The organism is Pseudomonas sp. CFBP 8770 (genome assembly GCF_014841705.1).
Classification (GTDB): Bacteria; Pseudomonadota; Gammaproteobacteria; order Pseudomonadales; family Pseudomonadaceae; genus Aquipseudomonas.
Genome location: NZ_JACYUL010000003.1, coordinates 283878 through 341548, shown reverse-complemented (window position 1 = coordinate 341548; position 57671 = coordinate 283878). Strand labels below are relative to the sequence as shown.

Annotated in this window: 50 protein-coding genes and 1 riboswitch (2 of these 51 cut by a window edge); of the genes, 20 read left to right on the top strand and 30 right to left on the bottom strand. The window is 63.0% G+C overall.

Annotated features, from left to right (window positions below; genetic code table 11):
- On the bottom strand, positions 1–834 hold the beginning of the coding sequence (gene thiC / locus IFT98_RS08855; protein ID WP_192048094.1) for a phosphomethylpyrimidine synthase ThiC. The gene continues 1071 nt to the left of window position 1, outside the view; 834 of the gene's 1905 nt are visible here — the first part of the coding sequence; its start codon is at positions 832–834; the stop codon falls past the left edge of the window.
- 151 nt (positions 835–985) lie between these two features.
- Positions 986–1090, bottom strand: a riboswitch (TPP riboswitch).
- 167 nt (positions 1091–1257) lie between these two features.
- Here thiC and IFT98_RS08850 point away from each other — a divergent pair.
- Entirely contained in the window at positions 1258–2715 is a 1458-nt protein-coding gene (locus IFT98_RS08850; RefSeq protein WP_192048093.1) for a TolC family outer membrane protein, read from the top strand.
- 574 nt (positions 2716–3289) lie between these two features.
- Here IFT98_RS08850 and IFT98_RS08845 read toward each other — a convergent pair.
- From IFT98_RS08845 to IFT98_RS08830, 4 genes are all read right to left on the bottom strand, one after another.
- Entirely contained in the window at positions 3290–5065 is a 1776-nt protein-coding gene (locus IFT98_RS08845) for an acyl-CoA dehydrogenase C-terminal domain-containing protein (protein ID WP_192048092.1), read from the bottom strand.
- A gap of 84 nt (positions 5066–5149) precedes the next feature.
- Positions 5150–6955 carry a phenylacyl-CoA dehydrogenase gene (locus IFT98_RS08840; RefSeq protein ID WP_192048091.1) on the bottom strand — a complete coding sequence of 602 codons (1806 nt, stop codon included), beginning with the start codon at positions 6953–6955 and terminating at the stop codon, positions 5150–5152.
- A 207-nt stretch (positions 6956–7162) separates the two neighbouring features.
- Positions 7163–7912, bottom strand: a complete 750-nt coding sequence (locus tag IFT98_RS08835; protein ID WP_192048090.1) for a TOBE domain-containing protein — start codon at positions 7910–7912, stop codon at positions 7163–7165.
- A gap of 9 nt (positions 7913–7921) precedes the next feature.
- Positions 7922–8653, bottom strand: a complete 732-nt coding sequence (locus IFT98_RS08830; protein ID WP_192048089.1) for a ComF family protein — start codon at positions 8651–8653, stop codon at positions 7922–7924.
- Positions 8654–8754: 101 nt separating this feature from the next.
- Here IFT98_RS08830 and bioB point away from each other — a divergent pair, with 101 nt between their 5' ends.
- From bioB to bioD, 5 genes are read left to right on the top strand one after another with little or no spacing between them, the layout of a single operon-like run.
- Positions 8755–9813: a biotin synthase BioB gene (gene bioB / locus IFT98_RS08825; protein ID WP_192048088.1), complete on the top strand. Its 1059-nt coding sequence runs from the start codon at positions 8755–8757 to the stop codon at positions 9811–9813.
- 52 nt (positions 9814–9865) lie between these two features.
- The gene (gene bioF, locus IFT98_RS08820; RefSeq protein WP_192048087.1) at positions 9866–11038 is read left to right on the top strand and encodes an 8-amino-7-oxononanoate synthase; all 1173 of its coding nucleotides are present in this window, start codon (positions 9866–9868) and stop codon (positions 11036–11038) included.
- A complete protein-coding gene (locus IFT98_RS08815) occupies positions 11031–11762 on the top strand; it encodes an alpha/beta fold hydrolase (protein ID WP_192048086.1) in 732 nt (243 codons plus the stop codon). Before bioF ends, IFT98_RS08815 begins: the two co-directional genes overlap by 8 nt.
- Positions 11755–12678, top strand: a complete 924-nt coding sequence (gene bioC, locus IFT98_RS08810) for a malonyl-ACP O-methyltransferase BioC (protein WP_192048085.1) — start codon at positions 11755–11757, stop codon at positions 12676–12678. Before IFT98_RS08815 ends, bioC begins: the two co-directional genes overlap by 8 nt.
- Positions 12675–13355, top strand: a complete 681-nt coding sequence (gene bioD, locus IFT98_RS08805; RefSeq protein ID WP_192048261.1) for a dethiobiotin synthase — start codon at positions 12675–12677, stop codon at positions 13353–13355. Before bioC ends, bioD begins: the two co-directional genes overlap by 4 nt.
- A gap of 6 nt (positions 13356–13361) precedes the next feature.
- On the opposite strand, the gene IFT98_RS08800 is transcribed toward bioD, so the two are convergent.
- Both IFT98_RS08800 and IFT98_RS08795 read right to left on the bottom strand, forming a co-directional pair.
- Positions 13362–13748: a PIN domain-containing protein gene (locus IFT98_RS08800; protein ID WP_192048084.1), complete on the bottom strand. Its 387-nt coding sequence runs from the start codon at positions 13746–13748 to the stop codon at positions 13362–13364.
- The gene (locus IFT98_RS08795; RefSeq protein ID WP_192048083.1) at positions 13745–13984 is read right to left on the bottom strand and encodes a type II toxin-antitoxin system Phd/YefM family antitoxin; all 240 of its coding nucleotides are present in this window, start codon (positions 13982–13984) and stop codon (positions 13745–13747) included. Before IFT98_RS08795 ends, IFT98_RS08800 begins: the two co-directional genes overlap by 4 nt.
- A gap of 217 nt (positions 13985–14201) precedes the next feature.
- Here IFT98_RS08795 and IFT98_RS08790 point away from each other — a divergent pair, with 217 nt between their 5' ends.
- From IFT98_RS08790 to rarD, 3 genes are all read left to right on the top strand, one after another.
- A complete protein-coding gene (locus IFT98_RS08790; protein WP_192048082.1) occupies positions 14202–16103 on the top strand; it encodes a PhoX family protein in 1902 nt (633 codons plus the stop codon).
- 76 nt (positions 16104–16179) lie between these two features.
- A complete protein-coding gene (locus IFT98_RS08785; RefSeq protein ID WP_192048081.1) occupies positions 16180–17154 on the top strand; it encodes a serine/threonine protein kinase in 975 nt (324 codons plus the stop codon).
- A 109-nt stretch (positions 17155–17263) separates the two neighbouring features.
- Positions 17264–18151: an EamA family transporter RarD gene (rarD, locus tag IFT98_RS08780; protein ID WP_122796559.1), complete on the top strand. Its 888-nt coding sequence runs from the start codon at positions 17264–17266 to the stop codon at positions 18149–18151.
- 225 nt (positions 18152–18376) lie between these two features.
- On the opposite strand, the gene IFT98_RS08775 is transcribed toward rarD, so the two are convergent.
- Positions 18377–18823 carry a response regulator gene (locus tag IFT98_RS08775; RefSeq protein WP_192048080.1) on the bottom strand — a complete coding sequence of 149 codons (447 nt, stop codon included), beginning with the start codon at positions 18821–18823 and terminating at the stop codon, positions 18377–18379.
- A gap of 162 nt (positions 18824–18985) precedes the next feature.
- Between IFT98_RS08775 and IFT98_RS08770 the strand changes: the two genes are divergently transcribed.
- The 8 genes from IFT98_RS08770 (at position 18986) to IFT98_RS08735 (ending at position 27727) form a co-directional block, all read left to right on the top strand.
- Positions 18986–20929: a putative nucleotidyltransferase substrate binding domain-containing protein gene (locus IFT98_RS08770; protein WP_192048079.1), complete on the top strand. Its 1944-nt coding sequence runs from the start codon at positions 18986–18988 to the stop codon at positions 20927–20929.
- Complete coding sequence (locus tag IFT98_RS08765; protein WP_192048078.1) at positions 20926–21633, top strand: exonuclease domain-containing protein; 708 nt, start codon at positions 20926–20928, stop codon at positions 21631–21633. Before IFT98_RS08770 ends, IFT98_RS08765 begins: the two co-directional genes overlap by 4 nt.
- Before the next feature lie 143 nt (positions 21634–21776).
- A complete protein-coding gene (locus tag IFT98_RS08760; protein WP_192048077.1) occupies positions 21777–22901 on the top strand; it encodes a PepSY-associated TM helix domain-containing protein in 1125 nt (374 codons plus the stop codon).
- Positions 22898–23080 (top strand): hypothetical protein, encoded by a 183-nt coding sequence (locus tag IFT98_RS08755; protein WP_192048076.1) that lies wholly within the window; start codon positions 22898–22900, stop codon positions 23078–23080. Before IFT98_RS08760 ends, IFT98_RS08755 begins: the two co-directional genes overlap by 4 nt.
- 186 nt (positions 23081–23266) lie before the next feature.
- Positions 23267–24457, top strand: a complete 1191-nt coding sequence (locus IFT98_RS08750) for an ADP-ribosyltransferase (protein ID WP_192048075.1) — start codon at positions 23267–23269, stop codon at positions 24455–24457.
- A gap of 8 nt (positions 24458–24465) precedes the next feature.
- Positions 24466–24831 carry a DUF6508 domain-containing protein gene (locus IFT98_RS08745; RefSeq protein ID WP_192048074.1) on the top strand — a complete coding sequence of 122 codons (366 nt, stop codon included), beginning with the start codon at positions 24466–24468 and terminating at the stop codon, positions 24829–24831.
- 427 nt (positions 24832–25258) lie between these two features.
- Positions 25259–26953, top strand: a complete 1695-nt coding sequence (locus IFT98_RS08740) for an ATP-binding cassette domain-containing protein (protein ID WP_192048073.1) — start codon at positions 25259–25261, stop codon at positions 26951–26953.
- A gap of 150 nt (positions 26954–27103) precedes the next feature.
- Positions 27104–27727 (top strand): glutathione S-transferase, encoded by a 624-nt coding sequence (locus IFT98_RS08735; RefSeq protein WP_244650910.1) that lies wholly within the window; start codon positions 27104–27106, stop codon positions 27725–27727.
- Between the two features lie 13 nt (positions 27728–27740).
- On the opposite strand, the gene IFT98_RS08730 is transcribed toward IFT98_RS08735, so the two are convergent.
- The 3 genes from IFT98_RS08730 to rloA2 form a co-directional block, all read right to left on the bottom strand.
- The gene (locus IFT98_RS08730; protein ID WP_192048072.1) at positions 27741–28145 is read right to left on the bottom strand and encodes a type II toxin-antitoxin system VapC family toxin; all 405 of its coding nucleotides are present in this window, start codon (positions 28143–28145) and stop codon (positions 27741–27743) included.
- A complete protein-coding gene (locus tag IFT98_RS08725) occupies positions 28142–28405 on the bottom strand; it encodes an antitoxin (RefSeq protein ID WP_192048071.1) in 264 nt (87 codons plus the stop codon). Before IFT98_RS08725 ends, IFT98_RS08730 begins: the two co-directional genes overlap by 4 nt.
- A 150-nt stretch (positions 28406–28555) precedes the next feature.
- The gene (rloA2, locus tag IFT98_RS08720; RefSeq protein WP_122480427.1) at positions 28556–29059 is read right to left on the bottom strand and encodes a retropepsin-like aspartic peptidase RloA2; all 504 of its coding nucleotides are present in this window, start codon (positions 29057–29059) and stop codon (positions 28556–28558) included.
- 143 nt (positions 29060–29202) lie between these two features.
- On the opposite strand from rloA2, the gene IFT98_RS08715 reads away from it, so the two are divergent.
- Positions 29203–30093 (top strand): acyltransferase, encoded by an 891-nt coding sequence (locus IFT98_RS08715; RefSeq protein ID WP_192048070.1) that lies wholly within the window; start codon positions 29203–29205, stop codon positions 30091–30093.
- On the opposite strand, the gene IFT98_RS08710 is transcribed toward IFT98_RS08715, so the two are convergent.
- The 9 genes from IFT98_RS08710 to IFT98_RS08670 form a co-directional block, all read right to left on the bottom strand.
- Entirely contained in the window at positions 30094–30666 is a 573-nt protein-coding gene (locus IFT98_RS08710; RefSeq protein WP_122480429.1) for a DUF2780 domain-containing protein, read from the bottom strand.
- Between the two features lie 446 nt (positions 30667–31112).
- Positions 31113–32312 (bottom strand): formaldehyde dehydrogenase, glutathione-independent, encoded by a 1200-nt coding sequence (gene fdhA / locus IFT98_RS08705; protein ID WP_122480430.1) that lies wholly within the window; start codon positions 32310–32312, stop codon positions 31113–31115.
- Positions 32313–32408: 96 nt separating this feature from the next.
- Entirely contained in the window at positions 32409–33266 is an 858-nt protein-coding gene (gene purU, locus IFT98_RS08700; protein ID WP_122714568.1) for a formyltetrahydrofolate deformylase, read from the bottom strand.
- 143 nt (positions 33267–33409) lie between these two features.
- Entirely contained in the window at positions 33410–34042 is a 633-nt protein-coding gene (locus IFT98_RS08695) for a sarcosine oxidase subunit gamma (RefSeq protein WP_192048069.1), read from the bottom strand.
- Positions 34043–34197: 155 nt separating this feature from the next.
- Positions 34198–37215 carry a sarcosine oxidase subunit alpha gene (locus IFT98_RS08690; protein WP_192048068.1) on the bottom strand — a complete coding sequence of 1006 codons (3018 nt, stop codon included), beginning with the start codon at positions 37213–37215 and terminating at the stop codon, positions 34198–34200.
- A complete protein-coding gene (locus IFT98_RS08685) occupies positions 37212–37538 on the bottom strand; it encodes a sarcosine oxidase subunit delta (RefSeq protein ID WP_122714565.1) in 327 nt (108 codons plus the stop codon). Before IFT98_RS08685 ends, IFT98_RS08690 begins: the two co-directional genes overlap by 4 nt.
- Positions 37539–37552: 14 nt before the next feature.
- The gene (locus IFT98_RS08680) at positions 37553–38803 is read right to left on the bottom strand and encodes a sarcosine oxidase subunit beta family protein (RefSeq protein ID WP_122480435.1); all 1251 of its coding nucleotides are present in this window, start codon (positions 38801–38803) and stop codon (positions 37553–37555) included.
- A 16-nt stretch (positions 38804–38819) separates the two neighbouring features.
- Positions 38820–40073, bottom strand: coding sequence for a serine hydroxymethyltransferase (gene glyA / locus IFT98_RS08675; RefSeq protein WP_122714563.1), 1254 nt, complete (start codon positions 40071–40073; stop codon positions 38820–38822).
- A 161-nt stretch (positions 40074–40234) separates the two neighbouring features.
- Complete coding sequence (locus tag IFT98_RS08670) at positions 40235–40945, bottom strand: TraX family protein (RefSeq protein ID WP_192048067.1); 711 nt, start codon at positions 40943–40945, stop codon at positions 40235–40237.
- 211 nt (positions 40946–41156) lie between these two features.
- Between IFT98_RS08670 and IFT98_RS08665 the strand changes: the two genes are divergently transcribed.
- A complete protein-coding gene (locus tag IFT98_RS08665) occupies positions 41157–42197 on the top strand; it encodes a threonine aldolase family protein (protein ID WP_192048066.1) in 1041 nt (346 codons plus the stop codon).
- Positions 42198–42432: 235 nt separating this feature from the next.
- Here the strand turns inward: IFT98_RS08665 and IFT98_RS08660 are convergent, their stop codons facing one another.
- The 10 genes from IFT98_RS08660 to IFT98_RS08615 all read right to left on the bottom strand — a co-directional run bounded on the left by IFT98_RS08660 (position 42433) and on the right by IFT98_RS08615 (position 57048).
- On the bottom strand, positions 42433–43851 hold the full coding sequence (locus IFT98_RS08660; RefSeq protein WP_043191325.1) for an FAD-dependent oxidoreductase: 1419 nt from the start codon (positions 43849–43851) through the stop codon (positions 42433–42435).
- Positions 43852–43884: 33 nt separating this feature from the next.
- A complete protein-coding gene (gltB, locus tag IFT98_RS08655; RefSeq protein WP_192048065.1) occupies positions 43885–48333 on the bottom strand; it encodes a glutamate synthase large subunit in 4449 nt (1482 codons plus the stop codon).
- Between the two features lie 394 nt (positions 48334–48727).
- A complete protein-coding gene (locus IFT98_RS08650; RefSeq protein WP_192048064.1) occupies positions 48728–50302 on the bottom strand; it encodes an SPOR domain-containing protein in 1575 nt (524 codons plus the stop codon).
- Between the two features lie 70 nt (positions 50303–50372).
- Complete coding sequence (aroB, locus tag IFT98_RS08645) at positions 50373–51476, bottom strand: 3-dehydroquinate synthase (protein ID WP_192048063.1); 1104 nt, start codon at positions 51474–51476, stop codon at positions 50373–50375.
- A gap of 101 nt (positions 51477–51577) precedes the next feature.
- A complete protein-coding gene (aroK, locus tag IFT98_RS08640; protein WP_043191342.1) occupies positions 51578–52096 on the bottom strand; it encodes a shikimate kinase AroK in 519 nt (172 codons plus the stop codon).
- 4 nt (positions 52097–52100) lie between these two features.
- Positions 52101–54197 carry a type IV pilus secretin PilQ gene (pilQ, locus tag IFT98_RS08635; protein ID WP_192048062.1) on the bottom strand — a complete coding sequence of 699 codons (2097 nt, stop codon included), beginning with the start codon at positions 54195–54197 and terminating at the stop codon, positions 52101–52103.
- Between the two features lie 36 nt (positions 54198–54233).
- Positions 54234–54761: a type 4a pilus biogenesis lipoprotein PilP gene (gene pilP, locus IFT98_RS08630; RefSeq protein ID WP_192048061.1), complete on the bottom strand. Its 528-nt coding sequence runs from the start codon at positions 54759–54761 to the stop codon at positions 54234–54236.
- Positions 54758–55417: a type 4a pilus biogenesis protein PilO gene (pilO, locus tag IFT98_RS08625; protein ID WP_122796579.1), complete on the bottom strand. Its 660-nt coding sequence runs from the start codon at positions 55415–55417 to the stop codon at positions 54758–54760. The genes pilP and pilO overlap by 4 nt, the downstream gene beginning before the upstream one ends.
- Entirely contained in the window at positions 55414–55983 is a 570-nt protein-coding gene (locus IFT98_RS08620; protein WP_192048060.1) for a PilN domain-containing protein, read from the bottom strand. Before IFT98_RS08620 ends, pilO begins: the two co-directional genes overlap by 4 nt.
- Positions 55984–57048, bottom strand: a complete 1065-nt coding sequence (locus IFT98_RS08615; protein WP_122714554.1) for a type IV pilus assembly protein PilM — start codon at positions 57046–57048, stop codon at positions 55984–55986. It abuts the gene before it with no gap.
- Between the two features lie 183 nt (positions 57049–57231).
- On the opposite strand from IFT98_RS08615, the gene IFT98_RS08610 reads away from it, so the two are divergent.
- Positions 57232–57671, top strand: the 5' end (the start) of a protein-coding gene (locus tag IFT98_RS08610; protein WP_446730825.1) for a penicillin-binding protein 1A. Its footprint extends 2005 nt past the window's final position; the window shows 440 of its 2445 coding nt (coding positions 1–440); it begins with the start codon at positions 57232–57234; its stop codon lies beyond the right edge, outside the window.

The window sequence follows — 57671 nt, the reverse complement described above, 5'->3', positions numbered from 1 at the left end:
GGTCTCGTGGATGTGCTTGCCGGTGGACAGGTCCATTACCGTGTCCGAGCCCCAGCGAATGCCCCAGGTGAGCTTGGCCACTTCTTCCTCGATGGAGGAACCCAGCGCGCTGTTGCCGATGTTGCCGTTGATCTTCACCAGGAAGTTGCGGCCGATGATCATCGGCTCGAGTTCGGTGTGGTTGATGTTGGCCGGAATGATGGCGCGGCCGCGGGCGATCTCGTCGCGCACGAATTCGGCGGTGATCTCCTGGGGAATGCTGGCGCCGAAGCTGTGGCCCTTGTGCTGGTCCTTGAGCAGGCCGGCAGCGCGCGCCTCGGCCAGCTTCATGTTTTCGCGGATGGCGACGTATTCCATTTCGGCGGTAATGATGCCCTGGCGGGCATAGTGCATCTGGCTGACGTTGGCGCCAGCCTTGGCCCGGCGCGGGTTGCGCACATGGGCGAAGCGCAGTTTGGTCAGTTCGTCGTCGCTCAGGCGTTGCTGGCCGAAGTTGGAGCTCAGGCCGGCCAGGCGCTCGGTGTCGCCGCGGTCGTCGATCCAGGCCGAACGTATATCAGCCAGGCCCTTGCGCACGTCGATGACGACGCTGGGGTCGGTGTAGGGGCCCGACGTGTCGTAGACGGTCACCGGCGGGTTGATCTCGCCCGCGCCGTTGCCGGTCGAGAAGTCGGTGGGCGTGACATCCAGGCTGATCTCGCGCATCGGCACGCGGATGTCCGCACGCGAGCCCTGAACGTAGATCTTGCGTGAACGGGTGAAGGGCTGCACGGAGCCGGAATCGACTTGGGCCGATTCGCTCAAATGCACGGTGTTTTTTGCTTTTGTATTCATCACAGGCTCTCCAGACGGCATCCAGCACGGGAATGTCGGAGCGAACCTGAAAGGCACGGATGCACCCTGTGAACGGATGCTGTGCTTGTACGCGAGGTGCTGTGCAGAAAATGCGCGAGACCCCGGACGAAGCACAAGAGGACTCGCCGAAAGGACGAGAAATCTTGTTCCCTACGCAGGCGCTAACCTGATCAGGTTCAACGGGATCCGGATTATCCGATCTCAGCCTCATAGCAAGGCACCCCGACAAGAACGTGCACAGCATAGACGGCCCGCACACGGAACGCCAACTCCGCCTGCAGGTCTTGATATTGGCCGTTGCGCCGGATTGTTGTGCGGCGCGCCGCGCTCTACACTCGCCCTGCCCCACGCCTCTTTTCACAGCTGATGCCCAGACCCAGCTTTCAGACCAAGGATTGCCCCATGCTGCGCAGTAGATTTCCCTCGGCAACGGCCCTCGCCCTGGCCGTCTCCAGTGCCATTCCAGGCATGGCCCTGGCGCAGCAGGCACCGCTGGCGAGCATGACCGATCTGGTCAGCGTCTATCAGGAAGCGGTGCTGAACAACGCCGACCTGGCGGCGTCGCGGGCCGACTACGCCGCGCAAAGCGAAATCGTGCCGCAGGCGCGGGCAGGCTTGCTGCCCAACCTGTCGGCGGGCTATGACATCAACGATACCCGCACGGCGCTGGACCAGCCGTCGGCGGTGTACAACCGCAGCGGCAACTCCTACCGGGCGCAGTTGAGCCAGCCGCTGTTCCGCGCCGACCGCTGGTTCCAGCTCAAGGCCGCCAAGGCGGTCGACGAGCAGGCGGCGGTGCAGTTGTCGGCCACCGAGCAGAATCTCATTCTGCAGAGTGCCCAGGCCTATTTCTCGGTGCTGCGCGCGCAGGACAACCTGGCCACCGCGCGTGCCGAAGAGAACGCTTTCCGGCGCCAGCTCGATCAGTCGCAGGAGCGTTTCAACGTCGGTCTTTCCGACAAGACCGACACCCTGCAATCCCAGGCCAGCTACGACACCGCCCGGGCCAATCGGATCATCGCCCAGCGTCAGGTCGACGACGCCTTCCAAGCCCTGATAACGCTGACCAACCGCGAGTACAATTCGATCCAGGGCATCGTTCACACCTTGCCAGTGCTGGCGCCGATGCCCAACGATGCGAGCGCGTGGGTCGACACCGCTTCCCGGCAGAACCTCGATCTGCTGGCCAGCAACTACGCCGTGGAAGCCGCCGAGCAGACCTTGCGCCAGCGCAAGGCCGGGCATGCGCCTACGGTGGATGCGGTGGCGCAATACCAGAAGGGCGACAACGACAATCTGGGTTTCAGCAATCCGTCCAACCTGCCGGGCGTGAGCTATGGCAGCGATGTGTCGCAGCGCAGCATTGGGGTGCAGTTGAACATTCCGATCTACAGCGGCGGCCTGACCAGTTCGCAGGTCCGTGAGGCCTACGCGCGGCTCACGCAAAGTGAACAGCAGCGTGAAAGCCTGCGTCGACAAGTGGTGGAGAACACCCGCAACCTGCACCGTGCGGTGAATACCGATGTCGAGCAGGTGCAGGCGCGCAAGCAGTCGATCATCTCCAACCAGAGCTCGGTGCTGGCCACCGAAATCGGCTATCAGGTGGGAACGCGCAATATCGTCGATGTGCTTGATGCGCAGCGTCAGCTGTACAGCTCGGTACGCGACTACAACAACACCCGCTACGACTACATCCTCGACAACCTGCGCCTCAAGCAGGCCGCGGGCATTCTCAGCCCAGGCGACCTGCAGGACCTGACGCGCTTCCTCAAGGCCGACTACAACCCGGACCGGGATTTCCTCCCGCCGGACCTGGCCAAGGCGGCAGAAGCGCTGCTCAAGCCGCCAGCGAAACCATGACCTGACGCAACCTGTAGCAGCGGTGCAAGCCGCGGCCGGCGTCGATGCGGGGTGTCAGGTGTATCGCGTCGCCAGTGACGCGGCTCGCGCCGCTGCTACACGGGGCGCGCAACCCATAATGAGCCCCACGCGTTCCTGTAGCAGCGGCGCGAGCCGCGGCCGGCGGCGATGCGGGGTGTCAGGTGTATCGCGTCGCCAGTGACGCGGCTCGCGCCGCTGCTACACGGGGCGCAAACCTTCACGACTGGCTTGCGCAACCCTGTAGCAGCGGCGCGAGCCGCGTCCGGCCTTGATGCAGTGGGTCAGGTGTACCGCGCAGTCGGTGACGCGGCTTGCGCCGCTGCTACAGGGGAAATTATTCGGGAGCGGAAAAAAGAAAACCCCGCCGAAGCGGGGTTTTGCAGACTGTTTCCCATGACATCCATTTCCGTCCGCCGTCCTGGCAGAAATCCTACGTGTCCCTGTTATATCTAGGCGCATCCTGCGCAACGTCCTTGGAGTGAAGATTAACTGTGGATCCAATCTACGGATATAGCTCAAAGACACCACGTGATGTAAGCCAAAGCTTACACCGTCAGAATTGCTCCTCATCCAACAGAAACAGTGACGAGCTGCCAGCATCGACGGCAGCCGCCAACGAGTGGATCCGCGGCAGTAACCGGGCGAAATAAAAGCGCGCCGTGCCCAGTTTGCTGGCATAGAACGCCTCGTCCTGCCGGCCCAGCGCAGCAGCGGCCATCCTTGTCCACATGTAGGCATAGGCGGTGTAGCCAAAGGCTTGCAGGTACTCGACCGACGCGGCGCCGATCTCGCGCGGGTCGTTCGCGGCGCGGTCCAGAACCCCGGCAGTCAGCGCATCCAAACGGTCCAGCGCGTGGATCAGTGGTTGGGTGAACTCCTGCAACGCGGCATCGGCCTGGGCGGCGTAGGCACGCACTTCGTCGGAAAACAGCTGATAGAACGCACCGCCGTTGCCCACCACCTTGCGGCCCATCAGGTCCAGCGCCTGGATGCCGTTGGTGCCCTCGTAGATCTGAGTGATGCGCACATCGCGGACCAACTGCTCCTGGCCCCATTCGCGAATATAGCCGTGGCCACCGAAGACCTGCTGGCCATGCACCGTGGTTTCCAGGCCCAGGTCCGTCAGGAACGCCTTGGCCACCGGTGTCAGCAAGGCCACCATGTCTTCGGCGCGCTTGCGCGTGGCCGGCTCCTCGCTGTACTTGGCGGTGTCCAGCTGCAACGCGACATAGGTGGAGAACGCCCGCCCGCCTTCGTTGCAGGCTTTCATGGTCAGCAACATGCGCCGCACATCCGGGTGAACGATGATCGGATCGGCCATCTTGTCGGCCTGCACGGCCCCTGTGGGCGAACGGCTCTGCAGCCGGTCACGGGCATATTCCACGGCGTTCTGATAGGAGCGCTCGGCCGACGCCAGGCCCTGAATGCCTACGCCCAGACGCTCGTAGTTCATCATGGTGAACATGGCCGCCAGCCCCTTGTTGGCCTCGCCGACCAGGTAACCGGTGGCGCCATCGAAGTTCATCACGCAGGTGGCCGACGCCTGAATGCCCATCTTGTGCTCGATGGAACCGCAGGACACGGCATTGCGCGCGCCCGGGTTGCCGTCGGCATCGACCATGAACTTGGGCACCAGCAGCAGCGAGATACCCTTGGGGCCTGGCGGTGCGTCGGGGAGCTTGGCCAACACCAGGTGAATGATGTTCTCGGTCAGGTCGTGCTCACCACCGGTGATGAAGATCTTCGTCCCGCTGACCCTGTAGCTGCCGTCGGCCTGTGGCTCGGCACGTGTGCGAATCAGGCCGAGGTCGGTACCCGCATGGGCTTCGGTCAGGCACATGGAGCCGGCCCAGGTTCCGGCATACATCTTGGGCAGGTACGTGCGTTTCAGCTCTTCACTGGCATGGGCGTTGATGGACAGGCAGGCACCGGCAGTCAGCATCGGGTACAGGCCGAACGCCAGGCTGGCCGAGTTGACCATCTCCTCGACCTGCGCCGAAATCACCTTGGGCATGCCCATGCCGCCGTGGGCAGGCTCGCCGCCCACGCCGACCCAGCCACCCTCGGCGTAGGTCTGGTAGGCCTGAATGAACCCGGCCGGAGTCGTCACTGCGGTATCGCGCCAGTGGCAGCCCTCTTCATCGGCCGCACGGCTCAATGGCGCGATCGCCTGGGCGGTGACCTTGCCGGCTTCCTCGAGGATCGCCTCCATGGTTTCCACGTCGACGCTGTCGGCCAGGCCCGGCAGCTGCGCCCAGTGGCTGGCAACGTCGAATACTTCGTTCAGAACAAAGCGCATATCGCGCAAGGGAGCTTTGTAGTCCGCCATGGCTGACTCGCAGAAATTCAAGGGCTGAAGTTCGAAAGCCGGGCGGCACGCTCGACGCGCGCCGCAGGCTGGTTGGCGTACCTGTCAGTAGGACAGGCCGAAGTGCGCTTCGTCCATGTCCATCAGGTTGGCCGCGCCCGAGAGCATGGCGGCAACGTGAGTGCGGGTACGCGGCAGGATGCGCTGGTAGTAGAAACGTGCCGTCTGCAGCTTGGCCGTGTAGAACGCGGCATCGCCCGTGCCTTCAGCCAGCTTCTGCGCTGCCACACGGGCCATGTCGGCCCAGAAATAGGCCAGGCAGGCGTAGCCCGAATACATCACGTAGTCGACCGAGGCTGCGCCGACTTCTTCGCGATCCTTCATGGCGGCCATACCGACCTTCATGGTCAGCTCGCCCCATTCCTTGTTCAATTGCCCCAGTGGTGCAACGAACTCGGCAAGCGCTTCGTTGCCTTCGTTGGCCTGGCAGAACTTGTGCACGATCCGGGTGAAGCCCTTGAGTGCCTCGCCCTGGGTCATGAGCACCTTGCGGCCCAGCAGGTCGAGTGCCTGGATGCCGGTGGTGCCTTCGTACAGCATGGAAATGCGGCTGTCGCGCACGTTCTGCTCCATGCCCCACTCGGCAATGAAACCGTGCCCACCGTAGATCTGCACGCCGTGGTTGGCGGCTTCGAAACCGACTTCGGTCATGAATGCCTTGGCGATCGGCGTCATGAACGCCAGCAGGGCATCGGCGCGCTTGCGCTCTTCCTCGTCCTGGCTGAACTTGAGCACGTCCACCAGTTTGGCGGTGAAATAGACCATGGCCCGCGTGCCTTCGGCGAAGGCCTTGATGGTCAGCAGCATGCGGCGTACGTCCGGGTGCACGATGATCGGATCGGCGGCCTTTTCGGGCGCCTTGGGACCGGTCAGCGAGCGCATCTGCAAGCGGTCGCGGGCATAGCGCAGGCCACCCTGAAACGCGACTTCGGCATGGGCCAGACCCTGCAGGGCGGTGCCCAGGCGTGCCGTGTTCATGAAGGTGAACATGCAGTTCAGGCCCTTGTTGGCGGGGCCGATGAGATAACCGGTGGCGCTGTCGAAGTTCATCACGCAGGTGGCGTTGCCGTGAATGCCCATCTTGTGTTCCAGCGAGCCACAGCTCACCGCATTGCGCGCGCCGATCGCGCCATCGCTGTCAGGCAGGAACTTGGGCACGATGAACAGTGAGATGCCCTTGGTGCCAGCCGGTGCATCGGGCAGACGTGCCAGCACGATATGCACGATGTTGTCGGCCATGTCGTGTTCGCCGGCGGAAATGAAGATCTTCGTGCCGCTGATCGCATAACTGCCGTCGGCCTGGGGTTCGGCCTTGGTGCGCAGCATGCCCAGGTCGGTGCCGCAGTGCGGTTCGGTCAGGCACATGGTGCCGGTCCACTCGCCGGACACCAGCTTGGTCAGGTAGGCCTCTTGCTGCTCGGGGGTGCCATGGGCGGAAATGGTGTTCATGGCGCCATGGGACAGGCCGGGGTACATGCCCCACGACCAGTTGGCGCTGCCGATCATCTCGCTCACCGCCAGCCCCAGGGATTCGGGCAGGCCCTGGCCGCCGTGTTCGACGTCGTGGGCCAGGCTGGGCCAGCCGCCTTCTACGAACTGTTTGTAGGCCTGCTTGAAACCGGTCGGCGTCTTCACGCCGTCTTCGCTCCAGGTGCAGCCTTCGATGTCGCCCACACGGTTCAGCGGAGCCAGTACCTGTTCGCAGAACTTGGCGCCTTCTTCGAGGATGGCATCGACCATGTCCGGGGTCGCATCCTGGCAGCCGGGCAGGCTTTGATAGTGCGCTTCGTAGCCGAGCAACTCGTCGCGGACGAAGCGAATATCACGCAAGGGGGCCTTGTAATCAGGCATAGCAATGAACCTCTGCTGATGAATTCCGGTGGGTTCGACCTGCGACAGGTTGTCGCTATCAAACGGATGTTTGAAACATACGTTTACGCCTGGGCAAAGTCAATAGCCGCACGGCGCCAGTCGGCAGCCGTCAGGTGGTGCCGCGGCAGCCGCTGGCTGGCGTGCTGAAAGAGGGGGATCAACGGGATTCGACGGCTATGGCGCGGGTTAGAGCGGGGTGCCGAGCAGGACGTTGGCAGGATCGAGCCATACATTGACCGAGTCGCCCTCACGGATCGAGCACTGCTCGGACAATGCGCACAGGGTTTGTCCATTCGCCAGGCCGATACGCATTTCACAGGGCCCCTGAGTGTCCGGCAGGATCTGCTCCATGACCCCCTGCAGACAGTTATGGCCGGGCATGCCGGCAGCGTCCAAGGGCAACACGCAGAGCCACCCGGCCTTGACCAGCGCCACCACCACCGCTCCAGGCGCGAGCGTCAACGTGTGCGTGCTGTCGTGAGTGATCTGCGCGCGCAAGCTCAGCCCGGCGCCCAGATCGAGGGTGATCTGGTCGTTGCGGCCCCAGGCGTCGATGGCAGTCACGCGGCCCTGCAGTTGATTGCGGGCACTGGTGCGCAGCATGAGCCGGCCCAGCAGGTCGAGGTCGCTGGCCTCCTCGGCGGCTTCGAGCACCTGCGCCTGCAAGGCCTGGAGCTTCTCGTAGAGGCGCAGCATGCGCTGCCCTTCCTCGGACAAGCGCGCGCCACCGCCGCCCTTGCCGCCCACGACCCGCTCGACCAGTGGCGTGTGGGCCAGGTTGTTGAGTTCGTCGATGGCGTCCCAGGCGCCCTTGTAGCTCAGGCCGGCCGCCTTGGCGGCGCGGGTGATCGAACCCTGCTCGGCGATATGACGCAGCAGTTCGATGCGGTGTGGGCGACGTGCGATGTACTGGGCCAGCAAGGGGGGCAAGGTCATGGGCCAAGGCTACTCGGGCTTGGCCGTGCGCGCCAGACAGTAGACGTCGACCCGTGCGGCGCCGCCCTGGCGAAGCAGCGTGGCCAGGGCCTGCGCGGTGGCGCCGGTGGTCATCACATCGTCGACCAGAGCCACGTGCAGCCCCTCCAACCGCGCATCGGGCAACAGGGAGAAAGCCTGTTGCAAGTTGTGCAACCGCGCCCTGGCGCCCAATTCCTGCTGCGCCTGGGTTTCGCGCGGTCGTTGCACGAGGCTCGAATCGCAGTCGATGTGCAGTGCCTTGGACAACCATCGAGCGAGCATCTCAGCCTGGTTGAAACCGCGCCGGCGCAGGCGTTTGCGCCCCATGGGCACCGGGATCAGCAACTGCGGGCGTGGCAATCCTTCGTTGAAACGGTGGTCGAGCCAGTGGCTGGTCAACTCGGCCAGCAGACGTCCGTAGGGCCACTGGCGGTTGTGCTTGAAGCGCGTGATCAGGCTGTCTACGGGGAAACCGTAGTGCCAGGGCGTCTCCACCTTCTCGAAGGCCGGAGGCCGGCGCCGGCAGGGCGCGCAGGTGAACCCGCTCATCGCCAGCGGCAGTGCACACACCGTGCACTGCTCGTCCAGCCAGGGCAGCTCGCATTCGCAGGCCTCGCACAGGGCATAGGGATTGCCCGACGCTTCGTCGCACAAGACACAGACCTGATCATTTTTTATCCACTTGTAAACCGAGGTACCTGCAGGAGGTTGACAGTGCATGGAGCTTCCTTAATCATGCCCGCATTCGACTCAATAGCCGCGTTGCGCCCATGGACATTCCTGCGTCCCAGCGCACGCCCAGCATAAACAAGGAATCGCCGATGAGCGCCAGTACAACTGCAACCGTTCGTCACGACTGGACCCTGGCCGAGGTCAAGGCGCTGTTCGTGCAGCCGTTCAACGACCTGCTGTTTCAGGCGCAAAGCGTGCACCGGGCGCATTTCGACCCCAATCGAGTTCAGGTCTCGACCCTGCTGTCGATCAAGACCGGTGCCTGCCCCGAGGACTGCAAGTACTGCCCGCAATCGGGGCACTACAACACCGGGCTGGAAAAAGAAAAGCTGATGGAAGTGCAGAAAGTGCTCGAAGAGGCCGCCCGCGCCAAGGCGATCGGTTCGACGCGATTCTGCATGGGCGCGGCATGGAAACACCCTTCGGCCAAGGACATGCCGTATGTGTTGCAGATGGTTGCAGGGGTCAAGGCGCTGGGCCTGGAAACCTGCATGACCCTGGGCCGCCTGGACGAAGACCAGACCAAGGCACTGGCCCAGGCCGGCCTTGACTACTACAACCACAACCTGGACACCTCGCCGGAGTTCTACGCCAGCATCATTACCACCCGTACCTACAGCGAACGCCTGCAGACCCTGGCTCATGTGCGCGACGCCGGCATGAAGATCTGTTCTGGTGGCATCCTGGGCATGGGCGAGTCGCTGGACGACCGCGCCGGGCTGCTGATTCAGCTGGCCAACCTGCCCGAGCACCCCGAGTCGGTGCCAATCAACATGCTGGTGAAAGTGGCGGGCACGCCGCTGGAAAACGCCGAGGACATCGACCCGTTCGATTTCATCCGCATGCTGGCCGTGGCGCGCATTCTCATGCCGCAGTCCCATGTGCGCCTTTCCGCCGGGCGTGAAGCGATGAACGAACAGATGCAGGCCCTGGCCTTCCTGGCCGGAGCCAATTCGATCTTCTACGGCGACAAGCTGTTGACCACGGCCAACCCGCAGGCGGACAAGGACATGCAGTTGTTCGCCCGCCTCGGCATCGCCCCAGAAGCGCGCGAAGAACACGCCGACGAGGTTCATCGAGCGGCCATCGAGCAGGCTCTGGTCGAGCAGAAGAGCAGCGACCTGTTCTACGACGCCGCGTCCGCCTGACCCTGCGCCGGCCCCAGCGGCCGGCGTTCACCCCCTGCCATTCGAGGCCTGCATGCCCTTCGACCTCAGCGCGCGCCTGGCCGAGCGCCGCGCCGCCGACCTCTATCGTCAGCGTCCATTGCTGCAAAGCCCGCAGGGGCCATGGGTGGTGGTCGATGGCCAACCGCTGCTGGCTTTCTGCAGCAACGACTACCTGGGCCTGGCCAACCACCCCGAAGTGATCAAGGCCTGGCGCGAGGGTGCCGAACGCTGGGGCGTGGGCGGTGGTGCATCGCATCTGGTGGTCGGTCACAGCAGCCCTCACCACGCGCTGGAAGAGGCCTTGGCCGAATTCACCGGGCGTCCACGGGCGCTGCTGTTCTCCACGGGCTACATGGCCAACCTGGGGGCGGTCACCGCCTTGGTCGGGCAAGGCGATACCGTGCTGCAGGACCGTCTCAACCACGCCTCGCTGCTGGACGCCGGGTTGCTCAGCGGCGCACGCTTCAGCCGTTACCTGCACAACGATGCCGCCAGCCTGGAAACGCGCCTCGACAAAGCCACCGGCAATACGCTGGTAGTGACCGATGGCGTCTTCAGCATGGACGGTGACCTCGCGGAGCTGCCACAACTGGCGGCTGCCGCACGGGCCAGGGGCGCCTGGCTGATGGTCGACGATGCCCACGGCTTCGGTGCCCTGGGCGCCACCGGTGGCGGTATCGTCGAACACTTCGGGCTGGGGATGGACGATGTGCAGGTGCTGGTCGGGACCCTGGGCAAGGGGTTCGGCACCGCAGGCGCCTTCGTCGCCGGCAGCGAGGAACTGATCGAGACGCTGGTGCAGTTCGCCCGCCCCTACATCTACACCACCAGCCAGCCACCGGCGCTGGCCTGCGCCACCTTGCGCAGCCTGCAGCTGCTGCGCAGCGAGCACTGGCGGCGCGAGCACCTGACGAGCCTGATCACGCAGTTCAGGCAGGGCGCTGCCCGGTTGGGCCTGACCTTGATGGACAGCTTCACGCCCATTCAGCCCATTCTCATCGGTGACGCCGGGCGGGCGCTGCATTTGTCGCGGCTGTTGCGCGAGCGCGGAGTGCTGGTGACAGCCATTCGCCCGCCAACGGTACCCGTCGGCAGTGCGCGATTGCGGGTGACCCTTTCGGCCGCTCACAGCAGTGCCCAGGTGCAGCAACTGCTCGATGCGCTGGCTGAGTGCTACCCGCTGCTGGGGGCCGAGCATGCCTGATCGGCTGATCCTGCTGCCGGGCTGGGGCCTGGGCACAAGCGCGCTGGACCCTTTGATCGCAGCACTGCAGGGGCTTGCCGAGCCCGTGCAGGTGCAGGTCGAACCGTTGCCTGCGCCAGGCTCTGCCGTGCCTGGCCGTTGGCTCGATGCGCTCGACGAACGCCTGCCGAACGATGTCTGGCTGGGTGGCTGGTCGCTGGGGGGCATGCTTGCTGCCGAACTGGCGGCGCGCCGTGGCGAGCGCTGCCGTGGCTTGCTGACCCTGGCCAGCAACAGTTGTTTCGTGGCCCGCGCCAACTGGCCGGATGCAATGCCCGCTGAGACGTTCGAAGCGTTTCTGGCCGCTTGCGAGGCGGATCCGAAAACCCTGCTGAAGCGCTTCGCGTCGCTCTGTGCGCAAGGCGCTGCTGATCCGCGCGGGCTTTCTCGGCGACTGGCGGTTGCTGAGCCGACTTCGACACAGACATTGGTGGAGGGCCTGCATGTGCTGGCGGAGCTGGATACCCGGGCCGCGTTGCAGGCGTTTGCCGGGCCGCAACTGCACCTGTTCGGCGGGCGTGATTCGTTGGTGCCTGCTTGGGCGGTGAGCGCGTTGCGGGAGCTGCTGCCAGAGGCTGAAATCGGCTTGTTCGAGCAGGCCAGCCATGCGTTCATGCTGGAAGACTCGCAGAGGGTCGCCGGTGCAATTCAGGCCTTCCTGCGTGAGCGAGGTTTTGATGAATAACGGCAACGGTGTTGCGTTTGGCGCACGTTTGGCGGTGGTAGATGACGCGGCTTGCGCCGCTGCTACAGGAGTGGCGGTGGATGAGGTGGCTTCTGCGGCAGCAGGCCGGGAGGCGGCGTCGGGGTTGCCGGACAAGCGGCGGGTGGCGGCTTCCTTTTCCAAGGCAGCGGCGAGTTACGACAGCGTCGCGCAGTTGCAACGCGACGTTGGCCATGCGCTGCTCGCCCGCCTGCCGGCCGATCTGCAACCCTTGCAATGGCTTGACCTGGGCAGCGGCACGGGCTATTTCAGCCGCGTCCTGGCGCAGCGTTTTCCCGACGTCGCCGGCGTGGCGCTGGACATTGCCGAAGGCATGCTGACCCACGCCCGTGGCCAGGGCGGAGCCACTTGGCATGTGGCCGGCGATGCCGAACAGCTACCGTTGCGCGATGGCTGCTGTGGCCTGATCTATTCGAGCCTGGCAGTGCAATGGTGCAGCGATTTCGCCGCGGTGCTCGCCGAGGCCTACAGGGCCTTGCAGCCCGGCGGCGTGCTGGCATTCGCCAGCCTGTGCGCGGGCACACTGCACGAGCTGCGGCAAAGCTGGCGAGCGGTGGATGGCCGAGTGCACGTCAACCGCTTTCGTGAATTCGCCGACTACCAGCGCCTGTGCGCCGACAGCGGCCTGGAGGTGCTGGGCCTGGATAACGTGCCCCATGTGCTGCACTACCCTGACGTGCGCGGCCTGACCCATGAACTCAAGGCTCTGGGCGCGCACAACCTCAACCCCGGTCGCCCTGACGGCCTGACTGGCCGGGCGCGCATGCTCGGCCTGCTGCAGGCCTATGAAGCCTTTCGTACACCCGTGGGGCTGCCAGCCACTTACCAGTTGGTCTACGCTGTGCTGCGCAAACCCGTCGAGCAAGGACAATCCTGATGAGCGCCTATTTCATCGCCGGTACCGACACGGACATCGGCAAGACCACGGTGGCGGCCGGCCTGCTGCACGCCGCCCGGCTCAAGGGCCTCAGTACGCTGGGTGCCAAACCCGTCGCCTCGGGCTGCGATGTCACCCCCAAGGGCCTGCGCAACAGTGATGCGCTGGCCCTGATGGCGCAAAGCTCGATCCGCCTGGAATACGCGCAGGTCAATCCAGTGGCCTTCGAACCGGCGATCGCTCCACACATTGCCGCTCGCGAGGCTGGCGTGGCGCTGACGGTTGGATCGTTGCTGGCGCCCATGCGTCACGTGCTGGCCCAGAAGGCCGATTTCACCCTGATCGAAGGCGCCGGCGGCTGGCGCGTGCCGCTGTCCGACCAAGCCAACCTCTCGGACTTGGCCATGGCCCTGAAACTGCCGGTGATTCTGGTGGTGGGCGTGCGCCTGGGTGCCATCAGCCATGCGCTGCTCAGTGCGGAAGCGATCGCCCGCGACGGCCTGCAACTGGCCGGCTGGGTGGCTAATATCATCGACCCGAAAACCTCACGGCTCGAGGAGAACCTCGCCACCCTGGCCGAACGCCTGCCAGCGCCCTGCCTGGGTCGGGTGCCCTACCTGAAGGACGCCAGTGCCCAAAGCGTTGCCGAGCATCTGCATCTGGAGCTTATTGGGTAGGACGATTCAAACGTGCAATGCGGGTGCGCCGTATTGGCTCAACAATGCGTCGGCCGTCAGTAACTGCATGCTCTCGAGGGTAGCCTGGGCGAATAGCAGGCGACCGAACGGATCGCGATGAATGGGCGGCAGTTTTTCCACGGCCATGCCATGGGCTGCAGTGATGGGTAGCTCGCTGTAGCCATTGAGCAATAGCTGCCGGCGCAGACGCGCCGTATCGATGACCGTGGCGCTGCGGCTCAGACCGTTCTTGATGGCCACTTCCCACAGACTCGCTGCGCTGAAGTACACCTCGTTATCCATATTGCCGATCAACGATCGAGCACTTGCTGAAAGCATCGGGCTGTCCTTGGCAACCAAGATCAGGATATGCGTGTCGAGCAGTAACTTCACACCTTGCCCTCGAAGAGATTGGCGACCTCAATGTCCAGCTCATCAAAGTCTTCGGGTACCTCCAGGTCAAGCATGAAACCGATACGCTTTGCTTCACCTGCTTGTGGCGTGTCATAAGCCACCAGCCGGGCAACCGGCTTGCCGGCTTTGGCAATGACGACCACTTCACCGGCCGCAGCTTGATCCAGCAGCCGGGACAGATTGCTTTTGGCATCGTGAACATTGTGAATGGCCATCGGTAGCGACTCCTTTGTACAGGTGACTACAGCGTATCTTAGCCCACCTGGTTAGCTAATTCTCTTGTGCGCATGCATGCTGGCTTTGCACCGTGTTTCCCCCCGTATTGCTGTATTCGGAAACATTTCTGCACGCACGCATCGGCACACCCCCTGCCTGCAACCTGTTCGTCATAATCCCTCCTTAAGGTACTCGCTGACCTGAAGGGAGATGATCATGAGCCTATTAGAAGAACACCAAGCCACCGACCTGGAAAAGATCACCGGCCTGAGCCGTCGTCGCTTCATTGGTGCTGGTGCGCTGTGCGGTGCCGCGATGTTCATGGGCGGTAACCTGCTGACCCGTACGGCCATTGCCAGCGCCGTGAGCGCCGGTAACAGCGGCCTGCTCGGTTTCACCGGCATTGCGGCGGCCACCAGCGACACCATCAGCCTGCCGCCAGGCTATCGGGCCAGCGTGCTGATCAGCTGGGGACAACCCTTGCAAGCCGGCGGCCCGGCCTTCGATCCCAGCGGCAACGGCAGCGCCGAAGCCCAGGAAGTGCAGTTCGGCGACAACAACGATGGCATGAGTCTGTTCCCCTTCCCCAACGACACCAATCGCGCGTTGATGGCCATCAACAACGAATACACCAACTACCGTTATCTCTACGCCCATGGCGGCAGCCCGCAGTCGGCTGAAGAAGTGCGCAAGGCCCTGGCCTGCGAAGGCCTGTCGGTGATCGAGATCCAGCGCAAGGCCGGCCACTGGCACTTCGTGCAGGGTTCGCAGTACAACCGCCGCGTACACGGCAACACGCCGATTCGCGTCAGCGGGCCAGCCGCAGGCGACGCCCTGCTCAAGACCGCTGCCGACAGCACCGGGCAACTGGTACATGGCACGTTCCAGAACTGTGCCAATGGCAAGACGCCCTGGGGCACCTACCTGACGTGCGAAGAAAACTTCACCGACTGCTTCGGCAGCACCGACGCCACGCTAGCCTTCACGGCGGCGCAGAAACGCTACGGCGTGGTCGCGGCCAGCAAGGAAATCAATTGGCACCCCCACGATCCGCGCTTTGACATGGCGCACAACCCCAACGAGCTCAACCGTCATGGCTGGGTCGTGGAAGTGGACCCGTTCGACCCCACCGCCATGCCGGTCAAGCGCACCGCACTGGGTCGTTTCAAGCATGAAAACGCAGCCCTGGCCGAAACCCGCGACGGGCACGCCGTGGTGTACATGGGCGACGACGAGCGTGGCGAGTTCATCTACAAGTTCATCAGCCGCGACCGCATCGACCACCACAACCCCAAGGCCAATCGTGACCTGCTCGACCACGGCACGCTGTACGTTGCGCGTTTCGACGACGGCGACGGCAACGCCGATCATCCCAAGGGCCGTGGCCAGTGGCTGGAGCTGACCCATGGCAAGCACGGCCTGGATGCCAGCAAGGGCTTTGCCAGCCAGGCCGAGGTCCTGATCCACGCGCGGCTGGCTGCCACCGCCATGCAGGCCACGCGCATGGACCGCCCCGAGTGGATCGTGGTCAGCCCGAAAGATGGCCAGGTCTATTGCACCCTGACCAACAACGTCAAACGCGGTGACGACGGCCAACCGGTCGGCGGCCCCAACCCGCGCGCGAAGAACGTCTACGGTCAGATCCTGCGGTGGCGCGAAAGCGGCGACGAGCACGGCGCCATGGACTTCGAATGGGACCTGTTCCTGGTGGCCGGCAACCCCGGCGTGCACCCTGGCCAGGCCAAGGGTGGCTCGTCCAACATCAATCCGCAGAACATGTTCAACAGCCCCGATGGCCTGGCGTTCGACGATGCCGGTCGACTGTGGGTGCAGACCGATGGCGATACCACCAACGTGGGCGACTTCGCTGGCATGGGCAACAACCAGATGCTCTGCGCCGACCCTGCCAGCGGCGAGATCCGCCGTTTCATGGTCGGCCCGGTCGGCTGCGAAGTCACCGGCGTCAGCTTCGCTGCCGATCAACGCACCCTGTTCATCGGCATCCAGCACCCGGGCGAAAATGGCGGTTCGACCTTCCCCGAACACCTGCCCAACGGCAAGCCACGCTCGTCGGTGATTGCCATCAGCCGCGAGGATGGCGGGGTGATCGGCGCGTAACCCGGCCACCGCTGTTGCCGCGTCTGCGCTACCATGGCGAGCCGGACGCGGCAGCCTGCCGCGCGCAGGAGTTCGCATGGCCCACCCTTTTGAAACACTCACTCCAGACCTGGTGCTCGACGCCGTGGAAAGCATCGGCTTTCTGAGCGATGCACGGGTGCTGGCACTCAACAGCTACGAGAACCGCGTCTATCAGGTGGGCATCGAAGATGGCCAACCACTGATTGCCAAGTTCTATCGCCCCGGCCGCTGGACCAACGCTGCCATTCTGGAAGAACACGCGTTCACGGCCGAGTTGGCCGATTGCGAAGTGCCCGTGGTAGCACCGATGGTGCACGAAGGCGAAACGCTGTTCGAACACGCCGGGTTCCGGTTCACCCTGTTTCCTCGCCGAGGCGGCCGGGCGCCAGAGCCCGGCAATCTCGATCAGCTCTATCGCCTGGGCCAGCTGTTGGGCCGCCTGCATGCCGTGGGCGCCACACGTCCGTTCGAGCACCGCGAAGCGCTGGGGGTGCAGAACTTCGGCCACGCTTCGCTGCAGACCCTGCTCGAAGGCAACCATGTACCGCGCAGCCTGCTGCCCGCCTACGAGTCGGTCGCCCGTGACCTGCTCAAGCGCGTGGAAGAGGTGTACAAGGCCACGCCGCACCAGAACATCCGCATGCACGGCGACTGCCACCCCGGCAACATGATGTGCCGCGACGAAGTGTTTCATATCGTCGACCTCGACGATTGCCGCATGGGCCCGGCGGTGCAAGATCTGTGGATGATGCTCGCCGGCGACCGCCAGGAATGCCTCGGCCAGCTGTCCGAGCTGATGGACGGCTACCGCGAATTCCACGACTTCGATCCGCGCGAGCTGGCGCTGATCGAACCCCTGCGGGCGCTGCGCCTGATGCACTACAGCGCCTGGCTGGCGCGGCGCTGGGAAGACCCAGCCTTTCCGCGCAGTTTTCCCTGGTTCGGCACCGAGCGGTATTGGGGTGACCAGGTGCTGGCGCTGCGCGAGCAACTGGCCGCACTCAATGAAGAGCCGCTGAAGCTGTTCTAGCCGGGCGCCGGGCCTGAAAGCAGCGTTCGCCTTTTTGTTTCCAATGGTTTGATGTGTAACAGTTACCGATCAGCGATTCGATTTCGAAACCGTGCCAGCAGGGAGCTCCATGCAAGTCGCCAATCCCCGTCGGGGGTACATCCTGGGCCTGAGCGCCTATATCTGTTGGGGGTTCATCCCTCTCTACTTCAAGACCCTTGCGCACTACCCGGCCGTGGAGATCATTGCCCAGCGCGTGCTCTGGTCGGCGCTGCTCGGCTCGTTGCTGCTGCTGGTGTGGAAGCATCCCGGCTGGCTGCGCGAATTGCGCGACAACCCTGTGCGCCTGGCGATCCTGGTGGGCAGCGGTTGCCTGATCGCCGCCAACTGGCTGGTCTATGTGTGGGCGGTGAACAACGGTCGACTGCTCGAGGCCAGCCTGGGCTACTACATCAACCCGCTGCTCAACGTCGTGCTCGGCTTGCTGATCCTGCGCGAGCGGCTGCGCCCGCTGCAATGGATCGCCGTGGCGCTGGCGGCGACGGGGGTGGCGCAGCAGGTCTGGCAGGTGGGCAGCCTGCCATGGGTCTCGTTGGCACTGGCCTTGACGTTCAGTTTCTACGGACTGATTCGCAAGCGGGCACCGGTGGCGGCGTTGCCGGGGTTGGTGATCGAAACCTGGTTGCTGGTACCGCTGGCCGCCGGCTGGCTGCTTTGGCACGGCGATGCCGTCAGTATCCAACCGGCCTTCTGGACCACCAGCGACGCGCTCTGGTTGATGGCTGCAGGGCCGATCACACTGGTGCCGCTGCTGTGCTTCAATGCCGCCGCGCGCCACCTGCCTTACACCACACTGGGGTTTCTGCAGTACATCGCACCCACGCTGGTGCTGTTGTTGGCCGTTCAGGTATTCGGGGAACATCTGGCGCCAGCGACATTGGTCACGTTCATCTTCATCTGGGCGGGACTGGTTATCTACAGTGTGGATATCTGGTGGAACCGGCGCCAACGTCACTGATCAAAAAATGATCTGCGGGCTGCAGGCCACGCCCGACGTAGTGTACAGCGATCTACGCCAAGGTTATCCACAGCCTGGTCCCCGTGGATTGTGCACAACATGCAGGAACTTGGCTGTTTTTTGAACGATTCAGTACAGGCCTTGCAGGGCGCGGCCTGCAGAGGGGTCGACACAGGTTATCCACAGGCAGGCGCAGGATAACCTTGGATAACCTGAGGCCAGGCTTCAGCTCACGCCAAGCTCTTCGCGCGCCAGCTTAACCAGCAGGTCCAGGTCGATCGGTTTCAGGAGAAAATCCACCACGCTCAGGTGCATGGCGGTAATCGCATCCTTCACGCTGGCATCGCCTGAAATGATGATGATCGGCAGCGCCGCGCGGTCCGACTCGCGCACTTCACGGATGAGGTCCAGGCCCGACTCGGGCCCCATGCGCAGGTCGGTGATCAACAGCCCGATGCCCCGGTTGGCGCGCAGTTGCAGCATTGCGCCCATGGCGCTGTCGGCCTGCAGGCAATCAATGCCATGCAGCGCCAGAATCTGCGCGAGCACATCCCGCGTGTCGTCGTCATCATCCACCACCAGCACCAGCTGCGGCGGCAGCGCCTGCACCTGGCCCAGTTCGCTGAGCGCTTCACGCTCGGCATCGCTCAACAACAATTCGTGATCGGACATACGTTTCCCGTCATCCAGAACCCATCCATCGGGCCGTTGCGCTCGCTCCCGCCTTTTAGACTTACGTCCAATGGGCACCTTCGCCCATGCAGTCGACCATGGCCGAACGATAAAGACAAATCTCCCATAACAACAACTTCCGATTCGACCTATCGAGCGGTAATGGCCATGAGCAAAACCGACGCCTTCACCCAGGCGGGCAAGACCGCGGTGCTGCAGAACATTCACGGCACCGTGCAGTTCCTGCAACGCTTCCCGCCGTTCAACCAGATGGAGAACGCCCACCTGGCGTACCTGGTCGAGCAGTGCCAGCTGCGCTTCTATGCCGGCGGTGAAAGCATCATCAAACCGGCCGACGGTGCTGTCGAGCATTTCTACATCGTCAAGCAAGGGCAGGTGGTGGGCGAGCGGCCGCACAGTGCGCGTCGCGGCACCGAAACCACGTTCGAGATCACTGCCGGCGAGTGCTTTCCGCTGGCCGCCCTGCTCGGCGAGCGCGCCACGCGCACCGAGCATCTGGCGGCCGAAGACACCTTCTGCCTGCAACTGAACAAGCCGGCCTTCATCAAGCTGTTCGCGCTGTCGACGGTGTTCCGCGACTTCGCCCTGCGCGGGGTGAGCAGCCTGCTCGATCAGGTCAACCAGCAAGTGCAGCGCCAGGCCGTGGAAACCCTGGGCACCCAGTATTCGCTGAACACCCGACTGGGTGACCTTGCCATGCGCCACCCGGTGACCTGCTCAGGCTCTCTGCCGCTGCGCGACGCCGTGCGGCTGATGCACGAGCAGCAAGTGGGCAGCATCGTCATCGTCGATGACTTGAAGGCCCCCCAGGGCATTTTCACGCTGCGCGACCTGCGTCAGGCCGTGGCCGACGCGGCCACCGATTTCGGTGCGGGCATCGAGCGCTACATGATCCCGCGGCCCTTCCATCTCAGCCCTGAAGCCAGCGCCTTCGATGCTGCCGTGGCCATGACCGAACGACACATCGCTCATGTCTGTCTGGTGAAAGACCAGCGCCTGTGCGGCGTGGTGTCCGAGCGCGACCTGTTTTCCCTGCAGCGGGTGGATCTGGTACACCTGGCACGCACCATTCGCCATGCCTCGCGCCTGGAACAGTTGGTTGCCTTGCGCGGGGAGATCAGCGCTCTGGTCGAGCGCATGCTGGCCCATGGCGCATCGTCGACGCAGATCACCCAGCTCATCACCCTGCTCAACGATCACACCGTCTGCCGGGTGATCGAGTTGGTGCTGGAAGAGCGCGGCGAGCCGGGCGTGCCTTTCAGTTGGCTGTGTTTCGGCAGTGAGGGCCGCCGCGAGCAGACCCTGCACACCGATCAGGACAACGGCATCGTTTTCGAAGCCCGTGACGCCGCCCACGCCGCCGAGATCCGCGGCAAGCTGCTGCCGCTGGCGCACCAGATCACCCTGGCCCTGGCGCAGTGCGGCTTCAGCCTGTGCTCGGGCAACGTCATGGCCAGCAACCCCGAGCTGTGCCTGTCGCGTCTGGAATGGGCGCGGCGTTTCGCCGGTTTCATTCGCGAAGCGAGCCCGGAGAACCTGCTCAACTCGAGCATCTACTTCGACCTGCGCACGGTCTGGGGCGATGATTCGGCCTGTGCGCAGCTGCGCCGCAGCGTGCTGGAGCAGGTGGCCGACAATCGCCTGTTCCAACGCATGCTGGCGCAGAACGCCTTGCGCCAACGCCCACCGGTGGGACGTTTTCGCGACTTCGTGCTGACCCGCCAAGGGAGCGACAAGGCGGCCACCCTGGACCTCAAGGTGCAAGGCCTGACGCCCTTCGTCGACGGCGCGCGCCTGTTGGCCCTGGCCAACGGCATCGACACCGGCAATACCTTGGAGCGCCTGCGTCAACTGGTGGCCAAGGAGGTCATCGACGCCCAGGACGGCGCCGCCTATGAAGAGGCGTACCATTTCATCCAGCAGACGCGCATGCAGCAGCATCAGGCCCAGGCCCGGCAGCACTTGCCCTACTCCAATCGCATCGACCCCGCCGAGCTCAATCACCTGGACCGGCGCATCCTGCGCGAGTCGCTGCGCCAGGCCCAGCGTCTGCAGGCCAGCCTGAGCCTGAGGTATCAACTGTGAATCTGTTCCCGTGGCGACGGCCACGCCCCACCCCGCTGGCGTTCGAGCTGCAGCAGCGCCTGCAAGGGTTGCCCGGCCCGCAACCTTTGGCTGACTGCAGCCTGCGCGAACAGCGCTGGGTGGTGCTGGACCTGGAAACCAGTGGCTTGAACCTGAACAAGGATCAGGTGCTGTCGATCGGCGCGGTGGTCATCGAAGACGGCGCGGTGGACTTCTCTCAGCAGTTCGAACGCACATTGCTGCGCGAGCAACCTCGTCTGGGCGCCAGTGTGTTGATCCATGGCCTGGGGCCGGAAGCGATCGCCGCCGGCCAGGTGCCCGCAGACGCCCTGCTCGATTTCATGACCTTCGTCGGTGACAGCCCGCTGCTGGCGTTCCACGCACCGTTCGACGAGCACATGCTGGGCCGCGCGCTCAAGGACAGTTTGGGTTACACCTTGCAACACCTCTTCATCGATGTCGCCGAGCTGGCGCCGATGCTCTGCCCCGATGCGCTGTTGCGCGCGGCAGGCTTGGACGACTGGACCACGCATTTCGGCCTGCAGGTCGGCGAGCGCCATCACGCCAGTGCCGATGCGCTGGTCACCGCAGAGTTGGCCATGCTGCTGTTCAGCCGTGCGCGCCGCCAAGGTCTGGACAGCCCCCGCGTCCTGGCCGAGAAAGTGAGCCAGTGGCGGCGGCGGCAGCAGGACCAGGTGTTCTGACCAGCGCAAAGGCGTGTATGCACACGATCGCTACCCGACAGCTGTCGCCAGTGTCGACTACAGGTGATAACGTCCTGGCACTCAACGCGCCATGACCCAGCCATCCCTGTGTGGACGGCTGGGTTCTTTTTGCAGGCCCTGAAATGAAAAGCACCACCATCCGCCGCTGGTCCTTTATCCACACCTGGACCAGCCTGATCTGCACCCTGTTCCTGCTGATGCTGGCCATCACTGGCCTGCCCCTGGTATTCCATCACGAGATCGAACACCTGCTGGGCGATGCGCCACAGTTCCGCGAAATGCCTGCCAACACGCCGCAACTGGATCTGCAACAACTGGTGGAAGCCGCCCAGGCCCATCGTGCGGGTGAAGTGGTGCAGTATTTCGGCTGGGACGAGGACGAGCCCCACGGCGTGCTGGCGATTACCGCTGCCACCGCCGACACCGAGCCCAATTCGTCGCACACCTTCATGCTCGATGCGCGTACCGGCGAGGCCGTGGAAACGCCCTCGGCCAACGGTGGCTTCATGATGGTCATGCTGCGCTTGCATGTGGACATGTATGCCGGCCTGCCCGGCAAGCTGTTGCTGGCGTTCATGGGTCTGCTGTTCGTGCTGGCGATCGTTTCCGGAGTGGTGCTGTATGCGCCGTTCATGCGCAAACTCACGTTTGGCACCGTGCGCAATCAGAAATCCACCCGCACCCGCTGGCTCGACCTGCACAACCTGATCGGCGTGGTCACCTTGACCTGGGCGCTGGTGGTGGGCGTGACGGGGGTGATCAGCGCCTGCGCCGACCTGCTGATCGGTGCCTGGCGGGCAGAAACCCTCAGCGCCTTGATCGAACCCTACCGCGACGCGCCACCGCTCAAACAACTGGCGCCCGCCACCCGCCTGTTGGACATCGCCCACGGCGCTGCGCCAGGCATGACACCCGACTTCATCGCTTTCCCCGGGACGCGCTTTTCCAGCGAACACCATTACGCAGTGTTCATGCAGGGCGGTACCCACCTGACCTCGCACCTGCTGACGCCGGTGCTGATCGACGCCACCACGCTGAACGTCACTGCCGTGGTCGAACGGCCCTGGTACATGGACGCCATGGGCCTGTCGCAGCCGCTGCACTTCGGCGATTACGGCGGCATGCCGATGCAGATCCTGTGGGCGGCGCTGGATGTATTGACCATCATCGTGCTGGGCAGTGGCGTGTACCTGTGGTGGGTCCGACGCCGCGCCGCCAAGGCCGCTGGCGCAGAGGCCACGGCGTGACGAAACGGAAGAAGTCGACGTTCTGGCCGGTGTTCCGCATTCCGCTGTTGGTCGGCGTGCTCGGCACCACCGGATTGTTCGCCGCCCTGCTGGGGGATGGCGGGTGGGATGCCCTGGCGTGGGTGGGGTTGGGGGTTCCTGCGGTGCTGGGGGTGTGGGGGTTGGTGAGGAAGGGCTGAGCTGGGATGATCGCTCGCGCAACTACGCGGTGATGTTTTGTTCAGGTCATGAATAAAACCGTTCATGATTTAAACCATGAATATTTCTGTTTTCCACTGATCGCCTAGTTTGTCATTCAACTTCCATAGTTGATTTTCAAGCGTAATCTTTAATTTTCCCGCCATCGGTTGACGCAGGTTCTGAACATGGAACTCCTCGATCAAGTACCCGTCGATCACTTCGGTACCGACACACGCAAAGTCACCCTGCACCGTAGCGACCTGCTGGGTTTGTATAAAGCTCCGGTCGATTACCTCATGATCTCGAGCCGGCCCGGTGATTACGACCCATCGCAAGGCGGCTGGATAGAACAGTTGCACGGTGCAGGCATCGTGGTCGCAGATCTGGAGCGCTCGCCAGCCATCGACTTTCGTCCGCACCTGCCCTGCTGGATCTCTGCCGCGCAGCCGGCCTCGGAGGGTTGGCCATTCAAGAGGCTGTTGGTGTTCGAGCCACAGGATGCCGCCGAAACGGCCGGTCGTGATGTTTGGATGGCCTTTCAGGCGCTACGCCTGTTCACTGGTGCAGACGGTTGCCAACGAGTGGCCGCCACGATACTGAGTGCAGCACCGGGACAGGCTGACCACGATGTGATGCTGCGCATGATGTTCTTCGCCAGCGTCAGCTTGGCAGCTCGAGGGGAGTGGCCGTACATAGCGCTGTGTGTGGATACGGACTATCAAGACAGTGCCCGGACCCTGTTCGCGCAACTCAAGGGCCAGTACCAATCGCCACCCGCCAGCAGCATCGGCAACCCTGCGCCGGGTTCGCAGCCTTTCCGTCAGGCACCACCCCTACAGGATGACCTACTGCGATGGACGCCTGCCGAAGTCGGCCTGACTCAACGTCAGTACGGGCTCGTACAGGCCTACACGGGCAGCCTGTATTGGTACGTCAACCGGGCGCTTCGGGCCGGGTCGGTGACCGACCCGTTATTTGTCGAGTACCAGGCCAGTATCGAAGGGCTGAGTACGGCGCTGGGCCAGTTACGCAACGCCGCAGGGGTACCGGTAAAACGCTACTTGAATATCTTCGACGGTATCGAAGATATATACGCTACAACCCTGACGGTGGTGGAGGCCGCGTATTCCAGCACAACCAAGAACATCGACTCACCTATTTTCGGCGACTATAACTTGCTGTTCAAGCAGTGGCTGGGCAAGGACGTGAGCGGCATATCCGTGGTACCCACCGAACAGGAAGTGTTGTTTGACTTCGCCATGCGCCATCTCATCAGCGCCATCGAAGAGACGGTGGAGGATGGTCATATTCGGCTGTATCTAACCACCGATGAAGTACTGGCTAATACTGCCCATATTCTCTTCAACCATTTGTGAGGCACGATATGTTCGCACTTCATGCGCCCTCCCCCGCCAGCGTGGATGAACTCCTCAAAGCCTGGCCGGACACTGCTGCCTTGGGAGCCCTGGATTTACACAGCGACGCTGTGTTCTACGCCATCGGCCGCTTCATCGATGCAATTTACAGTTCCGGGTTCTTCGCGGCCCTGGATTGGCAGCAGGTGTTCACTGCCACCGAGCTGAATGATGCGTCGAAACTGGAGCGTGCGGATGCTGGGGAGCTTCGCGCCTTGCTGCTGGCCAATATACGCCTGGACAGGTTTTGCACGGGGCATCTGCTGCGGCTGCTGGATGAGGGGTATCTTGAGACGGCGTTCGGGCGTCTTGTGGAGCTGCGCAAAACTATGTAGTTCGGCGCACGTGGTGGATCAATGCGGCTCCTGACGCGGCTTGCGCCGTTGCTACGAGATGGCTCGCGAAGGTGACGGCCTCGGCACGTTCGGCATATAGCCTGAAGTGTGTGTTGCAAAGGCCGGCCTCTTCGCGGGCAGAGCCCGCTCCCACAGAGGCCTGCCCACTTGATGCTATCAAGGTCTGCGTAATAAACCGCTTTACATTAAATAACCTAACCTTGCGTCCTACTTCAAGACTAAATTTTCTGAAACCTCCCTGTTAGATATCCTACAGCCTTTTAGGATGCAGTACCGTACTCAACAGTTGTACAGAACTCGACCTGATGATATCTCTATGCCCTCGTATCCCTGCCATTGTTCTGCTCCGCCTAAGCTGTGCATCTGACTGTACTGCGCACCTTCCCTTTGATGAGACCCCATCGATATGAGGCGTTTCCTGGCGCATGCAATAACGCAAAGACCAGCCCTGTTCGGGGCTACCTTGATCACGATATTCATCCTCAAGCTTTCGCTGTTTGCGCCTCCACTTTTGCTGGGTTCCATTATTGACAATTTGTCACTCGACAACAGCGCTAAAAACCTGACGATTCCTTATCTGCTCTGTGGTTATGCATTGATCATACTGGTGACGGCAGCGGTCGCACCCATCCAGACGTATGTGCTTACCCGACTGGTGCAGCAGACGGTCAAGGATCGATCCATCAGCTGGATGGCCGAGATATTCCAGAAAGAATTCTGCGTCTTCGACAATCTGAGAGTCGGTCATTTGATCAAAGCGACGGACCGGGGTATTACCGCTCATGAGCAGATACTGAATTTCTTTATCACCGTGGGGCTGCCCCTGATCATCGAGATCCTCGTCGTTAGTGTTCTGTTTGTGCACTTTGGCGGCGCCCAACTCTTTGCAGCGCTGTTGACGGCGTCATGCATCTATTTATATGTGTGCCACAGAATCATTCAGTGGCGGACTCGACATATCACCGACGTCAACGACAGCGAAGACGAAGTCTCTGAACGTCTGTTCAGCACGCTGCGCGCCGCCCGGTCGATCAAGTTGGAAGGTGCGGCAGAACAAACGCTATCCCCGCTCAACCTGGCATTCGAGCGCTACGCACGTTGCGCTACCACCGTCGCGAGTTCGGCGGCGGCGCTGGGGTCCGCGAAAATGCTCTTCATCGGGCTCGCCACCTGTGGACTTCTGGTGTGGGGCGTTCGAAACCAGGGGATGACGAACCCGACATTGACCATCGGCGAGTTGGTTGCCCTGTGCTCGATTGCAGGTGGATTTCTCACCAACATATCGGGCATCGCCGAAGCCTATCGTTCGGCCCATCAGTTCATGGCTGACAGGGTGAAACTGCAGCAGACCCTCAGCCTTCCGCGATTCGATGGACCTGACCGATCACTGGAACCTGGCACACCCCTCTTCTCCTCCTTGGAGTTGGCAGCATGCGAGGTGTCAGGCCGACATTTGACGCTCAACGCTTCCCTGCGATTCAAGTCCGATGAGAGCGTGGCCATCACGGGCCCCAGTGGTGCAGGCAAGTCAACACTGCTCGAGTTGCTGGCGGGTATGGATGCGGCGTATCGACAATATCTCTCTTTGAATGGTATCTGCGTCCAGCGTATCTGCGGCGCCTTGCAGCTGCGCGCGCTGCGCTACTGCCCGCAAAGTGCGGTATTTCTGCCGGGCGATCTGGAATCGGGCGTGATGTATGGCCATGCCGCTGAACCTGAACTGCTGGAGCACGCCCGAGAGTTGTCATTGGACGCACTCCTGAGCCAACTAAATCTCAACGATACCGCGTCCAACCTCTCCGGCGGACAGGCCAAGCGCCTTAGCCTGCTTCGGCTGCTCAACAGACCTGGGCGCTTCAATCTTTTCGACGAGCCAACCGCTTCACTCGATCAGGAGCTGGCCATGGCAACATGGGACACCCTGATGCGGGCGTTCAAAGGTAAAGGGTTGATCTGCGTCACTCACGATATCGAAGCGTTGGCGCGTTTCGACCGGGTTCTGGTTATTCAGCAGGGCAAGATCGTTGCCGATGGGCCATGGCATCTGTTGAGAAAGGAGGCAGGTCTGCTCAAAGGCATAGCGGAAGTGCCAGAACGCTGAGCGATAGCCCTGTATGCAAGTTGAGCTGTGAACCTGCATTCCTGGCCAAAGCACCCAATGTCGGAGAGCGTGGATCACGATCAAGCTGAGACGACTTGACCCCATCTCACAGCTGATACAGGGTGTTTCCTTATCCAAGGAGAACACCTCATGCCCGCCATGACGCTCTACCACAACCCCGCCTCCCCCTTTGCTCGCAAGGTCATGGTGCTGCTGCATGAGACCGGTCAGTTGGAGCGGGTCGCGCTGAAGACGGTGGCGTTGAGCCCTGTCAGCCCGGATGCGTCAGTGAACCAGGACAACCCGGCCGGGAAGATTCCGGCGTTGGTGCTTGAAGACGGCACTACGCTGCATGACAGTCGGGTGATCCTGGAGTATCTGGATCACCAGCATGTGGGCAACCCGCTGATCCCTCGGGAAGGGGCGTCGCGCTGGCGGCGGTTGACGGTGGCGTCACTGGCGGATGCAATGCTCGACGCGGCCGTGCTGATTCGCTACGAGAAGGCCCTGCGTCCGCCTGAGCTGCACTGGCCGTTGTGGCTGGATAATCAGGCGGAAAAGATCGAGCGGGGACTGGCGTATCTGGAGGCCACGGCGGTCGCGGAGTTGAGCGCAGCGTTCGATATCGCAGCGATCGGGGTGGCCTGTGCGCTGGGGTATGTTGATTTTCGCATGCCGGAGTCTGGCTGGCGGCAGCGCTATCCAGGGTTGGCGGGGTGGTTTGCCGAGGTGAGTGAGCGCGAGTCGCTGCGCTCGACTATGCCGTCGGCCTGACATGGGCGGGAGCTCACGCGACCTCGCACCAGTCCTGTACCTCGAGTCCCTCGACAAAACGAAACGCCTTGTCACTGGTGACCAGTGTCATCCCGAGCGAAAGGCTATGGGCGGCGATAAGGCCGTCCAATGTGCCCAGACATTGCCCGCGACGCTCGCCTACGGCTCGGCTCGAGCCATAGGCCTGGGCCGCCTGGCTGCCCCAGGGAAGGATATCGACGGTTTTCAAGAACGCAGTGACAAGCCCCGCCAATCGCTGCGCCGACGGTCGCTTGGCCAGGCCATAAAGCAACTCTGCCTCGGTGATGGAGGAAATGCACACCAAGGCCTTGGGCACAGCGCTCAAGTTCTTGATGACCGCTGGATGCCCCTTGAGCAGGTAGCTGACTGTATTGGTGTCCAGCATCAGCTGCTTCATTCAGGGATACCGTCAAGTGGATCACGTTTTTCACCACCCACCTGGGTGCGATCGTCGGCGTTCAGGAAGTCGTCTGGAACACCGCCTTCCGCGACAAGTGCCAGAAACTCATCCCATGAATCCGGCTTTCTGGACAAAATAACATCGCCGGTCTCGGGATCGCGCCGTATGAAGACTTCATCGGTGTCGAATCGGAAAGCAGCAGGCAAGCGCACGGCTTGGCTTCGACCATTTACGAAGACTTTTGCTGTCTGAGACATGTGCATTCCCCAGTGCTGGTATACACCACAATATATACCAGCATCCAAGGGGGGAAAATGAGAGATTTTCCGTTTACCTCGTAGGCGTAACGATGGTGATCATTGCTCGCTGGACACGATAGACGCATTGTCTGCCTGCCACGCCCCCAATCAGCAGTCAGGCTTGTCGGCGACGAAGCGGCGGGCGGGGTTTACCGCGGCCTTGAATTCACGCAGGCCCTTGGCGCCGATCAGCAGGGGGTAGTTGAAACTGCTGCGGTCTACCAGGTTGACTTCGATGGTGCGCTTGACGTCGCCCAGGCACAGTTCCAGGTCGACCACGGGCCGTTGCGAGACTTCGGTACCTTCACCGTCGTCGTCTTCCTCGGCGCGGTTCTTGATCTTGCTCATGCGCGAGATCTTGTGCTCGTAAACCTTGTTGTCGGCATCCTTGGTGGCCAGGCGAAAGCGAACCCAGTCGTCGCCGTCACGGGTGAATGTCTGGATGTCCTTGGCCGACAGCGACGCTGTCAGTGCGCCGGTGTCCATCTTGGCCTTGAGCGTCTGCCCGCCAATCTCGGGCAGTTTGATGTATTCATAGCGCCCATACAGGGTCGGCTCTGCTGCCAGCGCGGGCAGGGCCAGTATGGACAACAGGGCAAGTACGTTCTTCACCTGGGATTCCTTCGGGGCAGTGTGCAATGCGCGCAGCATACCCAGATAAAAGTGAAACATTTGTTGACGAAACGCTCGGGCAGAATTGGTTACAGGCGCGCTTGTGCTTATCATTGCCTGCTTCATGAAGCCAGAGTAGCTCTATGCGCCGCCTTCTCACCGGCTGTCTCGCGACCGCCCTTCTGCTGTTCAATACATTGGTGTTGATCGGCCCCCTGCTGGTGCTCGCCCTGTTCAAGCTGGCCATGCGCGGACGTTGGCGCGACCGTGCCTCGGCGGCGGTCATGTGGATTGCCGAGACCTGGTCGGAGATCGACAAGCTGATCTTCAAGGTCTGCACCCGCACCGAGTGGGACATTCGCGGGGCGCGCGACCTGCGCAAAAGCACGTCCTATCTGGTGGTAAGCAATCACCAGTCGTGGATCGACATTGCCGCGCTGATCCAGGCACTCAATGGGCGCGCGCCGTTCTTCAAGTTCTTTCTGAAGAAGGAGCTGATCTGGGTACCGTTCCTGGGGTTGGCCTGGTGGGCGCTGGACTATCCGTTCATGAAGCGTTACAGCAAGGCGTTTCTGGACAAGCACCCGCGCCTCAAGGGCCAGGACCTGGAAATCACCAAGGCAGCGTGCGAGCTGTACAAGCGTCAGCCGGTGACCATCGTCAACTATCTGGAAGGGACTCGCTTCACCCAGGCCAAGCGCGAGCAGCAGGCCTCGCCCTTTCGCTATCTGCTCAAGCCCAAGGCCGGCGGCGTGGCTTTCGTACTGGCCGCGATGGGGCCGCAACTGGATCGCTTGCTGGACGTCACGGTGGTGTATCCGGATGGGCCTATCCCGGGCTTCTGGAACCTGCTCTGCGGGGATGTGCGCAAGGTGATCGTGGATATCAGGTCGCGCAGCATCGATCCGGGCCTGATCGATGGCGATTATGAAAACGATGCGGTATTTCGGCTCAAGGTCCAGAACTGGGTCAACCAGCTATGGACCGAGAAAGACCAACTGATCGGCACGTTGCGCACCGAATCGGGACGTTGATCAGCTGCCGGTGGCGCCCCAGATGCTGCCCAGACTTTGCAGCAACGGGCCGCCGACACCTTGCTGGCCCAGGTACTGAAGAATGACTGGCGCGAACTGACCGACCATGCCGCTGTTCATGCCCAGCGCGCTGAAGGCGCTGTTCATGTCGCTGGTGGTTTTCACGTCGCCAAGGGCGTTGTTCAGCGCGCTGATGTTTTTCTGGTCGGACTTGCCGAGCAGGCCGCTCAGACCACCCAAGCCGCCCAGGGCGTTGTTGCCCGAAAGCTTGTCGATGCCGGGGACGGATTTGCTCAGTTGCGAATAGTCGGCGGTGCTGAGTTGATTCTTGGCCAGGCCCAGCATGGCACCTGTGCCGCCAATGGCTTGGGTCGGGGTGATGTTCAGGGTCGAACCCAAGGTGTTCAGCAGGCCTGCGGCTTCCGGGGCTGCGGCGACGGCAGCGTTGTTGCCTTGCTTGCCGTTCTGCAGGGTGGAGGCGGCATTGACCGCGTCGTTCAGGTTGAAGGCGAAGGCGGGACTGGTGGCAACGGCCATCAGGGAAGCCAGGGCCATGGCGCGAGTGATGTTCATTGTGCAGCAACCTCGGGGACAGATAGACGGACCGTCGTCAAACGGCAGTTCGGTCCCATTATGTTCCTCGGGGGTGAAAATTGTGTAATGGCAAAGATGAAGCCACGTAGGAGCGGTCCGTGGCCGCGAAGGGCGCGCTGCGGTCGTGCAGATGCACCGCGGTGGCCTTTTCGCGGCCGATGACCGCTCCCACAGGGGGAGTTGTATGCTCGTTGTGGGAGCGGTCTGTGGCCGCGAAGGGCACACTGCGGTCGTTCAGGTACTGCGCGGTAGCCTTTTCGCGGCCGATGACCGCTCCCACAGGGGGAGTTGTATGCTCGTTGTGGGAGCGGCCCGTGGCTGCGAAGGGCGCGCTGCGGTCGTGCAGATGCACCGCGGTGGCCTTTTCGCGGCCGATGACCGCTCCCACAGGGGGAGTTGCATGCTCGTTGTGGGAGCGGATTTGGTCAGGCGGCGCTGAACAGCTTGTGCGGGTCGATGACGAATTTCTTCGGTACGCCCGCGTCGAATTCGCCGTAGCCGCGCGGGGCCTCGTCCAGCGAGATGACTTCCACGCCGACGATATCGGCGATCTTGATGCGGTCCCACATGATGGCCTGCATCAGCTGCCGGTTGTACTTCATCACTGGCGTCTGGCCGGTATGGAAACTGTGCGACTTGGCCCAGCCCAGTCCGAAGCGAATGCTCAGGCTGCCCATCTTCGCCGCCGCGTCCACCGCGCCCGGATCTTCGGTGACGTACAGGCCGGGGATGCCGATCTTGCCCGCCACACGCACCACGCCCATCAATGAGTTGAGCACGGTGGCCGGTGCTTCTGCCTTGGCCCCGCTGTGACCGTGACCGCGTGCTTCGAAGCCTACCGCATCGACTGCGCAATCCACTTCCGGCTCGCCCAGCAAGGCGGCGATCTGCTCGTGCAACGGCGTGTCCTGGGACAGGTCGGCAATCTCGAAGCCCTGGGCCTTGGCATGCGCCAGACGTACCGGGTTGACGTCACCTATGATCACCACCGCAGCACCCAGCAGGCGCGCGGAAGCAGCGGCGGCGAGCCCGACCGGGCCTGCACCGGCCACGTATACCGTGCTGCCGGGGCCAACGCCTGCGGTCACGGCACCGTGATAGCCGGTCGGCAGAATGTCGGACAGGCACGTCAGGTCGCGGATCTTCTCCATGGCCGCATCGCGGTCCGGCAGTTTGAGCAGGTTGAAATCGGCATACGGCACCAGCACGAACTCGGCCTGGCCGCCGACCCAGTCACCCATGTCGACGTAACCATAGGCGCCGCCGGGGCGCGCCGGGTTGACGGTCAGGCAGACGCCGGTGTTCTGCTCCTTGCAGGAGCGGCAGCGGCCGCAGGCGACGTTGAACGGCACCGAAACCAGATCGCCGACTTTCAAGTGCTCTACGTCGCGGCCGGCTTCGATGACCTCGCCGGTGATCTCATGGCCCAGCACCAGGCCGACCTGAGCGGTGGTACGGCCACGGACCATGTGCTGGTCGGAGCCGCAGATGTTGGTCGAGACCACGCGCAGGATCACGCCATGCTCGATGCGTTTGCCCCTGGGGTCCTGCAATTTGGGGAAATCGATATTCTGCACTTCGACTTTTCCGGAGCCCAGATACACCACTCCACGATTACCAGACATGCTTTCACCTCGCTGTTTGTTGTTTTTGAGCTTGGGTTTTGCGTGCTGCGGTCATGCGTTTGTTCGTGCAATGCCCTGACGCGGTTCGCGCCGCTGCTACAACACCACCGTGCGGTTGGCGTTGAGGAACACGCGGCGCTCGATGTGGTAGCCGATGGCTCGAGCCAGGGTCAGGCATTCGATGTCGCGACCCTTGGCGATGAGGTCTTCGGGGTAATGACTGTGATCGACCACCTCTACACCCTGGGTGATGATCGGACCTTCGTCCAGGTCGTTGTTGATGTAGTGCGCGGTGGCCCCGACCAGCTTGACGCCTTTGTTGTAGGCCTGGTGATAGGGTTTGGCCCCCTTGAAACCGGGCAGCAACGAGTGATGGATATTGATCGCCCAACCGTCCAGGCGCCGGCACAGCTCAGGCGACAACACCTGCATGTAGCGGGCGAGGATCACCAGTTCCGCGCCGGCCTGCTCGATCACCTGCAACACCTTGCGCTCCTGGGAGGGCTTGTCCTTGGGGTCGAGCGGAAAATGGTAATAGGGAATGTCGTGCCAGCGCGCCAGCGGCTCGAGGTCCGGGTGGTTGGAGATCACCGCGACGACATCCATTGGCAGCTGGCCGATGCGCTGGCGGTAGAGCAAATCGTTGAGGCAGTGATCGGCCTTGGAAACCATGATCACTACCTTGGGCCGGTATTGCGGCGCGGTCAACTCGAAGATCATGCCGAAGCTGGCACCGCGCTCGGCCAGGCCTGCGCGGAAAGCAACTTCATCGAAGCCGTCGGGCTGACGAAACTCGACTCTGATGAAGAAGCGCGACGACAGCCGGTCGTCGAACGAGTGGTGCTCGGTGACATAGCAGCCCTGCTCGAACAGGTAGCGCGTGACCGCATCCACCGTGCCCAATACGCTGGGGCAATCGGCGGTGAGGATCCAGGTGTCAGGGGCGCGGCTCATGGGTAGTCCTTTGGTGTCGAGGTCGAATCAACTGTAGGAGCGGTCATCGGCCGCGAACGGCGCACGGTGGTACGTCCGATGAACCGCAGCGCCTGGTTCGCGGCCGATGACCGCTTCCACAGGGCTGTGCAATCCCTGCACTGTCAGGCCTGAATGCTCAGCCCATACTCGGCCGAGGCATCCTGCAGCCACAGCCACCAGTAATCGGCGAAGCTGCGGCGGATCAACAGCTCCCAGGTGTCCTCTTCGGTGCGGCGGATCACCAGCTGAGACTTGGCGAACACCGTACCCACCGCCTTGCCTACCGGAAAATTGTTCGGGTGCACATCGTAGCTCGTGGACTTCATCAGCACGTCGCGCACATTAGGCCCGCTGAGCTCGATCAGCGACTGGCCGCCGCTGACGTTGACCACCGCCACATGCAGCCCGGCCAGTGCTTCGCGCAGCCGTTGCTCGGCGGCCAGTTCCTCGCCACCAGGGACGATCAACAGCCACTCGTCCGGGCCAAGCCACTGCAGCGACGTGTCGCCGCTGCTGACCAGGCTCAAGGCACCCGGCAGTTCCAGGCCGGTTGCCTTGTGCACTGCGCCGGCAAAGACCGGGTCATGGCCGTCGCCGCGCAGGGTCAGGTGACCCAGCAGCTTTTTCTCGCGCAGGGTCACACCGGCGCCCTGGCGGCCCTTGCCTACCAGACTGGCGAGGTCGGCATGGTGGAGCGGGTCTTCGGCCTTGGCGCCCGATGCGGGGCGTTGCTGGTATACGTTGACTGTGGTCATTTAGCTGCACCTGTCAGTGAATGCTGTTGAAGCCTGTAAGAAGGTGGTGAGCTCCCGTAGGAGCGGTCATCGGCCGCGAAGGGCTTGCTGCGGTAGGCCTGGCACACCGCGGCGTGCCTTTCGCGGCCACTGGCCGCTCCCAAAGGCGCCTTGTGCTAGATGTTCTGCCGCTCGCCCTTCGGATCGAAGAACACCGAGGAGACGATTTCGGCTTCGATCACGCTGCCATCGGCCTGCGGCGAGAACACCCGCTCGCCAATGCGCTTGAGACCGCCCTTGACCACACCCATGGCGAACGAATAACCCAGTGAGTTGCTGGCATAGCTCGACGTTACGTGACCGACCATGCTCATGGGGATCGCCTGCTTGGGGTCGAACACCAACTGGGCGCCCTCGGGCAGCCACTTGTTCGGATCGATTGGCTTGAGGCCGACCAGCTGCTTGCGCTCGTGGCGCACGGTGTCTTCGCGGTTCATGCCGCGCCAGCCGATCCACGAGAAGGGCTTGGTCCGCCCGACACACCAGCCCATGTTCAGGTCGTCGGGTGTCATCGACCCGTCGGTGTCCTGGCCGACGATGATGAAGCCCTTCTCGGCACGCAGCACGTGCATGGTTTCGGTACCGTACGGCGTCAGGTTGTACTGCTTGCCGGCCTCGATGATCTTTTCCAGCACGCCCATGGCGTAGTCGGCCTGGACGTTGACCTCGTACGACAGCTCGCCGGTGAACGAGATGCGGAACACCCGTGCCGGCACACCCCCCACCTGCCCTTCCTTCCAGGTCATGAAGCCGAAAGCGTCCTTGTCCAGATCGATATCGGTCACTTCGCCGAGCAGCTTGCGGCTGTTGGGGCCCGACAGGGTCAGGGTCGCCCAATGGTCGGTAACCGAAGTGAAGTAAACCTTCAGGTCTGGCCATTCGGTCTGCTGGTAGATTTCCAGCCATTGCAGGACCCGCGCGGCACCGCCGGTGGTGGTGGTCATCAGGAAGTGGTTGTCGGCCAGACAGGCGGTGACGCCGTCGTCGAAGACCATGCCGTCTTCCTTGCACATCAGGCCGTAGCGCGCCTTGCCCACGTCCAGCTTGGTCCAGGCGTTGGTGTAGATGCGGTTGAGGAATTCGCGCGCGTCCGGGCCCTGGATGTCGATCTTGCCCAGGGTCGAGGCGTCCAGCAGACCGACGCTGTCGCGCACCGCCTTGCACTCACGGGCGACGGCAGCGTGGATGTCTTCGCCACGCTTGGGGAAGTACCAGGGGCGCTTCCATTGGCCGACGTCTTCGAACTCGGCACCGTTCTTCACATGCCAGGCATGCAGCGCGGTGAAACGCACCGGCTCGAACAGGTGGCCACAGTGACGCCCGGCCACCGCACCGAAGGTGATCGGCGTGTAGTTGGGGCGGAACATGGTCGTGCCCATTTCCGGAATGGTGACGTTCAGCGAACGGGCGGCGATGGCCAGGCCGTTGACGTTGCCCAGCTTGCCCTGGTCGGTGCCGAAGCCCAGCGCGGTGTAGCGCTTGACGTGCTCGACCGACTCGAAGCCCTCGCGAGTGGCCAGTTCGATGGCGGCTGCGGTGACGTCGTTCTGCAGGTCGACGAATTGCTTCGGCGCGCGCGCCGTGTCCTTGTCGTGGGGCACCTGGAACAGTGCCAGGGTCGGCTCTTCGACGCGGGTCAAGACGTTGGGCAAGGTGCCTTCGACGACGCCGAAGCCTGTTTCGGAGGCCGCTCGGGCACCGCCTTCGAAACCGTCGGCCATGGCATCGGCCAAGGCATACACGCCGTTCACGCCGCCGACGCACAGGCGTTTCTGCGGTGCTTCGCCCGGCACGAAGCCGAGGATGTCTTCACGCCAGACGGGCTTGCCGCCCAGGTGCGAGGCCAGGTGCACCACCGGGCTGTAACCGCCCGAGCTGCCGATCAGGTCGCAATCGAGCCATTCACCGGGGCTGACTACCCTGTGCGCCTTGACGTCGATGGCGGCGACCCGGGCCGCGGTGACATGCTTGCTGCCGCGGGCTTCGATCACCGCGCTTGCAGTCAGGATGCGAATACCCTTGGCGCGTGCTTCCTCGACCAGCGCGCCGCGCGGGTTGTGGCGGGCATCGGCCACGGCGACCACCTTGAGGCCGGCGTCGTGCCAGTCCAGGGCCACGCGGTAGGCGTGGTCGTTGTTGGTCGACAGCACCAGCTTCTTGCCCGGCGCCACGCCGTAGCGGCGCACGTAGGTGGAGATCGCACCGGCCAGCATGTTGCCCGGCACGTCGTTGTTGCCGTACACCAGCGGCCGCTCGTGGGTGCCGGTCGCCAGTACCACGCGCCCGGCGCGAACCCGGTGCATGCGCTGGCGGACCTGGCCCATCGGCGCACGGTCGCCGAGGTGGTCGGTCAGGCGCTGGTGAATGGTCAGGAAATTATGGTCGTGGTAGCCGTTGACGGTGGCGCGCGGCAAGAGCACCACTTCAGGCATGCCTGCCAGCTCGCGGATCACCGCGGCAACCCATTCGCCAGCCGGCTTGCCATCGAGGCTTTCTCGGGTGTCGAGCAGCGAGCCGCCGAACTCTTCCTGCTCGTCGGCCAGGATCACCCGGGCGCCACTGCGCGCGGCGGCCAGCGCGGCAGCCAGGCCGGCAGGACCGGCGCCAACCACCAGCACGTCGCAGGTGCGGCTCATGTAGTCGTAGGAATCCGGGTCCACCTCGGTCGGCGAACGACCCAGGCCGGCAGCCTTGCGGATGTACTTCTCGTAGGTCATCCAGAAGGACTGCGGGTACATGAAGGTCTTGTAGTAGAACCCCGGCGGCATCAGCTTGCCGCCGACCTTGCCGAGGATACCCATCATGTCGGTGTTGACGTTCGGCCAGCCGTTGGTGCTGGTGGCGACCAGGCCTTGGTACAACGCCTGCTGAGTGGCCCGCACGTTGGGAATCTGGGTGGCTTCGGTGGCGCCGATCTGCAGCACCGCGTTGGGCTCCTCGGCACCGGCGGCGACAATGCCGCGCGGACGCGAATACTTGAAGCTGCGGCCGATCACGTCGACGCCATTGGCCAGCAGGGCCGAGGCCAGGGTGTCGCCCTCATAGCCGATGTAGGTCGTGCCATTGAAAGTGAAGGTCAGCTTCTTGCTGCGCTCCAGACGTCCGCCGGTGGAGAGGCGATTGACCTGGCTCATGGCTTGTCTCCCGAGGCGATCTGCGGCGCCTCATCAAGGGTCTTTTCGACGAACTGCGGCTTGCTGCCGATGCGATAGGTTTCCAGGATCTCGTAGGTCACCGTGTTGCGGGTCGCATTGAAATACTGGCGGCAACCGGCGGCATGGATCCACAGCTCGTGCTGCAGACCGCGCGGGTTGTTGCGGAAGAACATGTACTCGCCCCATTGCGCGTCGGTGCACGCACCCGGGTCGAGCGGGCGGGCAATGTGCGCCTGGCCCGAGCAGTGGAATTCTTCTTCGCTGCGCAGCTCGCCGCAGTGTGGACAGAAGATGTTGAGCATGGTGGTTTCTCCTGTCAGTGGGCGACGGCGGCGGCGCCGTGTTCGTCGATCAACGCGCCGTTGTGGAAGCGCTCGATGGAAAACGGCTTGGCCAGCGGGTGCATCTCGCCCGTGGCCAGGCTGGCCGCAAACACATGGCCCGAGCCCGGCGTGGCCTTGAAGCCACCGGTGCCCCAGCCGCAATTGAAGAACATGTTCGGCACCGGGGTCTTGGAGATGATCGGGCAGGCGTCCGGGGTGGTGTCGACGATGCCGCCCCACTGGCGGTTCATGCGCACCCGCGAGAGCACCGGGAACATCTCGACGATGGCCTGCAGGGTGTGCTCGATGATCGGGTACGAACCGCGCTGGCCGTAGCCGACCCAACTGTCGATACCGGCACCGATCACCAGATCGCCCTTGTCCGATTGGCTGATGTAACCGTGGACGGCGTTGGACATGATCACGCTGTCGATGATGGGTTTGATCGGCTCGGACACCAGTGCCTGCAGCGGATGGGATTCGACCGGCAGACGGAAGCCGGCCAACTTGGCCATGTGCCCAGAGTTGCCGGCGGTGACCACACCGACGCGCTTGGCGCCGATGAAACCCTTGTTGGTTTCGACACCGATGCATACACCGTTTTCCTTGCGAAAGCCGGTCACTTCGGTCTGCTGGATCAGGTCCACGCCCAAGGCATCGGCGGCACGGGCATAGCCCCAGGCCACAGCGTCGTGACGGGCGACGCCGCCACGGCGCTGGACGGTGGCGCCGATGATCGGGTAACGGGTGTTCTTGGTGCAGTCCAGGTAGGGGATCTCTTCAGCCACCTGCTTGTTGTTCAACAGCTCGCCGTCCACGCCGTTGAGGCGGTTGGCGCTGACGCGGCGTTCGGAGTCGCGCATGTCCTGCAGGGTGTGGCACAGGTTGTACACGCCGCGCTGGGAGAACATCACGTTGTAGTTGATGTCCTGGGACAGCCCTTCCCACAGTTTCATGGCGTGTTCGTACAAGTGCGCCGATTCATCCCACAGGTAGTTGGAGCGCACGATAGTGGTGTTGCGCGCGGTGTTGCCACCGCCCAGCCAGCCCTTCTCGACCACGGCCACGTTGGTGATGCCGTGGACCTTGGCCAGATAGTAGGCCGTGGCCAGACCGTGCCCGCCGCCGCCGACGATGACCACGTCGTAGACTTTCTTCGGGGTCGGCGTACGCCACATGCGCTGCCAGTTTTCGTGGTGGCTGAGCGAGTGCTTGAAAAGGCCGAAGCCAGAATAACGTTGCATGGTGTTCACTCCACTCTCAGCGGTAGACCGGGAAGTCGCTGCACAGGGCCGTCACATGACGGGCCACGTTGGCCTCGACGTCGGCATCGCCCAAATTGTCGAGGATGTCGCAGATCCAGCCGGCCAGCTCAAGGCACTGGGCCACCTTGAAACCACGGCTGGTGACCGCAGGGGTACCGATGCGCAGGCCCGAGGTCACGAACGGCGACTGCGGGTCATTCGGCACCGCGTTCTTGTTCACGGTGATGTGCGCACGGCCTAGGGCGGCGTCGGCATCTTTGCCGGTGAGGCCCTGGCGAATCAGGCTGACCAGGAACAGGTGGTTGTCGGTACCGCCGGAGACCACGTCGTAGCCACGCTCGATGAACACGCCGGCCATGGCCTGGGCGTTGTCGATGACCTGCTGCTGGTAGGTCTTGAATTCGGGCTCCAGCGCTTCCTTGAAGCACACCGCCTTGGCAGCGATCACATGCATCAGCGGGCCACCCTGGCCGCCGGGGAATACCGCAGCGTTGAATTTCTTTTCCAGGGCTTCGTTGGCACGGGCCAGGATCAGCCCGCCGCGCGGACCGCGCAGGGTCTTGTGGGTGGTGGTGGTGACCACGTCGGCGAACGGGATCGGGTTGGGGTACAGGCCAGCGGCGACCAGCCCGGCGACGTGGGCCATGTCGACAAACAGGTAGGCGCCGACCTTGTCGGCGATTTCACGGAAGCGAGGGAAGTCGAGGGTCTTGGAGTAGGCCGAAAAGCCGGCAATGATCATCTTCGGCTGGTGCTCGACCGCCAGGCGCTCGACTTCGTCGTAGTCGATCAGGCCGGTGTCGGTGTCGATGCCGTACTGCACCGCGTTGTAGAGCTTGCCGGAGAAGCTGACCTTGGCACCGTGGGTCAGGTGACCGCCATGGGCCAGGCTCATGCCCAGCACGGTGTCGCCGGCCTGCAACAGTGCCAGGTAGACCGCGGCGTTGGCCTGGGAACCCGAGTGCGGCTGGACGTTGGCATAGTCGGCACCGAACAGTTGCTTGGCGCGATCAATGGCCAGTTGCTCGACCTTGTCCACGTGCTCGCAGCCACCGTAGTAGCGCTTGCCCGGATAGCCTTCGGCGTACTTGTTGGTGAGGCCGCTGCCCTGGGCTTGCATCACGCGCTTGCTGGTGTAGTTTTCCGAGGCGATCAGTTCGATGTGGTCTTCCTGACGCTGGTCTTCGGCGTTCATGGCAGCCAGCAGGACGTCGTCATAACCTTGGATCTGATCTTGTTTGCTGAACATCGCGGTCTCCCCAGCGGCGGCGTGGCGCCTGGCGTGTTGGACGAAGGCGACCGGCAACGGCTGCCTCCTTTGATTGCGATGGTAGGGCCGGCGCGATCCGACCAAATGCCTGCGCGCGCCTTACAGAGGTTCATTTACGACATGGCGCGATCAGGCCAGCGTCAGAGTGCGCGCAACAGCAGGCGCAGGCCCAGCAGGGCGAGGAAATGCAGGGGGTAGATGGCGTAGGCCCAACGGCGCATGGGGACAACTGCCTGGCGTATCCCGACGCGCAGCAGCAGCAGGCCCAACCCCGGTGCCAGCAGGCAGGCGACGATGCCGCCAATCGCCGGCCAGTAGAAGTGGCGCGCGGATTCGAACAGGTTGACCCAGGCGTTGGCGGCCAGGCACAGCACGCCCAGGGGCAACGCCCAGTACAGCGGGCGCTGCCAGGCCAGGACGAACCCCAATGGCAGCAGCACGCCCGCCAGGCCGAACATCAGCTGGTGGTCGAACAACGCCGCCACGGCGACCACCGCGCAGCCAAGTGCGGCCATGGCGGATTGTCGACGTTGCTGCCAGGCCTTGGCGACGATCAAGCCCAGAGCCAGGGTGGGCAGCACGTTGAGGGTGTCGGCAGGGTAGACGAACAGGCGGTAGGGGATTTCCGACAAGGCGGCGAAGCTCAGCAACCAGGCCAGGTAGCGTCCGCCCAGGGGAGCCTCCGGGCGGCGTGTCAGGTTGGCGGCAATCGCCAGGCAGAACCAAGGGAAAGCCAGACGGCCCGGCACATAGAGAAAGTCCAGCGACCAGCCGACATAGCGCAGGTGGTCGAGGACCATGCACAGCATGGCCAGCCATTTGAGCAGATCCAGTGCGTGATGTCGGATCATCCGAGAAAAAGCTCCAGTTTTTGGGTTGTCATACCGGCCTCTTCGCGGCCACAGACCGATCCCACGCGAGCCTCACACAGCGCAGGAGCTGTCCGCATGGACGACACGTTTCCCGTAGGAGCGGCCAGTGGCCGCGAAGAGGCCCGCCTAGACGACACATCTTTCACAGTTGGTTTACAGTGCCCCCATACCTAACACCAAGGATCCGCCCATGAACGACCAAACCCAACAGTTCGCCAGCGACAATTATTCGGGCATCTGCTCCGAGGCCTGGGCGGCCATGGAGCAGGCCAACCAGGGCCATCAGCGCGCCTATGGCGACGATCAATGGACCGCACGCGCCGCCGATGAATTCCGCCGCCTGTTCGAAACCGACTGCGAAGTGTTTTTCGCCTTCAACGGTACCGCGGCCAACTCCCTGGCCCTGTCGTCGCTGTGCCAGAGCTACCACAGCGTCATCTGCTCGGAAACCGCCCACGTCGAAACCGATGAATGCGGTGCCCCCGAGTTCTTTTCCAACGGCTCCAAGCTGCTGACGGCGCGCACCGAGCAGGGCAAGCTGACCCCTGAGGCCATCCGCGAAGTTGCGCTCAAGCGTCAGGACATTCACTACCCCAAGCCGCGCGTGGTCACCCTGACCCAGGCCACCGAAGTGGGCAGCGTGTACCGCCCCGAAGAACTCAAGGCCATCAGCGCCACCTGCAAGGAGCTGAACCTGAACCTGCACATGGACGGCGCGCGCTTTGCCAACGCCTGTGCGTTTTTGGGCTGTACACCGGCCGAGCTGACGTGGAAAGCGGGCGTGGATGTGTTGTGCTTCGGCGGCACCAAGAACGGCATGGCCGTGGGCGAGGCGATCCTGTTCTTCAACCACCGGCTGGCCGAAGATTTCGACTATCGCTGCAAGCAGGCGGGGCAGCTGGCGTCGAAGATGCGTTTCCTGTCGGCGCCTTGGGTGGGGTTGCTGGAAAACGATGCCTGGCTCAAGCATGCCGGACACGCCAACCATTGTGCGCAACTGCTCAAGGCGCTGGTCGAGGGTATACCGGGGGTGGAGTTGATGTTTCCGGTGGAAGCCAACGGGGTGTTCCTGCAGATGCCGGAACCGGCCCTGGAAGCCCTGCGCGCCAAGGGCTGGCGCTTCTACACCTTCATCGGCAGCGGTGGCGCCCGATTCATGTGCTCATGGGATACGGACGAAGCCCGCGTGCGCGAACTGGCAGCCGATATCCATACGGTCATGCGCGCCTGAGCCGCGCTGACACAAAACCGGTAGGAGAAAACCTCAGGCAGAAAACCTGGGGAAGAACATCTGTAGCAGTAAACCTGGGGAAGAGCATCTGTGGGAGCGGGCTCTGCCCGCGAAGAATCCACCGCGGTGCACCTGAAATACCGCAGTGACCTTTTCGCGGGCAGAGCCCGCTCCCACATCCTGCTCAGGTCACCGCAATTCCACCATGGGAGCGGTCATCACCGCCCAGTCTGACTCAGACTTCCAGGTAATCGAGGATCCCTTCGGCGGCGTTGCGGCCTTCGAAGATGGCAGTCACCACCAGGTCCGAGCCGCGGACCATGTCGCCACCGGCGAAGATCTTCGGGTTGCTGGTCTGGTGCTTGAACTGACCCTGCTCCGGCGCCACCACGCGGCCCTGGCTGTCGGTCTGGATGCTGTGGTCCTGGAACCACGCCGCCGGGCTTGGGCGGAAACCGAAAGCGATGACCACGGCATCGGCCGGGATGATCTCCTCGGAACCCGGAATGGGCTCGGGGCTGCGACGGCCACGGGCATCGGGTTCGCCAAGACGGGTCTCGACCACCTTCACCCCTTCGACCTTGTCTTCACCGACGATGGCGATCGGCTGGCGGTTATAGAGGAATCTGACCCCCTCCTCCTTGGCATTCTTCACCTCTTTGCGCGAGCCCGGCATGTTCGCCTCGTCACGCCGATAGGCACAGGTCACCGCCTTGGCGCCCTGGCGAATGGACGTGCGATTGCAGTCCATCGCCGTATCGCCGCCACCCAGCACCACGACCTTCTTGCCCTTCATGTCGACGAAATCTTCCGGCGACTTTTCAAAGCCCAGGTTGCGGTTGACGTTGGCGATCAGGAAATCCAGGGCGTCATGCACACCGGGCAGGTCTTCACCGGGGAAGCCACCCTTCATGTAGGTGTAGGTGCCCATGCCCATGAACACCGCATCGTATTCTTCCAGCAACTGCTCGACGCTGATGTCCTTGCCCACCTCGGTGTTCAGGCGGAACTCGATGCCCATGCCGGTGAAGACTTCGCGGCGATTGCTCAACACGCTCTTCTCCAGCTTGAACTCGGGAATACCGAAGGTCAGCAGGCCGCCGATCTCCGGGTTCTTGTCGAACACCACCGGTGTCACGCCACCACGCACCAGCACATCGGCGCAGCCCAGACCGGCCGGGCCGGCGCCGATGATGGCGACGCGCTTGCCGGTTGGCTTGACCTTGGACATGTCCGGGCGCCAGCCCATCGCGAACGCGGTGTCGGTGATGTACTTCTCCACCGAACCGATGGTCACCGCGCCGAAGCCGTCATTGAGGGTGCAGGCACCTTCGCACAGACGATCCTGCGGGCACACCCGGCCGCACACTTCGGGCAGGGTGTTGGTCTGGTGCGACAGCTCGGCAGCGGCGAGGATGTTGCCCTCGGCCACCAGTTTCAACCAGTTGGGAATGAAGTTGTGCACCGGGCACTTCCACTCGCAGTACGGGTTGCCACAGCCCAGGCAGCGGTGGGCCTGATCGGCCGACTGCGCGGGTTTGAAGGGTTCGTAGATCTCCACGAACTCTTTCTTGCGTTGACGCAACAGTTTCTTCTTCGGATCTTTGCGCCCGACCTCGATGAACTGGAAGTCATTACTCAGACGTTCAGCCATTGTTAAAACCTCATCAAACTGTTCAGGCGCATATCACTGCGGGTTGGCACGGGTGCTGGACAGCAGCGACTTCAGGTTGGCGGCCTTGGGCTTGACCAACCAGAAGCGACGCAGGTAGTCGTCCAGGTTTTCCCAAAGGTTGCGACCCCATTCGCTGTCGGTTTCGGCGACGTATTCAGCCAGCACGCGCTCCAGGTGAGTACGGTAGGCCTCCATGGCTTCGCCACTGATGCGCTGGATTTCCACCAGCTCGTGGTTGACCCGGTCGACGAAGCTGTTGTCCTGGTCGAGCACGTAAGCGAAACCGCCGGTCATGCCCGAGCCGAAGTTGTAGCCGGTCTTGCCAAGCACGCAGACGAAACCGCCGGTCATGTATTCACAGCAATGATCGCCCGTGCCTTCCACGACCGTGTGGGCACCGGAGTTGCGCACCGCGAAACGCTCGCCGGCGGTGCCGGCGGCGAACAGCTTGCCGCCGGTGGCGCCGTACAGACAGGTGTTGCCGATGATGGCGCTGTCCTGGGTCTTGAACGGGCTGCCCTTGGGCGGCACGATCACCAGCTTGCCAGCGGTCATGCCCTTGCCGACGTAGTCGTTGGCATCACCCTCCAGGTACATGTTCAAGCCACCGGCATTCCAGACGCCGAAGCTCTGGCCCGCAGTGCCCTTGAAACGGAAGGTCAGCGGATTGGCGTTCATGCCCTGGTTGCCATGCAGCTTGGCGATTTCACCGGAGATGCGCGCGCCGATGGAGCGGTCGCAGTTGCAGATGTCCATCGCGTAGTCGCCACCGGTCTTGCCCTGAATCGCCGGCAAGGCCATTTCCACCATCTTCTCGGCCAGCAGGCCCTTGTCGAACGGCGGGTTGCGCTCCACTTCGCAGAACTGCGGCTTGTCGGCTGGAATATGGTCGCTGCCCAACAAGGGGGTCAGGTCCAGATGCTGCTGCTTGGCGGTTTCGCCCGGCAGCATTTCCAGCAGATCGGTGCGCCCGATCAGCTCGCCCAGGCTGCGCACGCCCAGCTTGGCCAGCCACTCACGGGTTTCCTCGGCCACGTAGGTGAAGAAATTGATCACCATGTCGACCGTGCCGATGTAGTGATCCTTGCGCAGCTTCTCGTTCTGCGTCGCCACGCCGGTGGCGCAGTTGTTCAGGTGGCAGATGCGCAGGTACTTGCAGCCCAGGGCAATCATCGGCGCGGTGCCGAAACCGAAGCTCTCGGCACCCAGGATCGCCGCCTTGATCACGTCCAGGCCGGTCTTCAGGCCACCGTCGGTCTGTACCCGCACCTTGCCGCGCAGGTCGTTACCGCGCAGGGTCTGGTGGGTTTCAGCCAGGCCCAGTTCCCACGGTGCACCGGCATACTTGATCGAGCTCAGCGGCGATGCACCGGTGCCGCCGTCGTAGCCGGAAATGGTGATCAGGTCGGCATAGGCCTTGGCCACGCCGGCGGCGATAGTGCCCACGCCTGCCTCGGCCACCAGTTTGACCGATACCAGCGCGGCCGGGTTGACCTGCTTGAGGTCGAAGATCAGCTGCGACAAGTCCTCGATGGAGTAGATGTCGTGGTGCGGCGGCGGCGAGATCAACGTCACGCCGGGTACGGCATAGCGCAGCTTGGCGATCAGGCCGTTGACCTTGCCGCCGGGCAGCTGGCCGCCCTCCCCGGGCTTGGCGCCCTGGGCCACCTTGATCTGCAGCACTTCGGCGTTGACCAGGTACTCGGGGGTGACCCCGAAGCGGCCGGTCGCGATCTGCTTGATCTTCGAACTGCGCACGGTGCCGTAGCGCGAAGGGTCTTCGCCGCCTTCACCGGAGTTGGAACGCGCACCCAGGCGGTTCATTGCCTCGGCCAACGCTTCGTGGGCTTCGGGCGACAACGCACCCAGGGAAATGCCCGCCGAGTCGAAACGCTTGAGAATCGCTTCCAGCGGTTCGATCTGGTCCATGCCCAGCGGTTCGTCGAGCGTCTTGACCTTGAGCAGGTCGCGGATCATCGACACCGGACGGTTGTCGACGATCGCGGTGTATTCCTTGAACTTGCTGTAGTCGCCCTGCTGCACAGCCGCCTGCAGGGTGTTGACCACGTCCGGGTTGTAGGCGTGGTACTCGCCGCCGTACACGAACTTCAGCAGACCGCCTTGCTGGATCGGCTTGCGCGGGCTCCAGGCCTCGGCAGCAAGGGCTTTCTGCTCGGCTTCGAGGTCGACGAAGCGCGCGCCCTTGATGCGGCTCGGCACACCGCGGAAGCTCAGCTCGCAGACTTCCTCGGACAGACCGATGGCCTCGAACAGCTGGGCGCCGCGGTACGACGCCACGGTGGAGATGCCCATCTTCGAAAGAATCTTGAGCAAACCCTTGGTGATGCCCTTGCGGTAGTTCTTGAACACCTCGTAGAGGTCGCCCAACACTTCACCGGTGCGGATCAGGTCGCCCAGCACTTCATAGGCCAGGAACGGATAGACCGCAGAAGCGCCAAAGCCGATCAGCACGGCGAAGTGATGCGGGTCGCGGGCGGTGGCGGTTTCCACGAGGATGTTGCTGTCGCAGCGCAGGCCCTTTTCGGTCAGGCGGTGGTGCACCGCACCGGTGGCCAGCGACGCATGCACCGGCAGCTTGCCCGCAGCGATGTTGCGGTCACTGAGCACCAGCAAGGTACGTCCGGCGCGTACCGCTTCCTCGGCCTGATCGGCGATGTTGCGCACGGCCGCTTCAAGGCCCATGGCTTCGTCGTAGTTCAGTTCGATGACCTGGCGATCGAAGCCAGGCCGATCCAGGTTCATCAACGAGCGCCACTTGGCGGGCGAGATGACCGGCGAGCTGAGGATCACCCGCGAAGCATGCTCCGGGGACTCCTGGAAGATGTTGCGCTCGGCACCCAGGCAGATTTCCAGGGACATCACGATCGCTTCGCGCAGCGGGTCGATCGGCGGGTTGGTCACCTGCGCGAACTGCTGGCGGAAATAGTCGTAAGGCGTGCGCACGCGACGCGACAGCACCGCCATCGGCGTGTCGTCGCCCATCGAACCCACGGCTTCCTGACCTTGCTCGCCCAGCGGGCGCAACACCTGGTCGCGCTCCTCGAAGGTCACCTGGTACATCTTCATGTACTGCTTGAGCTGGTCGCTGCTGTAGAAGGCCGAACCGTGGTCGTTGTCTTCCATGGTCGACTGGATGCGCAGCGCGCTCTTGCGCAGCCACTGCTTGTAGGGGTGGCGCGACTTCAGGCGGTTGTCGATGTCATCGGTGTGCAGCACCTGGCCGGTTTCGGTATCGACCGCCAGGATCTGGCCCGGGCCCACACGCCCCTTGGCGATGACGTCCTCGGGCTGGTAGTTCCACACGCCGATTTCCGAGGCCAGGGTGATATAGCCATTCTTGGTAGTGACCCAGCGCGCCGGACGCAGGCCGTTGCGGTCGAGCAGGCACACGGCATGGCGGCCGTCGGTCATGACCACGCCCGCCGGCCCATCCCAGGGCTCCATGTGCATCGAGTTGTACTCGTAGAACGCCCGCAGGTCCGGGTCCATGGTCTCGACGTTCTGCCAGGCCGGCGGAATCAGCATGCGCACGCCACGGAACAGATCGATACCACCGGTGACCATCAGTTCGAGCATGTTGTCCATGCTCGAAGAGTCGGAACCCACGCGGTTGACCAGCGGGCCGAGTTCTTCCAGGTCCGGGATCAGATCGTTGGCGAACTTGGCGCGACGGGCCAGCGCCCAGTTGCGGTTGCCGGTGATGGTGTTGATCTCGCCGTTGTGGGCGAGAAAGCGGAATGGCTGGGCCAGCGGCCATTTCGGTAGGGTATTGGTGGAGAAGCGCTGGTGGAACACGCAGATGGCGGTCTGCAGGCGCTCGTCGGACAGGTCTGGATAGAAGGCCGTGAGGTCAGCCGGCATCATCAGGCCTTTGTAGATGATGGTCTTGTGCGAAAAACTGCAGATGTAGTGATCGGTGTCGGCGGCATTGGCCACGGAGGACCGGCGGCGGGCACTGAACAACTTGATCGCGAACTGCTGGTCGCTCAGGCCTTCGCCCCCGACGAACACTTGCTGGATTTTTGGCAGGCGCTCGAGGGCCAGGCGGCCGAGCACGCTGGTGTCGATGGGCACGTCGCGCCAGCCGACCAACTGCAGGCCGGCAGCCTCGATTTCGCGGTTCATGTTTTCGCGGGCCGCTTGGGCGCGTACCGGGTCTTGATTGAAGAAGACCATGCCCACGGCATATTGCTTGGGCAGTTCGTTGCCGAAGTGCTCTTGGGCGATGGCACGCAGAAACAGGTCGGGCTTCTGGATCAGCAAGCCGCACCCGTCGCCGGTCTTGCCGTCGGCGTTGATCCCACCGCGGTGGGTCATGCAGGTCAGGGCCTCGATGGCCGTTTGCAACAGATTATGGCTGGGCTCACCCGACATATGGGCAATCAGGCCAAAACCGCAGTTATCCTTGAATTCATCCGGACGATACAGACCTGTTTTCATAGACACATTCTCACCAGGCTGCCTCTTGTTCGAGGCAATTTCTTTTCGATTCAACTAGTTACCACACGCGCCGAACGTTCGCCGGCTTTGCGGGGGCAAAAGGGAGGTCATTGTACACAGCGCTACGGGTGGTCACAAATTCGGCGACGAAATCAATAACTCAATTGTCGCAAATGTGAACGTTTCCAGCAGGCTATTGTGATAGCGGCTTGAGCTGGATTCTGAATCCCGCAGCCTGACAGTGCAAGCCCGCATGTCTGCAAGGCCCGTGCTTGAGCCTTTCAGAGCAAACCAGGGGACAGGGACGGCGAAGCCTGCCTCGCAGTGCGGGGCAGGCTCGGGATTCAGATGACGCCGGAGGGTGGGGCGGCGGGGATAGGGTGCCGCCCGACAATCAGCGAGCTGTCGCGAGGTCCTGTTGGACGCTGGCGACAGTGCGTGGCCAAGGTTTACCAGCCTGGACCTTGGCTGGCAAGTTCTTGATGGCGGCAACGGCGGCATCACGGCTGGCGAAGCTGCCATAGGTGATCACGTAGAGCGGTTTGCCTTGCAGGGTTTTCTTGAAGTAGCGGAACTCGCCACCCTGCTCCTTGACGTAGGCCTGCGCAGCGCCTTCGTTGCTGGTCCCCAGAATCTGCACCACATAGTTGCTTGGCGACTGCCCGGCATACCAGCTGCCGCCGGCGGCAGGCTTGCCGGCCGCTGCAGGAGCCGCCGGGGCTGGCTTGGCCGCCACGGTGGGCGCAGGCGCAGGCTTGACGGCCGTGGTCGGCGCAGGCTTGGTGGTTGCTGCCGGAGCGCTCGGACGCGCAGGCGCGGGGGTCGGCGCGACCGCTGCAGGCGAACCTGCAGGCACACCGGCCGGCGGTGCGATGGTGGTGACGGTAGGCGGCTGCGGCGAAGTGTTCACCGCGTCGCCCGTCTCTTCTCCGTCGCCCATGCCGGTGGACTCGGCCAGCGGGCCACGCATGACCGGTTGCTGCCCATTCATCGGCAACGACTGGGAGCTGCCATTGAATTCGACCGATGGATTGCCGTTGTTGGATTGAGCGGCAGTGGGCTGCCCCTGCCCCATCGGCAGCTGAGCCTGTTCTGTCGTGCTCGGTGCCTTGCCATCGCGGCTGGGTATCAGCCAGGCGGCGGCCACAGCGACGACGACAACGGCGGAAATCGCCAATACGTGTTTCTTAGGCATCTTAAACCCCATAGCAGGACGCTTCACCGACGAGCGGCTAGCGATCATGGCCTCGATCAGTGCGTCACGAGCAACCTGATTGATGGCTCCAGGCCAACCATCCGAGTTTTCGTGAATGTCGGCAATCTGATCATTGGTGAGCAACTGGATTCCCTTACCGGCACCCTCCAGACGCAGCGCCAGGTATTCGCGGGTTTCCTCGAGGCTGTACGGTTGCAGCTCGATCACGTGGAACAATTCCTGCCCGGCGCTGAACTGCTCCAGGCCCGCGATCAATGAAGGCTCGCCGAACAGGAACACATGTGGGCGCCCGTCCGCGGTGCCCGCCGCCAACGCCAGCAGGGCTTCGAGTGCGGATTCGTCGAGTTGTTCCGCGTCGTCCACCAGCAGGTAGACTTCCTGCCCGGTCAGCCCCAGCTGGACGATCTGCGCGAGCAGGGCCGGCACTTCCAGAGTATTGAGGTTGAGCGATTGGGCGACCTGGGTCAGCACGCTGGCGGCATCGCCGGCCCCGCGCGCCGACACCACGATGCTTTGCACCGACTGCTTGTTGGTACTGGCGACCAGGGCCTGGCGCAGCAGGGTCTTGCCACTGCCATGGGGGCCGGTGACCACCAGCAACAGCTGGCTATAGCGCGCCAGATGGTGCAATTGACCCAGCACCGGCTTGCGCTGGGCCGGGAAGAATTTGAAGCCAGGCACCCTTGCGGCGAAGGGGTCATGATCCAATTGGTAGTGGCCGAGAAAGGCCTCATCGGCATGCAGACTTGTCATCGAACTCTCGTAGAACAAAGGTGGATCGTTGATGGGTTGCTGGAAACACGTCCTGCTGGAACAGGCTCCACTAGGCTTCCAGCCCGGCGACGATGGCGCGGTAATCCGCTTCCAGGGTCGCCTGAAGCACATCGTGCGGGTAGTCGGCGGTGATCACCGCTTCGCCCATGCTGCGCAGCAGCACCAGGCGCAGACTGCCATCCAGCACTTTCTTGTCGATTGCCATGTGCTCGAGGAAATCGGCCGGCGTCATTTCCGCCGGCGGTACCACCGGCAGGCCGGCACGCTGCAGCAAACGAATGCCGCGATCACGCTCGGCCTGGGTAATCCAGCCCAGACGCATGGACATCTCCAGCGCCATCACCGTACCGGCCCCCACGGCCTCACCGTGAAGCCACACACCATACCCCATATGGGTCTCGATGGCGTGACCGAAAGTATGCCCCAGGTTCAGCGTGGCACGCACACCGGACTCACGTTCATCCGCGCCGACCACCCGTGCCTTGGCCTCGCAGGAGCGGGCGATGGCCAGCGTGAGAGCCGCCTGATCGAGCGCACGGAGGGCATCGACGTGCGCTTCCAGCCAGCCCAGGAACGGCTCGTCGCAGATGAACCCGTACTTGATCACCTCCGCCAGCCCCGCCGACAGCTCGCGCGGCGGCAAGGTGGCCAGGGTGGCGGTATCGATCACGACCGCCTGCGGCTGATAGAACGCGCCGACCATGTTCTTGCCCAGCGGATGATTGATGCCGGTCTTGCCACCCACCGACGAGTCGACCTGGGACAGCAGCGTGGTCGGCACCTGGATGAAATCGACACCGCGCTGGTAGCAGGCAGCAGCGAACCCCGCCATGTCGCCGATGACGCCACCGCCCAGGGCAATCACGGTAACGCGCCGATCCAGCCGTGCGGTGAGCATGGCATCGAAAATGGTCTGCAGGGTTTCCCAGTTCTTGAACGCTTCGCCGTCCGGAAGCACCACGGGCACCACCGAATAGGCCCCCAGGGTCTGGGTCAGGCGGTCCAGGTAGAGCGGCGCCACGGTCGCATTGGAGATGACCGCCACCTTTCGCCCGGCAATGTGCGGGGCCAGCAGCCGGGCCTGGTCGAGCAGCCCTTCGCCGATATAGATCGGATAGCTGCGCTCGCCGAGGTCAACCTTGAGTGTCTGCATGTGTCCCCACTATTGTTCTATGAATCTGAGCTGTGAATCGAATCCCATGTAACAGCGTTCTGCGCCGGTAGCGGATGGCCGCGCACGCGCACCCACCGCTTTCAGCGCGGCGGCAGGCGTTGCAGACGTTCGAGGATATCAAGAACCACCATGCGCGGTGGGCGCTCATCGGTCTGCACTACCAGGTCGGCGATTTCGCGGTAGAGCGGATCGCGGATTGCCAGCAGGGCCCGCAGCGTGGCCTCCGGATTGGCGGTGCGCAATAGCGGCCGATTGCGATCACGGGCGGTGCGACCGACTTGCTGCTCGACCGAAGCGTGCAGGTAGACCACGCGCCCGCCGGCGTGCAGCGCCTGGCGGTTTTCATCACGCATGACCGCGCCACCGCCAGTGGCCAGGACCAGGCCGTCGAATTCGCACAGCTCGGCCAGCATGGCCTGCTCGCGGTCGCGAAAGCCGGCCTCGCCTTCCTGATCGAAGATCCACGGGATATTCGCCCCGGTACGGGTCTCGATTTCCTTGTCGGAATCCTTGAACGGCAACCGAAGCTCTTTGGCCAGCAAACGGCCAATGGTGCTCTTGCCTGCACCCATTGGCCCAACAAGTATCAAATTTCGCACAGAATCAACGACTCACAGCAATCGCCTGGTTATTCATGATACGCGGTGTCAAGAATACCAGCAGCTCGGATTTGGCTTCCGACACGACATCCCGACGGAAAAGGCGCCCAACATACGGCACGTCGCCCAAAAAGGGCACCTTGTCCACGGTTTTACTTTGCGTGTTGGAGAAAACCCCACCGATGACGATGGTCTCGCCGTCGTTGACCAGCACCTTGGCGTTGACCTCGTTCTTGCTGATCGGCGGCACGCCCAGCACCGCGTTCAAGTAGTCGGGCTCATCCTTGGTGACCTTCACTTCCATGATGATGCGGCTGTCCGGCGTGATCTGCGGCGTTACCTCGAGTGACAGCGAAGCCTCCTTGAACGACACCGTGGTGGCGCCACTGGAGCTGGCCTCCTGGTATGGCACCTCGGTGCCCTTGAGGATCTTTGCAGTCTCCTTGTCCGAGGTCACCACCTTGGGCTGGGAAACGATTTCGCCGTTGCCGGTGCTTTCCATGGCGCTGAGCTCGAGGTCCAGCAGAACGTTGTTGGTCACGAAGCCCAGGCCGATGCCAGAGGTCGCATCGGCGGCCCCCAGGTCGATGAAGGGCGTGTTGCTGCCGACGTCGGCACCGGTATTGCCGGCTTCATCGCCATTGTTGTCCAGGCCATAGGCCGTCCAGTTGTTCTTGCCCCTCAGGTTGGTCGAACCGCCCCAGCGCACGCCCAGCGCCTTGTTGTAGCCGACGTTGGCTTCGACGATGCGCGCCTCGATCATCACCTGACGCACCGGAATGTCCAGCTGGGTGACGATGCGACGCAGTTCGTCGAGGCGATCCTGGGTCTGATAGGCAATGATGTTGTTGGTGCGTTCGTCGACGGTGATCGAGCCGCGCTCGGTCTCGACGTTCTCGCCACGGGTCACCGACTGGAACAGCTTGGCGATGTCGGCAGCCTTGGCATAGTTGACCTGCATCAACTCGCGGCGCAGGGGCGCCAGCTCCTGGATCTGCCGCTGCGACTCCAGCTCCTGGCGCTCGCGGGCGGCAATCTCGTCGGCCGGCGCCACCAGCAGCACGTTGCCGACCTTGCGCTTGTCCAGGCCCTTGGTCTTGAGCACCAGGTCCAGCGCCTGATCCCAGGGAACGTTCTGCAGGCGCAGGGTGATGCCACCCTGCACCGTGTCACTGGCCACCAGGTTGAGGTTGGTGAAATCGGCGATCAGCTGCAGCACCGAACGCACGTCGATGTCCTGGAAATTCAACGAGAGCTTCTCGCCGGTATAGACATTGCGCTCGACATTGCGCCGCGCCACGTCCTCGTTGGTCAGCGGTCGCACACTGATGGTCAGGCGGTTTTCGGTCTGGTACGAGGAGTAGTCGAAGCTGCCGCTGGGCTCGATGGTCACGGTCGCGCCATTGGCGCTGACCGATGAGTTGACGAACTGCACCGGGGTCGCGAAATCCTTCACGTCCAGGCGCACGCGCAGCGGATCGGGCAGTTGGGTCTTGGCGAAATTGAGCAGGATCTTGCCGCCCTGCTCTTGAATATCGGGGCTGATGGTCGGGTCGCTGAGGTCAATGATCACATTGCCTTCGCCCAGCTCGCCGCGCTGAAAATCGACGTTGCGAATGGCCCGACCGGCGGGTACTGCCGCGCGCGCAGGCGCGGCTGCGGGTCGCGGGGCGGGCCGGGCGGCTGTCGGTGCCGGTATCGCCGTACCCTGCAGGGCCGCGGCACCCTCGCCCACCAACACGAACAGGTCGTTGCCCTGCACACGGGTGCTGTAGGGCGCCAGCTTGGTCAGGTTGACGATGATCCGCGTGCGGTCGGTGGCCTCGACCACCACCACGCTGCGGGCATTGCCCACGCCCAGATCGCGGCTGCGGGCGCCCAGCTGACTGGTCACGCCAGGCAGGTCGAGGGCGATCCGGGCCGGTTGCTCGGTGGTATAGCCGCGTGGCGCCGTGACCGGGCCGTCGAACGAAAGCTTGAGCTCGACGCGATCACCGGGCAGGGAAGCAACGTCGAGCGTCTTCAAGTTCGCGGCCATGACGATCGGTGAAAGCGTCGCTATCCCTAGCGAAATACCGAAGGCTGAGAGAATCCTGTTCATTTTCGAGTTCCACTAGACATGCTTGACCCAAGCCCTTTACGAGCGCTCTTTGAGCGGGATGGTGCGAGGCCGCTCCAACCAACCACCATCCCCATCGGGAACGATTTCAACGACATCGACCTGGGCATCGCTGATGGCGATGATCCGCCCATCGTTGCGACCCAGGTAATCGCCTACCTTCAGGCGGTGCACGCCACCGGCGCCGCGCATCAAGGCAAAGCGCCCACCGGCGTTGCCCAGGGTGCCGACCATTTCGAAATCCTCGATGTTGAAACCCTCCAGGAATTGCTTGACCCGCGTCGTGTCGGGCTTGATGAGCCGGGAGCCCTTCTGCCTGTTCACCAGTTCGATCTTGATCGGTGGCTGGAACGGGCTGCGCAACGACGCGGCCTCGTAGCTGAACGCCTGATAGGGCGCAAAGCGCGGTATCGGTTCGATCTTGCCTTTGGGCCGTGCCTTGACCTCGGCCATGAATGCGTCGAGGTCGGCGAAATCGCCGTTGCCACCGCAACCAGCCAGTACCAGCGTGCACACGGCCAGGCCTGCAACGAATACTGCTTTCATTTCGCTTGCCCCTGTGTCGCTACTGCGTCCGCGCCAGGCAGGCCTTGATCATTGTAGCGGTAGGTCTTGGCCAGGATACTCATGCGCAGCTGGCTGTTGCTGGCCTTCGGGTCCACGGGTTTCACTTCGAAATCGTGCAGGGTGACGATCCGTGGCAGGCTGGCCACGCCACTGACGAAGGTGGCCAGGTCGTGGTAGGTACCGGTCACGCTGATCTGTATCGGCAGCTCGATATAAAACTGCTGGGTCACCTCAGGCAACAATTTTATTTCTTCGAACTCCAACCCCGAACCCAGACCGGTACGCGTGATGTCCTCGAGCAGGCCCGGCACTTCGGTGTCGCTGGGCAACTGGCGCAGCATGGCGCCGAACGAGGTTTCCATTTCCTGCATCTGTTCGGTGTAGGTCTCCAGGTTCGCCGCCTGAAAGGCCTTGGTGGAGAACTGCTCCTTGAGCGTAGCTTCCTGGTCGGCCTGCTGCTGCAACTGCGCTTCGAGGTCCGAGATGTGAAAGTTGTAGCCCAGGCCCAGAATGAGCGCCATCAGCAACACGCCGGCAATCACCTTGACCGCAGTGGGCCACGAACCGATGTTGTTGAGGTCCAGCTCGCTGAGTTCGACCTTGCGCAGGCTGTCCATCCAGCTCGAAGGGTTCATTTGTCGTCCCCTTCAGCCTGGACCGGAGCGGTCTGGCGCACGGTCAACTGGAAACTGTTGGCACCGTTGACGTCGGCGCTGGTGTTGGCCTTGACCTCGTTGAGGGCAGGCGCTTCCAGCCAGGTCGAGGCGTCGAGGTTGCGCAGCAGGTCGGACACGCGGTTGTTGGTCTCGGCGGCGCCGGCGATGGCAATGCTCTTGTCGGTCATTTTCACGTCGGTGAAGTACACGCCGTCGGGCAGCGTGCGCGCCATCTGGTCGAAGATGCGCCCGATGATCGGGCGGTTGCCCTGCAGGTCCTGAATGGTTTTCATGCGTTCGAGCAATTGCTTGCGGCGCGCCTTGAGCTCACTGATCGACTTGATGCGCTGATCGAGCAGGACGATCTCGGATTGCAGGTGGGCGTTGCGCGCCGTCTGGGTGTCGATGGCATTGCCGATGAATCGGTCCGCCAGAAAAATGACTGCAATGGCGCCGACCAGCACGCCGGCCATGGCAATCAGGAATTGTCGCTTGCGCTCTTCTCGCAGCTGCTCGCGCCACGGCAGCAGGTTGATCCTTGCCATCTAGTCGAAGCTCCTCAGGGCCAGGCCACAGGCGATCATCAAGGCCGGTGCATCGCTGGCCAGCGCACCGGCATTGACCTTGCTGCTCAGGGCCATGTCGGCGAACGGGTTGGCCACCAGGGTCGGGGTGCCCAGGCGTTGCTGGATCAGTCGATCCAGGCCGGAAATCGAAGCAGTGCCACCGGCGAGCATGATGTAGTCGACATCGTTGAACTGGCCGGCGGCAAAGAAAAACTGCAGCGAGCGCGACACCTGTTGCACCACGGCATCCTTGAACGGTTGCAGCACTTCGGCCACATAGTCGTCTGGCAGCCCGCCCTGCTTTTTGGCCAGGCCGGCTTCCTCGTTGGAAAGGCCATAGCGGCGCTGGATTTCCTCGGTCAGCTGGCGCCCCCCGAACAACTGCTCGCGGGTATAGATGATGCGACCGTTGTGCAGCACGCTGAGGGTGGTCATGGTCGCGCCGATGTCCACCACGGCCACGGTCAGGGCCTGGTTGCCACCCGCCAGTTGCGCGGTGAGCAGGCCGAAGGCGCGTTCCAGGGCATACGCCTCGACATCCACCACCTTGGCGCTCAGCCCGGCCAGGGCCAGGGCGGCCTCGCGGACTTCGACGTTCTCCTTGCGGCAGGCCGCCAGCAGGACCTCGACCCGCTCCGGGTTGCGCGTCGAATAACCCTGTACTTCGAAGTCGATGGCGACTTCTTCCAAGGGGTAGGGAATGTATTGGTCGGCCTCGACCTTGAGTTGCGTCTCGAGCTCGTCGTCCGACAGGCCGGCGTCCATCTCGATGGTCTTGGTGATCACCGCCGAACCGGCCACGGCCACCGCCACGATGCGGGTACCGGTGCGCGCCTTGACCAGCACGCGGCTCAGGGCATGGCCCACGCCTTCGAGTTCGGCAATGTTCTTCTCGACCACGGCATTGGCCGGCAACGGTTCCACGGCATACGACTCGACCCGGAAACGGTTGCCCGTGCGGCTCAGCTCGAGCAGTTTGACCGACGTGGAACTGATATCGATGCCCAATAGCGAATGTGCTTTCTTGCTGAAGAGTCCACGCACAACCGATTCCCTATTACTATCCGCGACTTACGGACCCTTTGTCGTACAAGGCATTTAATAGCAGTCTTGACAGAAGCGCAAATGACGCTCCGGGTCGAAAAATGCTTATAATGCCCAGCGTTTTTTCCACGTACTGCGTGCTGCGCTTAACCCATTCTTTTATCTGGAAATCCAAAAGCCTTGATACGCCTGCTGAAGTTTTTCTGGTGGTCCTTCCTCGCCGTCGTCTGCGGGCTGTTGCTCGTGCTCAGCGGGGCATTTCTGTATCTCAGCCCCAGCTTGCCGTCTGTCGACGCCCTGCGCAGCGTCGAGCTGCAGATCCCCCTGCGGGTCTTCAGCAGCGACGGAAAACTGATCGCCGAGTTTGGCGAGATGCGCCGCTCGCCGATCAAGTTCGCCGAGATTCCGCCACATTTCATCCAAGCCTTGTTGTCGGCCGAAGACGACAATTTCGAAAACCATTACGGCGTCGACCCCAGCAGCCTCATGCGCGCCGCCTCGCAGCTGGTGCGCAGCGGTCATATCCAGACCGGCGGCAGCACCATCACCATGCAGGTCGCCAAGAACTATTTCTTGACGTCCGAACGCAGTTTTTCACGCAAAATCACTGAAATCCTTCTTGC

What these genes read in the sequence shown, in the direction of transcription:
- IFT98_RS08725 (WP_192048071.1), bottom strand. Translation starts at nt 28,405, where the DNA reads ATGTCTCAGACAGCAAAAGTCTTCGTAAATGGTCGAAGCCAAGCCGTG.
- IFT98_RS08690 (WP_192048068.1), bottom strand. Translation starts at nt 37,215, where the DNA reads ATGAGCCAGGTCAATCGCCTCTCCACCGGCGGACGTCTGGAGCGCAGC.
- IFT98_RS08775 (WP_192048080.1), bottom strand. Translation starts at nt 18,823, where the DNA reads ATGTCCGATCACGAATTGTTGTTGAGCGATGCCGAGCGTGAAGCGCTC.
- glyA (WP_122714563.1), bottom strand. Translation starts at nt 40,073, where the DNA reads ATGTTCAGCAAACAAGATCAGATCCAAGGTTATGACGACGTCCTGCTG.
- IFT98_RS08840 (WP_192048091.1), bottom strand. Translation starts at nt 6,955, where the DNA reads ATGCCTGATTACAAGGCCCCCTTGCGTGATATTCGCTTCGTCCGCGAC.
- IFT98_RS08760 (WP_192048077.1), top strand. Translation starts at nt 21,777, where the DNA reads ATGAAAAGCACCACCATCCGCCGCTGGTCCTTTATCCACACCTGGACC.
- aroB (WP_192048063.1), bottom strand. Translation starts at nt 51,476, where the DNA reads ATGCAGACACTCAAGGTTGACCTCGGCGAGCGCAGCTATCCGATCTAT.
- fdhA (WP_122480430.1), bottom strand. Translation starts at nt 32,312, where the DNA reads ATGTCTGGTAATCGTGGAGTGGTGTATCTGGGCTCCGGAAAAGTCGAA.
- IFT98_RS08735 (WP_244650910.1), top strand. Translation starts at nt 27,104, where the DNA reads ATGCCCGCCATGACGCTCTACCACAACCCCGCCTCCCCCTTTGCTCGC.
- IFT98_RS08845 (WP_192048092.1), bottom strand. Translation starts at nt 5,065, where the DNA reads ATGGCGGACTACAAAGCTCCCTTGCGCGATATGCGCTTTGTTCTGAAC.
- IFT98_RS08620 (WP_192048060.1), bottom strand. Translation starts at nt 55,983, where the DNA reads ATGGCAAGGATCAACCTGCTGCCGTGGCGCGAGCAGCTGCGAGAAGAG.
- IFT98_RS08695 (WP_192048069.1), bottom strand. Translation starts at nt 34,042, where the DNA reads ATGACCACAGTCAACGTATACCAGCAACGCCCCGCATCGGGCGCCAAG.
- purU (WP_122714568.1), bottom strand. Translation starts at nt 33,266, where the DNA reads ATGAGCCGCGCCCCTGACACCTGGATCCTCACCGCCGATTGCCCCAGC.
- pilP (WP_192048061.1), bottom strand. Translation starts at nt 54,761, where the DNA reads ATGAAAGCAGTATTCGTTGCAGGCCTGGCCGTGTGCACGCTGGTACTG.
- IFT98_RS08680 (WP_122480435.1), bottom strand. Translation starts at nt 38,803, where the DNA reads ATGCAACGTTATTCTGGCTTCGGCCTTTTCAAGCACTCGCTCAGCCAC.
- IFT98_RS08715 (WP_192048070.1), top strand. Translation starts at nt 29,203, where the DNA reads ATGCGCCGCCTTCTCACCGGCTGTCTCGCGACCGCCCTTCTGCTGTTC.
- pilO (WP_122796579.1), bottom strand. Translation starts at nt 55,417, where the DNA reads ATGAACCCTTCGAGCTGGATGGACAGCCTGCGCAAGGTCGAACTCAGC.
- IFT98_RS08850 (WP_192048093.1), top strand. Translation starts at nt 1,258, where the DNA reads ATGCTGCGCAGTAGATTTCCCTCGGCAACGGCCCTCGCCCTGGCCGTC.
- IFT98_RS08750 (WP_192048075.1), top strand. Translation starts at nt 23,267, where the DNA reads ATGGAACTCCTCGATCAAGTACCCGTCGATCACTTCGGTACCGACACA.
- IFT98_RS08670 (WP_192048067.1), bottom strand. Translation starts at nt 40,945, where the DNA reads ATGATCCGACATCACGCACTGGATCTGCTCAAATGGCTGGCCATGCTG.
- IFT98_RS08730 (WP_192048072.1), bottom strand. Translation starts at nt 28,145, where the DNA reads ATGAAGCAGCTGATGCTGGACACCAATACAGTCAGCTACCTGCTCAAG.
- IFT98_RS08835 (WP_192048090.1), bottom strand. Translation starts at nt 7,912, where the DNA reads ATGACCTTGCCCCCCTTGCTGGCCCAGTACATCGCACGTCGCCCACAC.
- IFT98_RS08790 (WP_192048082.1), top strand. Translation starts at nt 14,202, where the DNA reads ATGAGCCTATTAGAAGAACACCAAGCCACCGACCTGGAAAAGATCACC.
- gltB (WP_192048065.1), bottom strand. Translation starts at nt 48,333, where the DNA reads ATGAAAACAGGTCTGTATCGTCCGGATGAATTCAAGGATAACTGCGGT.
- IFT98_RS08740 (WP_192048073.1), top strand. Translation starts at nt 25,259, where the DNA reads ATGAGGCGTTTCCTGGCGCATGCAATAACGCAAAGACCAGCCCTGTTC.
- IFT98_RS08660 (WP_043191325.1), bottom strand. Translation starts at nt 43,851, where the DNA reads ATGGCTGAACGTCTGAGTAATGACTTCCAGTTCATCGAGGTCGGGCGC.
- rarD (WP_122796559.1), top strand. Translation starts at nt 17,264, where the DNA reads ATGCAAGTCGCCAATCCCCGTCGGGGGTACATCCTGGGCCTGAGCGCC.
- IFT98_RS08830 (WP_192048089.1), bottom strand. Translation starts at nt 8,653, where the DNA reads ATGCACTGTCAACCTCCTGCAGGTACCTCGGTTTACAAGTGGATAAAA.
- IFT98_RS08785 (WP_192048081.1), top strand. Translation starts at nt 16,180, where the DNA reads ATGGCCCACCCTTTTGAAACACTCACTCCAGACCTGGTGCTCGACGCC.
- IFT98_RS08710 (WP_122480429.1), bottom strand. Translation starts at nt 30,666, where the DNA reads ATGAACATCACTCGCGCCATGGCCCTGGCTTCCCTGATGGCCGTTGCC.
- IFT98_RS08650 (WP_192048064.1), bottom strand. Translation starts at nt 50,302, where the DNA reads ATGACAAGTCTGCATGCCGATGAGGCCTTTCTCGGCCACTACCAATTG.
- IFT98_RS08665 (WP_192048066.1), top strand. Translation starts at nt 41,157, where the DNA reads ATGAACGACCAAACCCAACAGTTCGCCAGCGACAATTATTCGGGCATC.
- IFT98_RS08795 (WP_192048083.1), bottom strand. Translation starts at nt 13,984, where the DNA reads ATGGCCATTCACAATGTTCACGATGCCAAAAGCAATCTGTCCCGGCTG.
- bioC (WP_192048085.1), top strand. Translation starts at nt 11,755, where the DNA reads ATGAATAACGGCAACGGTGTTGCGTTTGGCGCACGTTTGGCGGTGGTA.
- IFT98_RS08685 (WP_122714565.1), bottom strand. Translation starts at nt 37,538, where the DNA reads ATGCTCAACATCTTCTGTCCACACTGCGGCGAGCTGCGCAGCGAAGAA.
- bioF (WP_192048087.1), top strand. Translation starts at nt 9,866, where the DNA reads ATGCCCTTCGACCTCAGCGCGCGCCTGGCCGAGCGCCGCGCCGCCGAC.
- IFT98_RS08815 (WP_192048086.1), top strand. Translation starts at nt 11,031, where the DNA reads ATGCCTGATCGGCTGATCCTGCTGCCGGGCTGGGGCCTGGGCACAAGC.
- IFT98_RS08770 (WP_192048079.1), top strand. Translation starts at nt 18,986, where the DNA reads ATGGCCATGAGCAAAACCGACGCCTTCACCCAGGCGGGCAAGACCGCG.
- bioB (WP_192048088.1), top strand. Translation starts at nt 8,755, where the DNA reads ATGAGCGCCAGTACAACTGCAACCGTTCGTCACGACTGGACCCTGGCC.
- IFT98_RS08745 (WP_192048074.1), top strand. Translation starts at nt 24,466, where the DNA reads ATGTTCGCACTTCATGCGCCCTCCCCCGCCAGCGTGGATGAACTCCTC.
- pilQ (WP_192048062.1), bottom strand. Translation starts at nt 54,197, where the DNA reads ATGAACAGGATTCTCTCAGCCTTCGGTATTTCGCTAGGGATAGCGACG.